The 54,717-nt window shown below is 67.8% G+C and carries 64 protein-coding genes and 4 tRNA genes (1 of these 68 only partly in view); 8 read left to right on the top strand and 60 right to left on the bottom strand.

What is annotated here, in order from left to right:
* From ABZW18_RS14675 to ABZW18_RS14465, 43 genes are all read right to left on the bottom strand, one after another.
* Positions 1 to 782, bottom strand: partial view of a DNA-directed RNA polymerase subunit alpha gene (locus ABZW18_RS14675; RefSeq protein WP_356186971.1) — the 5' portion only. 241 nt of this gene lie to the left of the window's left edge; 782 of the gene's 1,023 nt are visible here — the first part of the coding sequence; it begins with the start codon at positions 780 to 782; its stop codon lies beyond the left edge, outside the window.
* A gap of 155 nt (positions 783 to 937) precedes the next feature.
* Entirely contained in the window at positions 938 to 1,564 is a 627-nt protein-coding gene (rpsD, locus tag ABZW18_RS14670) for a 30S ribosomal protein S4 (RefSeq protein ID WP_356186968.1), read from the bottom strand.
* A gap of 27 nt (positions 1,565 to 1,591) precedes the next feature.
* Positions 1,592 to 1,996 (bottom strand): 30S ribosomal protein S11, encoded by a 405-nt coding sequence (gene rpsK, locus ABZW18_RS14665; RefSeq protein WP_009715860.1) that lies wholly within the window; start codon positions 1,994 to 1,996, stop codon positions 1,592 to 1,594.
* 69 nt (positions 1,997 to 2,065) lie between these two features.
* Entirely contained in the window at positions 2,066 to 2,446 is a 381-nt protein-coding gene (rpsM, locus tag ABZW18_RS14660) for a 30S ribosomal protein S13 (protein WP_356186965.1), read from the bottom strand.
* A gap of 190 nt (positions 2,447 to 2,636) precedes the next feature.
* Positions 2,637 to 2,750 carry a 50S ribosomal protein L36 gene (gene rpmJ, locus ABZW18_RS14655; protein ID WP_003956441.1) on the bottom strand — a complete coding sequence of 38 codons (114 nt, stop codon included), beginning with the start codon at positions 2,748 to 2,750 and terminating at the stop codon, positions 2,637 to 2,639.
* A 56-nt stretch (positions 2,751 to 2,806) separates the two neighbouring features.
* On the bottom strand, positions 2,807 to 3,028 hold the full coding sequence (gene infA / locus ABZW18_RS14650) for a translation initiation factor IF-1 (protein WP_003956442.1): 222 nt from the start codon (positions 3,026 to 3,028) through the stop codon (positions 2,807 to 2,809).
* Between the two features lie 187 nt (positions 3,029 to 3,215).
* Positions 3,216 to 4,058, bottom strand: a complete 843-nt coding sequence (map, locus tag ABZW18_RS14645) for a type I methionyl aminopeptidase (RefSeq protein WP_356186963.1) — start codon at positions 4,056 to 4,058, stop codon at positions 3,216 to 3,218.
* Positions 4,059 to 4,235: 177 nt separating this feature from the next.
* On the bottom strand, positions 4,236 to 4,892 hold the full coding sequence (locus ABZW18_RS14640) for an adenylate kinase (protein ID WP_356186961.1): 657 nt from the start codon (positions 4,890 to 4,892) through the stop codon (positions 4,236 to 4,238).
* A complete protein-coding gene (secY, locus tag ABZW18_RS14635) occupies positions 4,892 to 6,205 on the bottom strand; it encodes a preprotein translocase subunit SecY (protein ID WP_356186958.1) in 1,314 nt (437 codons plus the stop codon). The genes ABZW18_RS14640 and secY overlap by 1 nt, the downstream gene beginning before the upstream one ends.
* Before the next feature lie 226 nt (positions 6,206 to 6,431).
* Complete coding sequence (rplO, locus tag ABZW18_RS14630; RefSeq protein ID WP_356186955.1) at positions 6,432 to 6,887, bottom strand: 50S ribosomal protein L15; 456 nt, start codon at positions 6,885 to 6,887, stop codon at positions 6,432 to 6,434.
* Position 6,888: 1 nt separating this feature from the next.
* Positions 6,889 to 7,071: a 50S ribosomal protein L30 gene (rpmD, locus tag ABZW18_RS14625; protein WP_356186952.1), complete on the bottom strand. Its 183-nt coding sequence runs from the start codon at positions 7,069 to 7,071 to the stop codon at positions 6,889 to 6,891.
* The gene (gene rpsE, locus ABZW18_RS14620) at positions 7,071 to 7,673 is read right to left on the bottom strand and encodes a 30S ribosomal protein S5 (protein WP_356186949.1); all 603 of its coding nucleotides are present in this window, start codon (positions 7,671 to 7,673) and stop codon (positions 7,071 to 7,073) included. Before rpsE ends, rpmD begins: the two co-directional genes overlap by 1 nt.
* Before the next feature lie 46 nt (positions 7,674 to 7,719).
* The gene (rplR, locus tag ABZW18_RS14615) at positions 7,720 to 8,103 is read right to left on the bottom strand and encodes a 50S ribosomal protein L18 (protein WP_356186946.1); all 384 of its coding nucleotides are present in this window, start codon (positions 8,101 to 8,103) and stop codon (positions 7,720 to 7,722) included.
* Between the two features lie 3 nt (positions 8,104 to 8,106).
* Entirely contained in the window at positions 8,107 to 8,646 is a 540-nt protein-coding gene (gene rplF, locus ABZW18_RS14610; protein ID WP_356186943.1) for a 50S ribosomal protein L6, read from the bottom strand.
* Between the two features lie 20 nt (positions 8,647 to 8,666).
* Positions 8,667 to 9,065, bottom strand: a complete 399-nt coding sequence (gene rpsH / locus ABZW18_RS14605; protein WP_356186941.1) for a 30S ribosomal protein S8 — start codon at positions 9,063 to 9,065, stop codon at positions 8,667 to 8,669.
* 300 nt (positions 9,066 to 9,365) lie between these two features.
* On the bottom strand, positions 9,366 to 9,551 hold the full coding sequence (locus ABZW18_RS14600) for a type Z 30S ribosomal protein S14 (RefSeq protein WP_003956452.1): 186 nt from the start codon (positions 9,549 to 9,551) through the stop codon (positions 9,366 to 9,368).
* A 2-nt stretch (positions 9,552 to 9,553) separates the two neighbouring features.
* Positions 9,554 to 10,126 (bottom strand): 50S ribosomal protein L5, encoded by a 573-nt coding sequence (rplE, locus tag ABZW18_RS14595; RefSeq protein ID WP_356186938.1) that lies wholly within the window; start codon positions 10,124 to 10,126, stop codon positions 9,554 to 9,556.
* Entirely contained in the window at positions 10,126 to 10,449 is a 324-nt protein-coding gene (gene rplX, locus ABZW18_RS14590) for a 50S ribosomal protein L24 (protein ID WP_356186935.1), read from the bottom strand. The genes rplE and rplX overlap by 1 nt, the downstream gene beginning before the upstream one ends.
* Positions 10,450 to 10,452: 3 nt before the next feature.
* Complete coding sequence (rplN, locus tag ABZW18_RS14585; RefSeq protein ID WP_003998823.1) at positions 10,453 to 10,821, bottom strand: 50S ribosomal protein L14; 369 nt, start codon at positions 10,819 to 10,821, stop codon at positions 10,453 to 10,455.
* Between the two features lie 105 nt (positions 10,822 to 10,926).
* A complete protein-coding gene (rpsQ, locus tag ABZW18_RS14580) occupies positions 10,927 to 11,208 on the bottom strand; it encodes a 30S ribosomal protein S17 (RefSeq protein ID WP_356186932.1) in 282 nt (93 codons plus the stop codon).
* Positions 11,208 to 11,432, bottom strand: a complete 225-nt coding sequence (rpmC, locus tag ABZW18_RS14575) for a 50S ribosomal protein L29 (protein ID WP_201851661.1) — start codon at positions 11,430 to 11,432, stop codon at positions 11,208 to 11,210. The genes rpsQ and rpmC overlap by 1 nt, the downstream gene beginning before the upstream one ends.
* A complete protein-coding gene (rplP, locus tag ABZW18_RS14570) occupies positions 11,432 to 11,851 on the bottom strand; it encodes a 50S ribosomal protein L16 (RefSeq protein ID WP_356186927.1) in 420 nt (139 codons plus the stop codon). The genes rpmC and rplP overlap by 1 nt, the downstream gene beginning before the upstream one ends.
* A gap of 5 nt (positions 11,852 to 11,856) precedes the next feature.
* Positions 11,857 to 12,693, bottom strand: a complete 837-nt coding sequence (rpsC, locus tag ABZW18_RS14565; protein ID WP_356186924.1) for a 30S ribosomal protein S3 — start codon at positions 12,691 to 12,693, stop codon at positions 11,857 to 11,859.
* Entirely contained in the window at positions 12,693 to 13,040 is a 348-nt protein-coding gene (gene rplV, locus ABZW18_RS14560) for a 50S ribosomal protein L22 (RefSeq protein ID WP_356187059.1), read from the bottom strand. Before rplV ends, rpsC begins: the two co-directional genes overlap by 1 nt.
* Before the next feature lie 44 nt (positions 13,041 to 13,084).
* Positions 13,085 to 13,366: a 30S ribosomal protein S19 gene (rpsS, locus tag ABZW18_RS14555; RefSeq protein WP_356186921.1), complete on the bottom strand. Its 282-nt coding sequence runs from the start codon at positions 13,364 to 13,366 to the stop codon at positions 13,085 to 13,087.
* An 11-nt stretch (positions 13,367 to 13,377) separates the two neighbouring features.
* Entirely contained in the window at positions 13,378 to 14,214 is an 837-nt protein-coding gene (gene rplB / locus ABZW18_RS14550; protein ID WP_356186919.1) for a 50S ribosomal protein L2, read from the bottom strand.
* Positions 14,215 to 14,253: 39 nt separating this feature from the next.
* Complete coding sequence (gene rplW / locus ABZW18_RS14545) at positions 14,254 to 14,586, bottom strand: 50S ribosomal protein L23 (RefSeq protein ID WP_356186916.1); 333 nt, start codon at positions 14,584 to 14,586, stop codon at positions 14,254 to 14,256.
* Complete coding sequence (rplD, locus tag ABZW18_RS14540; protein ID WP_356186913.1) at positions 14,586 to 15,260, bottom strand: 50S ribosomal protein L4; 675 nt, start codon at positions 15,258 to 15,260, stop codon at positions 14,586 to 14,588. The genes rplW and rplD overlap by 1 nt, the downstream gene beginning before the upstream one ends.
* A 7-nt stretch (positions 15,261 to 15,267) precedes the next feature.
* Entirely contained in the window at positions 15,268 to 15,912 is a 645-nt protein-coding gene (rplC, locus tag ABZW18_RS14535; RefSeq protein ID WP_356186910.1) for a 50S ribosomal protein L3, read from the bottom strand.
* Between the two features lie 13 nt (positions 15,913 to 15,925).
* Complete coding sequence (gene rpsJ / locus ABZW18_RS14530) at positions 15,926 to 16,234, bottom strand: 30S ribosomal protein S10 (protein ID WP_003948644.1); 309 nt, start codon at positions 16,232 to 16,234, stop codon at positions 15,926 to 15,928.
* Positions 16,235 to 16,703: 469 nt separating this feature from the next.
* Positions 16,704 to 17,897, bottom strand: coding sequence for an elongation factor Tu (tuf, locus tag ABZW18_RS14525; protein ID WP_356186908.1), 1,194 nt, complete (start codon positions 17,895 to 17,897; stop codon positions 16,704 to 16,706).
* 219 nt (positions 17,898 to 18,116) lie between these two features.
* Positions 18,117 to 20,219, bottom strand: a complete 2,103-nt coding sequence (gene fusA / locus ABZW18_RS14520; protein ID WP_356186906.1) for an elongation factor G — start codon at positions 20,217 to 20,219, stop codon at positions 18,117 to 18,119.
* Positions 20,220 to 20,258: 39 nt separating this feature from the next.
* Positions 20,259 to 20,729, bottom strand: coding sequence for a 30S ribosomal protein S7 (rpsG, locus tag ABZW18_RS14515; RefSeq protein WP_356186904.1), 471 nt, complete (start codon positions 20,727 to 20,729; stop codon positions 20,259 to 20,261).
* Positions 20,730 to 20,731: 2 nt separating this feature from the next.
* Positions 20,732 to 21,103 carry a 30S ribosomal protein S12 gene (gene rpsL, locus ABZW18_RS14510; RefSeq protein ID WP_003948652.1) on the bottom strand — a complete coding sequence of 124 codons (372 nt, stop codon included), beginning with the start codon at positions 21,101 to 21,103 and terminating at the stop codon, positions 20,732 to 20,734.
* 437 nt (positions 21,104 to 21,540) lie between these two features.
* The gene (locus ABZW18_RS14505; protein ID WP_356186902.1) at positions 21,541 to 25,464 is read right to left on the bottom strand and encodes a DNA-directed RNA polymerase subunit beta'; all 3,924 of its coding nucleotides are present in this window, start codon (positions 25,462 to 25,464) and stop codon (positions 21,541 to 21,543) included.
* A gap of 127 nt (positions 25,465 to 25,591) precedes the next feature.
* Positions 25,592 to 29,074 (bottom strand): DNA-directed RNA polymerase subunit beta, encoded by a 3,483-nt coding sequence (rpoB, locus tag ABZW18_RS14500; RefSeq protein WP_356186899.1) that lies wholly within the window; start codon positions 29,072 to 29,074, stop codon positions 25,592 to 25,594.
* A gap of 612 nt (positions 29,075 to 29,686) precedes the next feature.
* Positions 29,687 to 30,073, bottom strand: a complete 387-nt coding sequence (gene rplL / locus ABZW18_RS14495) for a 50S ribosomal protein L7/L12 (protein ID WP_356186896.1) — start codon at positions 30,071 to 30,073, stop codon at positions 29,687 to 29,689.
* Between the two features lie 83 nt (positions 30,074 to 30,156).
* Positions 30,157 to 30,717, bottom strand: a complete 561-nt coding sequence (rplJ, locus tag ABZW18_RS14490) for a 50S ribosomal protein L10 (RefSeq protein ID WP_356186893.1) — start codon at positions 30,715 to 30,717, stop codon at positions 30,157 to 30,159.
* Positions 30,718 to 31,218: 501 nt separating this feature from the next.
* Positions 31,219 to 31,941, bottom strand: coding sequence for a 50S ribosomal protein L1 (gene rplA, locus ABZW18_RS14485; protein WP_356186890.1), 723 nt, complete (start codon positions 31,939 to 31,941; stop codon positions 31,219 to 31,221).
* A 102-nt stretch (positions 31,942 to 32,043) separates the two neighbouring features.
* Entirely contained in the window at positions 32,044 to 32,478 is a 435-nt protein-coding gene (rplK, locus tag ABZW18_RS14480; protein ID WP_116428045.1) for a 50S ribosomal protein L11, read from the bottom strand.
* A 166-nt stretch (positions 32,479 to 32,644) separates the two neighbouring features.
* Complete coding sequence (nusG, locus tag ABZW18_RS14475) at positions 32,645 to 33,457, bottom strand: transcription termination/antitermination protein NusG (RefSeq protein ID WP_356187056.1); 813 nt, start codon at positions 33,455 to 33,457, stop codon at positions 32,645 to 32,647.
* Between the two features lie 185 nt (positions 33,458 to 33,642).
* A complete protein-coding gene (gene secE / locus ABZW18_RS14470; protein WP_356186887.1) occupies positions 33,643 to 33,939 on the bottom strand; it encodes a preprotein translocase subunit SecE in 297 nt (98 codons plus the stop codon).
* A 107-nt stretch (positions 33,940 to 34,046) separates the two neighbouring features.
* Positions 34,047 to 34,119: transfer RNA gene (locus ABZW18_RS14465), tRNA-Trp, on the bottom strand.
* A gap of 212 nt (positions 34,120 to 34,331) precedes the next feature.
* Between ABZW18_RS14465 and ABZW18_RS14460 the strand changes: the two genes are divergently transcribed.
* The 3 genes from ABZW18_RS14460 (at position 34,332) to ABZW18_RS14450 (ending at position 37,799) form a co-directional block, all read left to right on the top strand.
* On the top strand, positions 34,332 to 35,582 hold the full coding sequence (locus ABZW18_RS14460) for a pyridoxal phosphate-dependent aminotransferase (protein WP_356186884.1): 1,251 nt from the start codon (positions 34,332 to 34,334) through the stop codon (positions 35,580 to 35,582).
* Positions 35,583 to 35,768: 186 nt separating this feature from the next.
* Positions 35,769 to 36,830, top strand: coding sequence for an adenosine deaminase (locus ABZW18_RS14455; RefSeq protein WP_356186881.1), 1,062 nt, complete (start codon positions 35,769 to 35,771; stop codon positions 36,828 to 36,830).
* Positions 36,831 to 37,004: 174 nt separating this feature from the next.
* Positions 37,005 to 37,799: an SDR family oxidoreductase gene (locus ABZW18_RS14450; RefSeq protein WP_356186879.1), complete on the top strand. Its 795-nt coding sequence runs from the start codon at positions 37,005 to 37,007 to the stop codon at positions 37,797 to 37,799.
* Here ABZW18_RS14450 and ABZW18_RS14445 read toward each other — a convergent pair.
* The 8 genes from ABZW18_RS14445 to ABZW18_RS14410 all read right to left on the bottom strand — a co-directional run bounded on the left by ABZW18_RS14445 (position 37,777) and on the right by ABZW18_RS14410 (position 42,710).
* Positions 37,777 to 38,832: a UDP-N-acetylmuramate dehydrogenase gene (locus ABZW18_RS14445; RefSeq protein WP_356186876.1), complete on the bottom strand. Its 1,056-nt coding sequence runs from the start codon at positions 38,830 to 38,832 to the stop codon at positions 37,777 to 37,779. The two genes, ABZW18_RS14450 and ABZW18_RS14445, sit on opposite strands and share 23 nt — an antisense overlap.
* A 301-nt stretch (positions 38,833 to 39,133) precedes the next feature.
* Positions 39,134 to 40,576, bottom strand: a complete 1,443-nt coding sequence (locus ABZW18_RS14440) for a DHA2 family efflux MFS transporter permease subunit (protein ID WP_356186873.1) — start codon at positions 40,574 to 40,576, stop codon at positions 39,134 to 39,136.
* Between the two features lie 80 nt (positions 40,577 to 40,656).
* The gene (locus tag ABZW18_RS14435) at positions 40,657 to 41,202 is read right to left on the bottom strand and encodes a TetR/AcrR family transcriptional regulator (protein ID WP_356187053.1); all 546 of its coding nucleotides are present in this window, start codon (positions 41,200 to 41,202) and stop codon (positions 40,657 to 40,659) included.
* A gap of 108 nt (positions 41,203 to 41,310) precedes the next feature.
* The gene (locus ABZW18_RS14430) at positions 41,311 to 41,739 is read right to left on the bottom strand and encodes a MaoC family dehydratase (protein WP_356186870.1); all 429 of its coding nucleotides are present in this window, start codon (positions 41,737 to 41,739) and stop codon (positions 41,311 to 41,313) included.
* On the bottom strand, positions 41,739 to 42,191 hold the full coding sequence (locus tag ABZW18_RS14425) for a MaoC family dehydratase N-terminal domain-containing protein (protein WP_356186867.1): 453 nt from the start codon (positions 42,189 to 42,191) through the stop codon (positions 41,739 to 41,741). Before ABZW18_RS14425 ends, ABZW18_RS14430 begins: the two co-directional genes overlap by 1 nt.
* Positions 42,192 to 42,268: 77 nt before the next feature.
* Positions 42,269 to 42,433 (bottom strand): 50S ribosomal protein L33, encoded by a 165-nt coding sequence (gene rpmG / locus ABZW18_RS14420; RefSeq protein ID WP_004571794.1) that lies wholly within the window; start codon positions 42,431 to 42,433, stop codon positions 42,269 to 42,271.
* Positions 42,434 to 42,518: 85 nt separating this feature from the next.
* A tRNA-Met gene (locus tag ABZW18_RS14415) sits at positions 42,519 to 42,591 on the bottom strand.
* A gap of 46 nt (positions 42,592 to 42,637) precedes the next feature.
* A tRNA-Thr gene (locus ABZW18_RS14410) sits at positions 42,638 to 42,710 on the bottom strand.
* A gap of 227 nt (positions 42,711 to 42,937) precedes the next feature.
* Between ABZW18_RS14410 and ABZW18_RS14405 the strand changes: the two genes are divergently transcribed.
* The 4 genes from ABZW18_RS14405 to ABZW18_RS14390 all read left to right on the top strand — a co-directional run bounded on the left by ABZW18_RS14405 (position 42,938) and on the right by ABZW18_RS14390 (position 45,968).
* Positions 42,938 to 44,194, top strand: a complete 1,257-nt coding sequence (locus ABZW18_RS14405) for an amidohydrolase family protein (protein WP_356186864.1) — start codon at positions 42,938 to 42,940, stop codon at positions 44,192 to 44,194.
* A 256-nt stretch (positions 44,195 to 44,450) separates the two neighbouring features.
* Positions 44,451 to 45,113: an SDR family oxidoreductase gene (locus ABZW18_RS14400; protein WP_356186861.1), complete on the top strand. Its 663-nt coding sequence runs from the start codon at positions 44,451 to 44,453 to the stop codon at positions 45,111 to 45,113.
* A 385-nt stretch (positions 45,114 to 45,498) separates the two neighbouring features.
* Positions 45,499 to 45,720: a hypothetical protein gene (locus ABZW18_RS14395; protein WP_356186858.1), complete on the top strand. Its 222-nt coding sequence runs from the start codon at positions 45,499 to 45,501 to the stop codon at positions 45,718 to 45,720.
* A 2-nt stretch (positions 45,721 to 45,722) separates the two neighbouring features.
* Positions 45,723 to 45,968, top strand: a complete 246-nt coding sequence (locus tag ABZW18_RS14390) for a hypothetical protein (protein WP_356186855.1) — start codon at positions 45,723 to 45,725, stop codon at positions 45,966 to 45,968.
* A gap of 121 nt (positions 45,969 to 46,089) precedes the next feature.
* On the opposite strand, the gene ABZW18_RS14385 is transcribed toward ABZW18_RS14390, so the two are convergent.
* A tRNA-Tyr gene (locus tag ABZW18_RS14385) sits at positions 46,090 to 46,171 on the bottom strand.
* Between the two features lie 191 nt (positions 46,172 to 46,362).
* Between ABZW18_RS14385 and ABZW18_RS14380 the strand changes: the two genes are divergently transcribed.
* Positions 46,363 to 46,851: a YajQ family cyclic di-GMP-binding protein gene (locus ABZW18_RS14380; RefSeq protein WP_356187050.1), complete on the top strand. Its 489-nt coding sequence runs from the start codon at positions 46,363 to 46,365 to the stop codon at positions 46,849 to 46,851.
* Between the two features lie 83 nt (positions 46,852 to 46,934).
* Here ABZW18_RS14380 and ABZW18_RS14375 read toward each other — a convergent pair whose 3' ends face one another.
* The 8 genes from ABZW18_RS14375 to ABZW18_RS14340 all read right to left on the bottom strand — a co-directional run.
* Positions 46,935 to 47,327 carry a YccF domain-containing protein gene (locus tag ABZW18_RS14375; RefSeq protein WP_356186852.1) on the bottom strand — a complete coding sequence of 131 codons (393 nt, stop codon included), beginning with the start codon at positions 47,325 to 47,327 and terminating at the stop codon, positions 46,935 to 46,937.
* On the bottom strand, positions 47,324 to 48,187 hold the full coding sequence (gene htpX / locus ABZW18_RS14370; protein WP_356186849.1) for a zinc metalloprotease HtpX: 864 nt from the start codon (positions 48,185 to 48,187) through the stop codon (positions 47,324 to 47,326). Before htpX ends, ABZW18_RS14375 begins: the two co-directional genes overlap by 4 nt.
* Positions 48,188 to 48,336: 149 nt before the next feature.
* Entirely contained in the window at positions 48,337 to 49,896 is a 1,560-nt protein-coding gene (locus ABZW18_RS14365) for an NADH-quinone oxidoreductase subunit N (protein WP_356186846.1), read from the bottom strand.
* Positions 49,893 to 51,608, bottom strand: coding sequence for an NADH-quinone oxidoreductase subunit M (locus tag ABZW18_RS14360; protein ID WP_356186843.1), 1,716 nt, complete (start codon positions 51,606 to 51,608; stop codon positions 49,893 to 49,895). The genes ABZW18_RS14365 and ABZW18_RS14360 overlap by 4 nt, the downstream gene beginning before the upstream one ends.
* A 3-nt stretch (positions 51,609 to 51,611) precedes the next feature.
* Complete coding sequence (locus ABZW18_RS14355; RefSeq protein WP_356186840.1) at positions 51,612 to 53,621, bottom strand: NADH-quinone oxidoreductase subunit L; 2,010 nt, start codon at positions 53,619 to 53,621, stop codon at positions 51,612 to 51,614.
* Positions 53,618 to 53,983 carry an NADH-quinone oxidoreductase subunit NuoK gene (nuoK, locus tag ABZW18_RS14350; RefSeq protein WP_356186837.1) on the bottom strand — a complete coding sequence of 122 codons (366 nt, stop codon included), beginning with the start codon at positions 53,981 to 53,983 and terminating at the stop codon, positions 53,618 to 53,620. The genes ABZW18_RS14355 and nuoK overlap by 4 nt, the downstream gene beginning before the upstream one ends.
* Entirely contained in the window at positions 53,983 to 54,531 is a 549-nt protein-coding gene (locus tag ABZW18_RS14345; protein WP_356186834.1) for an NADH-quinone oxidoreductase subunit J, read from the bottom strand. Before ABZW18_RS14345 ends, nuoK begins: the two co-directional genes overlap by 1 nt.
* On the bottom strand, positions 54,528 to 54,717 hold a 190-nt coding region (locus ABZW18_RS14340; RefSeq protein ID WP_356186831.1), incomplete at its 5' end, for a hypothetical protein. The genes ABZW18_RS14345 and ABZW18_RS14340, both read right to left, overlap by 4 nt.

Here is a 54,717-nt window from a genome sequence, read left to right as displayed (position 1 = left end):
TACGAACGGACCGTGAGCTCGAGCTCCTCGATCGGCAGCGCGAGATCGGCGGCCAGGGCGGCGTCCGTGGGGGACGGGCCCATGTCGATGCCCTCGGCGTCGATGTTGAGCTCGCGGGCCAGGCCGAACAGCTCGACCAAGGTCTTACCGGCCGACGCCATGGCGTCACGCGGCCGCATGGCCTGCTTGGTCTCGACGTCGACGATCAGCTTGTCGAAGTCGGTGCGCTGCTCGACACGGGTCGCCTCGACCTTGTAGGTGACCTTGAGCACCGGGCTGTAGATGGAGTCGACCGGGATACGGCCGATCTCCTGGCCCAGCTGCTTGTTCTGCACGGCGGAGACGTAGCCGCGACCGCGCTCGACGGTCAGCTCCATCTCCAGCTTGCCCTTGCCGTTCAGGGTGGCGAGCACCAGGTCGGGGTTGTGCACCTCGACACCGGCCGGCGGGGCGATGTCAGCAGCGGTGACCAGGCCGGGGCCCTGCTTGCGCAGGTACATCACGACCGGCTCGTCGTGCTCCGAGGAGACGACCAGCTGCTTGATGTTGAGGATCAGGTCGGTGACGTCGTCCTTGACGCCCGGCACGGTGGTGAACTCGTGCAGGACGCCGTCGATCCGGATGCTGGTGACAGCAGCGCCGGGGATCGAGGAGAGGAGCGTACGCCGCAGGGAGTTGCCGAGGGTGTAGCCGAAGCCCGGCTCCAGCGGCTCGATCACGAACCGGGAGCGGAACTCGTCGACGACCTCTTCGGTCAGCGAGGGACGCTGAGCGATCAGCATGGAATTGCCTCCAGTCTTCGGCGCCCGCTATTTGACGCCGTCGGCTACCGGGCGGCAGCCCGGATGGGTACTGCAAGTGTACGGGCGGCACGGGCTGGGGGTCCCCCCGCCGAAAGCGGGGGCCGGCTCCGTACCGCCCGTATCGTCTGCGGCTGCTACTTGGAGTAGAGCTCGACGATCAGCTGCTCCTGCACCTGGGTGTCGATCACCTGGCGCTCGGGCAGCGAGTGCACGAGGACACGCATCTTCGATGGAATGGACTCGAGCCATGCCGGGACGGTGCGCTCGCCGGCCTCGGCACGAGCGACCACGAACGGCGTCAGCTCGAGCGAGGACTGGCGGACCTCGATGATGTCGTTCGCGGCGACGCGGGCCGACGGGATGTCGGTCTTGCGGCCGTTCACATTGATGTGGCCGTGCTTGACCAGCTGACGGGCGTGGTCGCGGGACTTGGCGAAGCCGGCCCGGTAGACCACGTTGTCAAGGCGGGTCTCGAGGATACGAAGCAGGTTCTCACCGGTCTTGCCGGACTTCCTGTTCGCCTCCTCGAAGTAGCCACGGAACTGCTTCTCAAGGACTCCGTAGATACGAGCGGCCTTCTGCTTCTCACGCTTCTGCAGCAGGTACTCGCTGTCCTTGGTGCGCCCGCGACCGTGCTCACCCGGGGGGTAAGGACGGATCTCGATCGGGCACTTTGCGCTCTCGCACTTGCTCCCCTTGAGGAAGAGCTTCTGCTTCTCCCGACGGCAACGCTTGCAGTCGGCCCCGGTGTAACGCGCCATTGTTGTCTTGTCTCCTACTTCAGATGATCAGACGCGGCGGCGCTTGGGCGGGCGGCATCCGTTGTGCGGGGTGGGGGTGACGTCCTGGATCGAACCCACCTCGAGGCCGGTGGCCTGGAGGGAGCGGATCGCGGTCTCACGGCCGGAGCCGGGACCCTTGACGAAGACGTCGACCTTGCGCATGCCGTGCTCCTGCGCGCGGCGGGCGGCCGACTCGGCGGCCATCTGCGCGGCGAAGGGTGTCGACTTGCGCGAGCCCTTGAAGCCGACGTGGCCGGCAGAGGCCCAAGAGATCACATTCCCGGTCGGGTCGGTGATCGAGACGATCGTGTTGTTGAACGTGCTCTTGATGTGAGCGTGCCCGTGGGCGACGTTCTTCTTCTCCTTGCGGCGCACCTTCTTGGCGCCGGCCGTACGGCTCTTCGGAGGCATCCTGTGAATCTTCTCCCGTGGAGGTGGTCGGTCCTACAGCTCGGACCGCTTGGCAGCGTCCGGTGAGGACTACTTCTTGCCCGGCTTCTTCTTACCGGCGATGGCGCGACGCGGGCCCTTGCGGGTGCGAGCGTTGGTGTGCGTGCGCTGACCGTGGACCGGCAGGCCACGGCGGTGGCGCAGACCCTGGTAGCAGCCGATCTCGACCTTGCGGCGGATGTCGGCCTGGACCTCACGGCGGAGGTCACCTTCGGTCTTGTAGTTGGCGTCCACGTAGTCGCGGATCTTGACCAGGTCCTCTTCGGCCAGGTCGCGAACGCGAGTGTCGGGGTTCACACCAACGTTCTTCAGGGTCTCCTGGGCACGGGTGCGACCGATACCGAAGACGTAGGTGAGGGCAACCTCCACGCGCTTTTCGCGCGGAAGGTCAACGCCTGAGAGGCGTGCCATGTGATGTGGCTCCTGATGGCTATGCGGAGGTCTTCCACAGCACCACTCCCGGCTGACCGTACGGAGTACGGGACAGTTCCGGGTCCCCGGCCTCCGACCGGGGGTGTCGTCCCCACTGGGGGGATCGGGTGACTGCGTATGCACATTTCGCTTGCGTCGCGCGAAGAAACTGCGAGGTGCAGGTCGTGCGTCAGCCCTGGCGCTGCTTGTGGCGCAGGTTGTCGCAGATGACCATGACCCGGCCGTGACGGCGGATCACCTTGCACTTGTCGCAGATCTTCTTGACGCTCGGCTTGACCTTCATGGGATTGAGGTTCTCCGGGTCAGTGCCATCACCCCACGGGAGGGGCGCGGCAAGATCTACTTGTAGCGGTAGACGATCCGTCCGCGCGTCAGGTCGTACGGAGACAGCTCCACCACAACCCTGTCATCGGGAAGAATTCGGATGTAGTGCATCCGCATCTTGCCGCTGATATGCGCGAGGACCTTGTGACCGTTCTGGAGCTCCACCTTGAACATTGCGTTCGGCAGGGACTCGATCACGGTGCCCTCGATTTCGATGGCACCTTGCTTCTTGGCCACGCTTCGCCCTTCGAATCGGCTACCTTGATCAGCTCTCGCTACAGGCATGCGGACACACGGATGCACGAGAGCCGACGCATCAGTCTACGTCAGCGCATCCGGAAAGACGAATCGACCCCTGAGGGTCCACTACCAGGGAGCACTGCCCACACGGCAAGATCATTAAGCCTTGGGGGCTCCCCGGCCCTCAGGACCCAGCGGAGGGGTCGGGGGCCGCCGTGACGCCCAGCTCGGCGAGCTTCGCCTTGCCGCCGTCCACGGCCGTCAGAACCAGCGGGCCCTCCTCGGTCAGCGCGACCGAGTGCTCCCAGTGGCTGCTCCAGGTCCCGTCGTCGGTCTTGACGGTCCACTCGTCCTCGAGGACATGCGTACGCGCGGTACCGAGGCTCACCATCGGCTCGATCGCGATGCAGAAGCCGGACACCAGCCGTGGCCCGCGGCCGCGCTTGCGGTCCACGTAGTTCAGCAGATGCGGGTCCATGTGCATCTGCGAGCCGATGCCATGGCCGCCGTAGTCCTCGACGATCCCGTACTTTCCGGTGGCCGGGCGCGGCTGGCGGCGGATGTAGCCCTCGATCGCCTTGGAGATGTCCACCAGCCGGTTGCCCTGCCGGACCGCTGCGATACCGGCCCACATGGACTCCTCGGTCACCCGGCTGAGCTCATGCAGCTCCGGGGCGTGGCCGGTCCCCACGAAGGCGGTGAAGGCCGCGTCGCCGTGCCAGCCGTCGATGATGGCGCCGGCGTCGATCGAGATGATGTCGCCGTCCTTCAGCACGGTCGCGGTGTCCGGGATGCCGTGGACCACGACCTCGTTCACCGAGGTGCAGATGGTGGCGGGGAAGCCGCCGTAGCCGAGGAAGTTCGACTTGGCGCCGTGCTCGGCGAGAACCTTACGGGCCACATCGTCCAGGTCCTTCGTGGTGGCACCCGGAACGGCGGCCTCCCGGCAAGCGGCGTGGATCTTCGCAACGACCAGCCCCGCCTCACGCATCTTCGCGATCTGCTCCGGGGTCTTGATCTCCACCATGGGTCGCCTACTCCTCTTGCGGCTAAACCGCCGCCGCTCTCGCGGGGTGGTTGCTCTTCGCCGTGGTTGCTCAATTGTTGGTTGCCGTCTTTACCGTAACCGGTCCAATACGGCAGAAGGCCGCGGTGTCCGTGCGGACACCGCGGCCGTTCCGTACCCTCTTGCGTTCTCCTGCGGTCAGCCGGTCTTCAGCCGCAGCGCTTCCATCGCCCGCTGAGTGACCTCGGTGACCTTGCCGAGCGCCGAGATCGTCACGACCAGGCCCTGGGCCTTGTAGTAGTCGATGACCGGCTCGGTCTCGCGGTGGTAGACCTCGAGTCGCTTGCGGACCGTGTCCTCGCTGTCGTCGTCCCGCTGGTACAGCTCGCCACCGCAGACATCGCACACGCCTTCGGTCTTCGGCGGGCTGTAGGTCACATGGAAGACATGGCTGCTCTCGTTACGGCAGACCCGGCGGCCCGCGATGCGCTTGACGACCTCGTCCTCCGGGACCTCCAGGTCCAGCACGCCGTCGAGCGCGATGCCCTTCTCGTCCAAGATCTCGTCCAGCACCTTGGCCTGGTTGAGATTGCGGGGGAACCCGTCCAGCAGAAAGCCCTCGGCGGCGTCAGGCTGCTCGAGCCTGTCCTTCGCCATTCCGATGGTCACCTCGTCCGGCACCAGCCGGCCGGCCTTCATGTACTCCTGCGCCTGCTTGCCCAGGGGAGTCCCCTGGCTGATGTTCGCGCGGAAAAGGTCGCCCGTGGAGATGTGCGGGATCGAAAGGTTCTTGGCCAGGTACGCGGCCTGCGTACCCTTGCCCGCACCAGGCGGCCCGACGAGGACGATTCGCATCAGCGGAGGAACCCTTCGTAGTTACGCTGCTGAAGCTGGCTCTCGATCTGCTTAACGGTCTCCAGACCCACACCCACGATGATCAGGATGCTCGTCCCGCCGAACGGGAAGTTCTGGTTCGCGCCGAAACCTGCCAACGCCGTCGTCGGAACAAGTGCGATCAAGCCCAGGTACAGCGACCCCGGCCAGGTGATCCGATTGAGCACGTAGCTCAGGTACTCAGCAGTAGGTCGACCAGCCCGGATGCCCGGGATGAAGCCACCATACTTCTTCATGTTGTCCGCGACTTCCTCGGGGTTGAACGAGATCGCCACGTAGAAGAACGCGAAGAAAACGATCAGGAGGAAGTACGTGATCATGTAATACGGGTGGTCACCCTTGACCAGGTGGGTGTTGATCCAGGTCGCCCAGCCCGCTTTCGAGTTGCTGAACTGGACGATCAGAGCCGGGATATAGAGCAGCGACGACGCGAAGATGACCGGAATCACACCGGCCTGGTTCACCTTCAATGGGATGTACGTGGACGTACCGCCGTAGGACCTGCGGCCGATCATGCGCTTCGCGTACTGCACCGGAATGCGTCGCTGCGCCTGCTCGACGAAGACCACCAGGCCGACCATCGCGAGGCCGACCAGAATGACGACGCCGAATTCGACCCAGCCGTCCACGATCTTGCCCTGCTTCTTGATCGCCCAGAGCGCGCCGGGGAAGCCGGCGGCGATCGAGACGAACATCAGGATCGACATTCCGTTGCCGATACCGCGGTCGGTGACCAGCTCGCCGAGCCACATGATCAGCGCGGTGCCCGCGGTCAACGTGATGACCATCGTGATGGTCGAGAAGATCGACGTGTCGGGGATGATCTGGCTGGCCTGGTCGCAGCGCGGGAAGAGCGAGCCGCTGCGGGCGGTGGCCACCAGGCCGGTGCCCTGCAGGACCGCGAGCGCCACGGTCAGATACCGGGTGTACTGGGTGATCTTGGCTTGGCCGGACTGACCCTCCTTCTTGAGGGCCTCCAGCCGTGGAATGACCACGGTCAGCAGTTGCAGGATGATGCTCGCCGTGATGTACGGCATGATCCCGAGCGCGAAGATCGTGAGCTGCAGCAGCGCGCCACCGCTGAACATGTTGACCAGGCCGAACAACCCTTGGCTGCCCTCGGCCTGCTTCATGCAGTAGTTGACGGCCGGATAGCTGATTCCCGGCATCGGAATGTGCGCACCGAGCCGGAAGAGCACGATGATGCCAAGGGTGAACAGCAGCTTCTTGCGCAGGTCGGGCGTCTTGAACGCCCGGGCGAACGCGGTGAGCACGGTGCCTCCTGCGACCCCCGCGTATCGGCGCGAGAGGTGACGGTCTCGAGGATCGACGAATACAGATCGGTCAAAGGCCGCGCGAGTACACGCGCGGCCCGGGGCGGAGCCCCCGGTGTTTACAGCAACAGTGCACGCCACCATACCGGCGGACGTGCCCCCCTTGGAACGACCAACCGGGGATGCCCCATTTTGAGGGCATCCCCGGCCGGTTGAATCATCGAGCTCAGGCGAGCTCGGTGACAGCGCCGCCAGCGGCGGTGATCTTCTCCTTGGCGGAGCCGGAGACGGCGTTCACCGTCACCTGCAGCGCCACGGAGATCTCGCCGGTGCCGAGCACCTTGACGAGCTCGTTCTTACGAACCGCACCCTTGGCGACCAGGTCGGCCACCGTGACCTCGCCACCCTGCGGGTAGAGCGCGGCCAGCTTGTCCAGGTTCACCACCTGGTACTCGGTACGGAACGGGTTCTTGAAGCCCTTGAGCTTCGGGAGACGCATGTGGAGGGGCATCTGCCCGCCCTCGAAGCGCTCCGGAACCTGGTAGCGGGCCTTGGTGCCCTTGGTGCCACGACCAGCGGTCTTACCCTTGGACGCCTCACCACGACCGACACGGGTCTTGGCGGTCTTGGCGCCCGGGGCGGGCCGGAGGTTGTGGACCTTCAGCGGCTTCTGCTCCGCCATGTCAGTCGACCTCCTCGACCGTGACGAGGTGCCGCACGGTGTTGGCCATGCCGCGGATCTCGGGACGGTCCTCCTTGACAACCACGTCGTTCAGGCGCTTCAGCCCGAGCGAACGCAGCGTGTCGCGGTGGTTCTGCTTACTGCCGATGTACGACTTCGTCTGCGTGATCTTGAGGCGGGTCATTACGCACCCACCCCGGCACGCGCCCGCAGCAGAGCGGCGGGGGCGACGTCCTCCAGCGGCAGGCCACGGCGGGCGGCGATCTCCTCGGGGCGCTGAAGCCCCTGCAGAGCCGTCACCGTGGCGTGCACGATGTTGATCGGGTTCGACGAGCCGAGCGACTTGCTGAGGACGTCGTGAATGCCCGCGCACTCCAGCACGGCGCGCACCGGGCCACCGGCGATCACACCGGTACCGGGGGAAGCCGGCTTGAGCAGGACAACGCCCGCAGCCTTCTCGCCCTGGATCGGGTGCGGGATGGTGCCCTGGATCCGGGGGACCTTGAAGAAGTGCTTCTTGGCCTCCTCCACACCCTTGGCGATGGCGGCCGGCACCTCCTTGGCCTTGCCGTATCCGACGCCCACGGTGCCGTCACCGTCGCCCACCACGACCAGCGCGGTGAAGCTGAAGCGACGACCACCCTTCACAACCTTGGCGACACGGTTGATCGCGACGACGCGCTCAACGTACGCGGTCTTCTCGGCGGCAGCGCCACCGTCGCGACCCTTCCGGTCCCGCCGCTCGCCGCCACCGGCACCGCTTCCGCGGCGCTGGGGTCCAGCCATTGGATTTACCTCTCTCTGTTACGTCCGCTAGCTCCGGAACCGGGGCTTAGAACTTCAGCCCGGCTTCGCGGGCGGCGTCCGCCAGAGCGGCAATGCGCCCGGCGTACTGGTTGCCACCGCGGTCGAACACGACGGCCTCGACGCCGGCAGCCTTGGCACGCTCGGCGACAAGCGCGCCGACCTGCTTGGCCTGGGCGCTCTTGTCACCCTCGCCGCTACGGATGGACACGTCCAGGGACGACGCCGACGCGAGCGTGTGGCCCGCGATGTCGTCGATGACCTGAGCGACCATGTGGCGGTTGGAACGCGTCACGACCAAGCGGGGACGCTCCGGCGTACCGGAGATCCGCTTGCGGACGCGGATGTGGCGACGCTTGAGGGCAGCGCCCTTGTAGGCCTTACCCTTCGCGATCTTCACACCGTATGCCATGGCTTACTTACCAGCCTTTCCGACCTTGCGGCGGATGACCTCGCCCGCGTACTTGACGCCCTTGGCCTTGTACGGGTCCGGCTTCCGCAGCTTGCGGATGTTGGCGGCGACCTCGCCGACCTTCTGCTTGTCGATTCCCTCGACGCTGAGCTTGGTCGGGGACTCGACCTTGAAGGTGATGCCCTCCGGGGCCTCAACGAGGATCGGGTGGCTGTAGCCCAGCGAGAACTCCAGGTTGGAGCCCTTCGCCTGGACGCGGTAGCCGACACCGCTGATCTCGAGCGCCTTGGTGTATCCCGTGGTCACACCGGTGATCATGTTCGCCACCAGCGTGCGGGACAGGCCGTGAAGGGCCTTGTTCTGACGCTCGTCGTTCGGGCGCAGCACCGCCAGGGTGCCGTCCTCGCCCTTGGTGACCTCGATCGGCGCGGCAACGGTGTGCGAGAGGGAGCCCTTGGGGCCCTTCACCGCGACCGTGCGGCCATCGATGGTGACGTCCACGCCGGCGGGAACCGGGATGGGGAGCTTGCCGATGCGCGACATTGCTATTCCTCCGTTCCCGACTACCAGACGTAGGCGAGGACTTCCCCACCCACGCCCTTCTTCTGCGCCTGCTGGCCGGTCAGGAGACCGTGGGACGTGGAGATGATCGCCACGCCCAGGCCGCCGAGGACCTTCGGCAGGTTGGTGGACTTTGCGTAGACCCGCAGACCCGGCTTCGAAATCCGCTTGATGCCGGCGATCGAGCGCTCGCGGTTGGGGCCGAACTTCAGCTCGAGGACGAGGTTCTTGCCGACCTCGGCGTCCTCGACCTTCCAGCCGACGATGAAGCCCTCCTGCTGGAGGATTTCCGCGATGTGCGACTTGATCTTGCTGTGCGGCATCGCGACGGTGTCGTGATACGCCGAGTTCGCGTTTCGCAGACGCGTGAGCATGTCTGCGATGGGATCAGTCATGGTCATGAATTGGCCTTCGGCCTCTCTCGCCGGGGTTTCCTATCTGCGCCATCCCTCTCCCCGATCGATGTCGGGACGGGTGCGGCGCGGGGACCTACGGCGTAGTAAGCGACTATCAGCGGGCTTCGCCCGCGGGCGGTCAGGACGGCGGGCGCCCAACCCTTCCACTCTACGCGAGCGGAAAGGGCCTTCTTCACGGGTGCCCGCCATCCATTTACTTACCGAGAGCCCGGTGCCAGCCCGAAATTCCATCCTGTCGCCCGCCGATGCGCTGTTGAGCGCGGTGGCGGGAGACCGGCGGGCTGACTACCAGGAGCTCTTGGTCACGCCCGGCAGCTCGCCACGGTGAGCCATCTCACGAAGGCACACGCGGCAGAGGCCGAACTTGCGGTAGACGGAGTGGGGCCGGCCGCAACGCTGGCAGCGGGTGTACGCGCGCACACCGAACTTCGGCTTGCGGGCGGCCTTAGCGATCAGAGCCTTCTTCGCCACGGTCAGTTCTCCTTGAACGGGAAGCCGAGGTGACGAAGCAGGGCCCGGCCCTCGTCGTCATTGGTCGCCGTGGTGACCACGGTGATGTCCATGCCTCGGACCCGGTCGATCTTGTCCTGGTCGATCTCGTGGAACATGACCTGCTCCGTGAGACCGAAGGTGTAGTTGCCCCGGCCGTCGAACTGCTTCGGGGACAGACCACGGAAGTCACGGATGCGCGGCAGCGCGAGCGACAGGGTGCGGTCCAGGAACTCCCACATGCGGTCACCGCGGAGGGTGACGTGGGCACCGATCGGCTGGCCCTCACGCAGCTTGAACTGCGCGATGGACTTACGGGCCTTGGTGACGGCCGGCTTCTGGCCGGTGATCGTGGTGAGGTCGCGGATGGCGCCCTCGATCAGCTTGGAGTCGCGGGCGGCGTCGCCCACACCCATGTTGACCACGATCTTGGTCAGACCAGGGATCTGCATGACGTTCTCGTAGGAGAACTCGTCCTTCAGCTTGCCCTGGATCTCTTCGCGGTAGCGCTGCTTGAGGCGCGGGATGCCCGCGGCAGTTGCAGAGGTGGCAGTCATCAGATGTCCTCACCGGTCCGCTTGGCAACGCGGATCTTGTTGCCCTCGTCGTCGAAGCGGTACCCGACGCGGGTGACGACCTTCGAGCCGTCCTTCTCCACCACGAGCGAAACATTGCTCACGTGGATCGGGGCCTCGGTCGTCACAATGCCGCCGGTCTTCGAACCACGAGCGGTCTGGCCGGCCTTGGTGTGCTTCTTGACCCGGTTGACACCCTCGACGAGGACGCGGTCGTCGGCGGGGTAGGCCTGAATGACCTTGCCCTGCTTGCCCTTGTCCTTACCGGTGATGACCTGGACCAGGTCGCCCTTCTTGATCTTCATCGGTTACAGCACCTCCGGCGCGAGCGAGATGATCTTCATGAACTTCTTCTCGCGCAGCTCACGGCCCACCGGGCCGAAGATACGGGTGCCGCGGGGGTCGCCATCGTTCTTGAGGATGACGGCCGCGTTCTCGTCGAAGCGGATGTACGAGCCGTCCGGACGACGGCGCTCCTTGACGGTGCGCACGATGACCGCCTTGACGACGTCACCCTTCTTCACGTTGCCACCGGGGATCGCATCCTTGACGGTGGCGACGATGACGTCACCGATGCCCGCGTAGCGGCGACCGGAACCACCGAGAACACGGATGCAAAGGATCTCCTTCGCACCAGTGTTGTCGGCGACACGCAGTCGCGACTCCTGCTGGATCACGTCTATCTCCTGATCGTCTGCCGGTTCCCGGTGGGGGCTTCCGGGGAAGTCCCCACCGAGCCTGGCGGAACCGTCCTGAGGAGGAACCCCTCAGGATCTACTGGGTTACTTGGCCTTCTCGAGGATTTCGACGACGCGCCAGCGCTTGGTCGCGGACAGCGGCCGGGTCTCCATGAGGAGAACACGGTCGCCGACACCCGCGGCGTTCTGCTCGTCGTGCGCCTTGAGCTTGTTGGTACGGCGGATGACCTTGCCGTACAGCGCGTGCTTGACACGGTCCTCGACAGCGACGACGACGGTCTTGTCCATCTTGTCGCCGACGACCAGACCCTCACGGGTCTTGCGGAAGCCGCGTTCGTTGGTCTCAGTCACATTCTTCTCGCTCATCAGGCGCTCTCCACCGTCTCGATGCCCAGCTCGCGCTCGCGCATCAGGGTGTAGATCCGGGCGATGTCCTTGCGGACGGCCTTCAGCCGGCCGTGGTTTTCGAGCTGTCCGGTCGCCGCCTGGAAGCGGAGGTTGAACAGCTCCTCCTTGGCCTCACGCAGCTTGCCAACGAGGTCTTCGTTGTTCAGCTCACGCAGCTCGGACGCCTTGATTCCGGCCGCCATCACGACTCACCTGCCTCGCGCCGGACGATCCGGCACTTCATCGGAAGCTTGTGGGCGGCGCGGGTCAGCGCCTCCTTGGCAACCTTCTCGTTCGGGTAGGACAGCTCGAACATCACCCGACCGGGCTTGACATTCGCGATCCACCACTCCGGCGAACCCTTACCGGAACCCATGCGGGTCTCAGCAGGCTTCTTCGTGAGCGGACGGTCCGGGTAGATGTTGATCCAGACCTTGCCGCCACGCTTGATGTGACGGGTCATGGCGATACGAGCCGACTCGATCTGACGGTTCGTCACGTAGGCCGGGGTCACCGCCTGGATGCCGTACTCGCCGAACGCAAGCTCGGTGCCACCCTTGGCCATACCACTGCGCTTCGGGTGGTGCTGCTTGCGGTGCTTGACCCTACGGGGGATCAGCATGACGGTCAGGCCTCCGTTCCGGTGGTCTCAGCCGGAGCCGCAGCGGCGGGAGCCTCGGCCTTGGGGGCCTCGGCAGCCGGAGCCGACTGCGCCTGCGGCTTACGGCCGCGGCCGCCACGCTCGCCACCGCGGCCACCACGGGCCGGGCGGTCGTTGCCACCACGCGACGGGCGGTTGCCGGCGCGGGCAGCGGCGTTCTCGGCGCGGACCTCGGCGATGTTCTTGACGTCGCCCTTGTAGATCCAGACCTTCACACCGATACGGCCGAAGGTCGTCTTGGCCTCGAAGAAGCCGTAGTCGACGTTCGCACGGAGCGTGTGCAGGGGCACGCGGCCCTCGCGGTAGAACTCCGAGCGGGACATCTCGGCGCCGCCGAGACGGCCACCACACTGGATCTTGATGCCCTTGGCGCCGGCCTTCATCGTGCTCTGCATGCTCTTGCGCATCGCACGACGGAAGGAGACGCGGGAGGACAGCTGCTCGGCCACGGCCTGGGCAACCAGCTGAGCATCGGTCTCGGGGTTCTTGACCTCGAGGATGTTCAGCTGGACCTGCTTGCCCGTGAGCTTCTCCAGCTCGCCGCGGATACGGTCGGCCTCCGCGCCGCGGCGGCCGATGACGATGCCCGGCCGAGCGGTGTGGATGTCGACGCGGACGCGGTCACGGGTGCGCTCGATCTCAACCTTCGAGATGCCGGCGCGCTCCATGCCCTTCGTCATCATCCGACGGATGGCGACGTCTTCCTTGACGTAGTCCTTGTACAGCTTGTCGGCGTACCACCGGGACTTGAAGTCCGTGGTGATGCCGAGCCGGAACCCGTGCGGGTTAACCTTCTGGCCCATTACCGGGTTCCTTCCTTGCTGCTGACGACCACGGTGATGTGGCTGGTCCGCTTGCGGATCCGGTAGGCACGGCCCTGGGCACGCGGACGGAACCGCTTCAGGGTCGGGCCCTCGTCGACGTACGCCTCGGAAATGACGAGGCTGCCGGCGTCGGTGTGGTCGTAGTTGTGCGCGGCGTTGGCAATGGCGCTGTCGAGCACCTTGCCAACGGGCACGCTCGCGGCCTGCGGGGCGAAACGCAGGACCGCCTGGGCCTCCGTGGCACTCATGCCACGGATGAGGTCCACCACGCGGCGGGCCTTCATGGGCGTGACGCGGATGTACCGCGCCTGGGCCCTGGCTTCCATGGTTGTCCCTTCGGTGTCAGTCATAGTCTTCGCAACTCCGCCGATCAGCGACGACGTGATTTACGGTCGTCCTTCTCGTGGCCGCGGAAGGTGCGGGTCGGCGCAAACTCGCCGAGCTTGTGGCCGACCATCGACTCGGTGACGAACACCGGGACGTGCTTGCGGCCGTCGTGCACCGCGATCGTGTGGCCGAGCATGGCCGGGACGATCATGGAGCGGCGGGACCAGGTCTTGATGACGTTGTGGGTACCGGCTTCGTTCTGTACGTCCACCTTCTTGATCAGGTGGTCGTCGACGAAGGGCCCCTTCTTGAGACTGCGCGGCATCGAACCTGCTCCTAGCGCTTCTTGTTCGTCTTGCGGCGGCGGACGATGTACTTGTTGCTGGCCTTCTTCGGCGAGCGAGTACGACCCTCCTTCTGACCCCACGGCGAGACCGGGTGGCGACCACCGGAGGTCTTGCCCTCACCACCACCGTGCGGGTGGTCAACGGGGTTCATGGCGACACCGCGGACGGTCGGGCGAACGCCCTTCCAGCGCATACGGCCGGCCTTGCCCCAGTTGATGTTCGACTGCTCGGCATTGCCGACCTCGCCAACAGTGGCGCGGCAGCGGATGTCGACCAGCCGGACCTCACCGGAGGGCATACGGAGGTGGGCCATGGAGCCCTCCTTCGCCAGCAGCTGGACGGAAGCACCCGCGGAACGGGCGAACTTCGCGCCGCCGCCGGGCCGCAGCTCGATGGCGTGGATGACCGTACCCACCGGGATGTTGCGCAGCGGGAGGTTGTTGCCCGGCTTGATGTCGGCGCTCGCGCCGTTCTCAACCCGGTCGCCCTGGCTCAGCTTGGCCGGGGCGAGGATGTAGCGCTTCTCGCCGTCTGCGTAGTGCAGCAGCGCGATGCGCGCGGTGCGGTTGGGGTCGTACTCGATGTGCGCGACCTTGGCGGGCACGCCGTCCTTGTCGTGACGACGGAAGTCGATCACTCGGAAGGCGCGCTTGTGGCCACCGCCCTGGTGGCGAACGGTCACACGACCGGCGTTGTTACGGCCGCCCTTGCTGTGCAGCGGGCGGACCAGCGACTTCTCCGGCGTGGACCGCGTGACCTCGACAAAGTCGGCGACGCTGGAGCCACGACGGCCCGGGGTCGTCGGCTTGTACTTGCGGATACCCATTTCTCAGTCCTCGTCCGATTCCGGACGACTCGGACTCCGTTAGGAGACCGGGCCGCCGAAGATGTCGATACGGTCGCCCTCGGCGAGGGTCACGATGGCGCGCTTGGTGTCCTTGCGCTTACCGAAACCGGTCTTGGTCCGCTTGCGCTTCCCCTGCCGGTTGATCGTGTTGACCCCGGTGACCTTGACCGAGAAGACCGCCTCGACGGCCTGCTTGATCTGGGTCTTGTTGGCGCCGGGCGCGACGATGAACGTGTACTTGTTCTCGTCGAGCAGCGCGTAGCTCTTCTCGGAAACCACCGGCTTGACCAGAATGTCACGGGGGTCCGTGAAGGTCTTGCTGGTGACGACCGTTGCAGTTGCCTCGCTCATCAGGCGTCGCTCCCTTCGAGCTCAGCCTCGGAGGCGACAGCCTTACCGGCCTTGGCCGGACCGGCTACAAAGCTCTCGTAGGCGGCCTGAGTGAAGACCACGTCGTCGGAGACGAGCACGTCGTACGTGTTCAGCTGGCCCGGCTCCAGGATGTGCACCTGGGGCAGGTTGCGGGCGGACAGCCACGCGGCCTCGTCGGCCCGGTCGACGACCAGGAGCAGGTTCTTGCGCTCACTGATCTTGCCGAACAGGGTCTTCGCGGCCTTGGTGGAGACCTCGCCCTCGACCACGCCGGAGACAACGTGGATGCGGCTGTTGCGCGCCCGGTCGGTGAGGGCACCGCGCAGGGCGGCGGCCTTCATCTTCTTCGGGGTCCGCTGCGAGTAGTCACGCGGCACGGGACCGTGCACAACGCCACCACCGGCGAACTGCGGCGCGCGGGTCGAGCCCTGACGGGCGCGACCGGTGCCCTTCTGGCGGTACGGCTTCTTGCCGCCGCCGCGGACCTCGCCACGGGTCTTTGTCTTGTGCGTGCCCTGGCGGGCAGCGGCCAGCTGGGCGACGACGACCTGGTGGATCAGCGGAATGCTGACCTGCGCGTCGAAGATCTCCGAGGGGAGCTCGACGGTCCCGGCCTTGTCGCCTGCCGGCGAAAGGATGTCAATGGTGCTCATCGTTACCTCAGGCCCCCTTGGCCGCGGTACGGACCAGGACGAGGCCGCCGTTCGGACCGGGGACGGCGCCCTTGATGAGCAGCAGTCCCTTCTCCGCGTCAACGGCATGAACGGTCAGGTTCTGGGTGGTGACCCGCTCGTTGCCCATGCGGCCGGCCATGCGCAGGCCCTTGAACACGCGGCCCGGGGTGGCGCAGCCACCGATGGAGCCGGGCGAGCGGTGCTTGCGCTGGGTGCCGTGGCCGGCGCCGAGGCCGGCGAAGCCATGGCGCTTCATGACGCCGGCGGTGCCCTTGCCCTTGCTGGTACCGGTCACATCGACCCGGACACCGGACTCGAACACCTCGGCCGTAACCTCCTGGCCGAGCGTGTACTCGCTGGCATCAGCGGTACGCAGCTCCACCAAGTGGCGGCGCGGGGTCACATCCGCCTTGGCGAAGTGGCCCTTGAGGGGCTTGTTCACCTTGCGGGGGTCGATCTCGCCGAAGGCGATCTGGACGGCGTCGTAGCCGTCCGCGTCGTTGGTACGCACCTGGGTCACAACACAGGGACCGGCCTTGACGACCGTGACCGGGACGACACGGTTGTTCTCGTCCCACACCTGCGTCATGCCGAGCTTCTCGCCCAGGACGCCCTTGATCTGCTTAGCCATCTCGCGCGTCACCTCAGAGCTTGATCTCGATGTCGACGCCGGCCGGCAGGTCGAGACGCATGAGCGAGTCGACGGTCTTCGGCGTGGGGTCGAGGATGTCGATGAGGCGCTTGTGCGTGCGCATCTCGAAGTGCTCGCGCGAGTCCTTGTACTTGTGCGGCGACTTGATGACGCAGTACACATTCTTCTCAGTGGGAAGCGGCACCGGGCCCGCGACCGACGCACCAGTGCGGGTCACCGTTTCGACGATCTTCTTCGCCGAGGAATCGATGACCTCGTGGTCGTAGGCCTTGAGCCGGATGCGGATCTTCTGTCCCGCCATGGCTACTTCGTAGTCCTGTCTCTCGTAACGCTCTGGAACCCGGTACGTTTCCGACTTCTCTCCGACCCACGCGGTCGGGCGTGTCGCGTTCCTTCTAATGAAAATTTCCCGAAGGAATTTCCCTGCGAAGGGGGACGCGGCGCCAAGACCGCCAGCCGGGGGAAGACACCCACCGGATGCCTGGCCGGTACCCCGCTGACACTTCCCGGAAGATTCCCGTACTTCCACCCCCTGGCCTCTCCCGGAGGAGAAACACGCGGGTGACGAGTACTGCGGGACTCGCTTCCAGTCCTCCCGGCGGGAGGCGCGCAGCATCGGCACTCAACCGAGCAACCTGGACAGTGTGCCACACGATGGACTACGAAGGCCAATCGAGGCCCAACTGTCAAGAAGCCCCGCCCACCTGACGGTGGGCGGGGCTTCTCGCCGGTGTCTCGACCGAGCTACCGGGTCGCGCAGAGCGCCAAAATCACTTGTTGATCTTGGTGACCTGGCCGGCGCCGACGGTCCGACCACCCTCACGGATGGCGAACTTCAGGCCCTCCTCCATGGCGACCGGCTGAATCAGCGAGACCGACATGGTGGTGTTGTCGCCCGGCATGACCATCTCGGTGCCCTCGGGGAGGGTCACCACGCCGGTCACGTCCGTGGTACGGAAGTAGAACTGCGGACGGTAGTTGTTGAAGAACGGGGTGTGACGACCACCCTCGTCCTTCGACAGGATGTAGGCCTGGGCCTCGAACTCGGTGTGCGGAGTGACCGAGCCCGGCTTGATGATGACCTGGCCGCGCTCGACGTCCTCACGCTTGATGCCACGAAGCAGCAGACCGACGTTCTCACCGGCCTGGCCCTCGTCGAGCAGCTTGCGGAACATCTCGATGCCGGTGACCGTGGTGGTGGTCTTGTCCTGCTTGATGCCGATGATGTCAACGGTCTCGTTGACCTTCAGCACACCACGCTCGATACGGCCGGTGACGACCGTACCGCGACCGGTGATCGTGAAGACGTCCTCGATGGGCATGAGGAACGGCTTGTCGACGTCGCGCTCCGGGGTCGGGATCGACTCGTCAACAGCCTTCATCAGGTTGAGGACGGACTCACCCCACTCCTTGTCGCCCTCGAGCGCCTTGAGCGCCGAGACCTTGATGACGGGTACGTCGTCACCCGGGAACTCGTACTCGGAGAGCAGCTCACGGACCTCGAGCTCGACGAGCTCCAGGATCTCCTCGTCGTCCACCATGTCGGCCTTGTTCAGGGCGACAACGATGTACGGAACGCCGACCTGGCGGGCCAGGAGCACGTGCTCCTTGGTCTGCGGCATCGGGCCGTCGGTCGCGGCGACCACGAGGATGGCGCCGTCCATCTGCGCCGCACCGGTGATCATGTTCTTGATGTAGTCCGCGTGACCCGGGCAGTCAACGTGGGCGTAGTGACGCGACTCTGTCTGGTACTCGACATGCGCGATGGAGATGGTAATACCGCGCTGGCGCTCCTCAGGAGCCTTGTCGATCTGGTCGAAGGCCGAGGCCTCGTTCAGGTTCGGGTACGCGTCGTGCAGCACCTTGGTGATCGCCGCGGTAAGAGTGGTCTTACCGTGGTCGATGTGACCGATGGTGCCGATGTTGACGTGCGGCTTAGTCCGCTCGAACTTCGCCTTCGCCACTGGGGTCCTCCTGTGGACTGGTGCTGTACTCCATCCGCTCTTTTGCGAATGGGTTCAGGTGGTCTTTCCGAATCGACCAGGACCCCGAGGGGATGCCCTTGGCCGTATTCGCTTGGGGGCGGGCCCCGGGGCCCCGCCGCAATCCGCTGTGCGGTCCGCGACGGAACACCCGGTGCCTTTGCTCCAGCCTAAACGGTGAGAAACGAGGGTGAACCCGCGTTACTCGCCCTTGGCCTTCGCGATGATCTCCTCGGCCACGCTCCGGGGAACCTCGGCGTAGGAGTCGAACTGCATGGAGTAGCTGGCGCGACCGGACGTCTTGCTGCGCAGGTCGCCGACGTAGCCGAACATCTCCGACAGCGGAACCAGGCCCGTGATGAGCTTGGCGCCGCTCCGGTCCTCCATGGACTGGATCTGTCCACGGCGGGAGTTGATGTCGCCGATCACGTCGCCCATGTAGTCCTCGGGGGTGGTGACCTCGACCGACATCATCGGCTCCAGCAGAGCCGGTGACGCCTTGCGGGCACCCTCCTTGAACGCCATGGAACCGGCGATCTTGAACGCGAGCTCGGAGGAGTCGACGTCGTGGTAAGCACCGTCGAGCAGCGTCACCTTCACGCCGGTCAGCGGGTAGCCGGCCAGCACGCCGAACTCCATGGCCTCCTGGCAGCCCGCGTCCACGGACGGGATGTACTCCCGCGGGATACGGCCACCGGTGACCTTGTTCTCGAACTCGTATCCGTCGCCCTCGAGGGGCGCGATCGCCATCTGCACCTTCGCGAACTGGCCGGAACCACCAGTCTGCTTCTTGTGCGTGTAGTCGATCCGGTCAACGGGCTTGCGCAGCGTCTCGCGGTACGCGACCTGCGGCTTGCCGACGTTGGCCTCGACCCTGAACTCACGCTTCATACGGTCGACCAGCACGTCGAGGTGCAGCTCGCCCATACCCGCGATGATGGTCTGGCCGGTCTCCTCGTCGGTGTGGACCTGGAACGACGGGTCCTCCTCGGCGAGGCGCTGGATGGCGACACCCAGCTTCTCCTGGTCGCCCTTGGACTTCGGCTCGATGGCGACCTGGATCACCGGAGCCGGGAAGTTCATGGACTCGAGGATCACCGGGTTCGACGCGTCGCAGAGGGTCTCGCCGGTGGTGGTCTGCTTGAGACCCATGACGGCGACGATGTCGCCGGCACCCACGCTCTCGATCTCCTCACGCTTGTTCGCGTGCATCCGGTAGATCTTGCCGATGCGCTCCTTCTTGCCCTTCACGGAGTTCAGCACCTGGGTGCCGGCCTCCAGGCGACCGGAGTAGATCCGGACGAAGGTGAGCTTGCCCAGGTGCGGGTCGCTCATGATCTTGAAGGCGAGCGCGGAGAGCGGCTCCTCGTCGGAAGCCTTGCGGAAGATCTCCGTCTCCTCGTCGTCGACCTTGTGGCCGGTGACGCCCTCGACGTCCACAGGAGACGGGAGGTACTCGACGACCGCGTCGAGCAGGGGCTGAACGCCCTTGTTCTTGAACGCGGTGCCGCAGAAGACGGGGGTCAGGTGACCGCCGATGGTGGCGCGGCGAATACCGGCCTTGAGCTGCTCCTCGGTGGGCTCTTCGCCCTCGAGGTACATCTCCATGAGCTCCTCGTCACCCTCAGCGGCGGTCTCGAGCAGCTTGTCGCGCCACTCGGCCGCAGCCTCTGCGTGAGTGTCGGGGATGTCCAGGGTGTCGTACATCTCGCCCTTGGCGGCCTCGGCGGACCACACCAGAGCCTTCATACGAACCAGGTCGATGACGCCCTTGAAGTCGGCCTCAGCGCCGATCGGCAGCTGCATGACCAGCGGGGTGGCACCCAGGCGGTCGACGATCATGTCGACGCAACGGTGGAACTCGGCACCGACGCGGTCGAGCTTGTTGACGAAGCAGATACGCGGCACGTTGTACCGGTCTGCCTGCCGCCAGACAGTCTCGGACTGCGGCTCAACGCCGGCAACACCGTCGAACACCGTGACGGCACCGTCGAGGACGCGCAGCGAACGCTCCACCTCGACGGTGAAGTCGACGTGGCCCGGGGTGTCGATGATGTTGATGGTGTGGTCAACGTTGTTCAACGGCCAGTGGCAGGTCGTCGCGGCCGACGTGATCGTGATGCCGCGCTCCTGCTCCTGCTCCATCCAGTCCATCGTGGCAGCGCCGTCGTGGACCTCACCGATCTTGTAGCTCACACCGGTGTAGAACAGGATCCGCTCGGTGGTCGTCGTCTTGCCCGCGTCGATGTGCGCCATGATCCCGATATTGCGGACCTTGGCCAGGTCAAGTGAAGTGGTAGCCATATGGCTCGGTCTTCTCTCGGATCTCGATGGGGGTAGCGACTACCAGCGGTAGTGCGCGAAGGCCTTGTTGGACTCGGCCATCTTGTGGGTGTCCTCGCGACGCTTGACAGCGGCGCCCAGACCGTTGCTGGCATCCAGCAGCTCGTTCATCAGGCGCTCGGTCATCGTCTTCTCACGACGGGCGCGGGAGTAACCCACGAGCCAGCGCAGAGCGAGGGTGGAGGCGCGGCCGGGCTTGACCTCGACCGGCACCTGGTAGGTGGCGCCACCGACACGACGGGACTTGACCTCGAGGGTCGGCTTGATGTTCTCCAGCGCGCGCTTGAGCGTGATGACCGGGTCACTGCCGGTCTTCTCGCGCAGGCCTTCCATGGCGCCGTAGACGATGCGCTCAGCGGTGGAACGCTTGCCGTTCAGCAGCACCTTGTTGATGAGCGAGGTGACCAGAGGAGAACCGTAGACCGGGTCGATGATGACCGGGCGCTTCGGGGCGGGGCCCTTACGAGGCATTCTTACTTCTCCTTCTTGGCGCCGTAACGGCTGCGGGCCTGCTTGCGGTTCTTGACACCCTGGGTGTCGAGAGAACCGCGGATGATCTTGTAACGAACACCCGGCAGGTCCTTCACACGGCCACCACGCACGAGCACGATCGAGTGCTCCTGCAGGTTGTGTCCTTCACCCGGAATGTAAGCGGTGACCTCGATCCCGCTGGTCAAACGCACACGCGCGACCTTACGCAGGGCCGAGTTCGGCTTCTTCGGGGTGGTCGTGAACACGCGCGTGCAGACACCACGGCGCTGAGGGGAACCCTCGAGTGCGGGTGTCTTGTTCTTTTCGACCTTGTCCTGCCGGCCCTTCCGGACCAGCTGCTGGATCGTAGGCACCGTTTCTCCGGTTTCTGTGTGCCGTCTAGTGAAGCTAACCTGGGGATCCCCCGACCCACGCGGTCGGGTGTGTCGCGTGTCCCATACTTGCCCGTGGGAACGGAACGTGCGTATGTGGACGGCGACTCGGCCTCGGTATCCCGTGCTGGGGGCATTTCCCTGGCTTCTCCCCCGGACTACGTCCGGGAAGTGCCCCCAGGGGATCCCCACCCCGGTCAAGGGCTAGGGAAAATGCACGCACAAGAACCCGGGCACACCCCAGGCACAAGGTCAGAGCGTACCTATAGCATCGGCTCCGGTCAAAACAAGAGGGACCTGCACAGGACACACCGGGCGCATGTTCCACGGGCTCCGGCGACACCGGGACCACCAAGCCACAGGGCGGCCACCCCGCGAGGGGTGACCGCCCTGTGGTCGTACCGGACGTGCGGGCCGGCTTACTGGTTGTACGGCCCGTAGTCGTAGTCCTCCAGCGGAACCGCCTGGCCGGAGCCCGTGCCGAAGGGCGAGTAGTCGATGTCGTCGTAACCGACGGCCGAGTACATCGCGGCCTTCGCCTCCTCGGTCGGCTCGACCCGGATGTTGCGGTAGCGGGACAGACCCGTACCGGCCGGGATGAGCTTACCGATGATCACGTTCTCCTTGAGGCCGATCAGGGAGTCCGACTTGGCGTTGATCGCCGCGTCGGTGAGCACCCGGGTCGTCTCCTGGAAGGACGCCGCCGACAGCCAGGACTCGGTCGCCAGCGAGGCCTTGGTGATACCCATCAGCTGCGGACGGCCGGAGGCCGGGTGGCCGCCTTCCGTGACCACACGACGGTTCTCACCCTCGAAGCGCGTGCGCTCCACGAGCTCGCCCGGCAGCAGCTCGGCGTCGCCGGACTCGATGATCGTCACACGGCGCAGCATCTGCCGGATGATGATCTCGATGTGCTTGTCGTGGATCGACACACCCTGCGAGTTGTAGACCTTCTGGACCTCGCCGACCAGGTGCACCTGGACGGCGCGCTGACCGAGAATGCGCAGCACGTCGTGCGGGTTGGTGGCACCCACGGTCAGCGCCTGGCCGACCTCGACGTGGTCGCCCTCGCCCACCAGGAGCCGGACTCGCTTCGAGACGCCGTAGGACGTCTCCTCGGAGCCGTCGTCCGGGGTGACGACGAGCTTCTTGGTCTTCTCGGTCTCCTCGATCCTGACGCGGCCCGCGGCCTCCGAAACCGGGGCGACGCCCTTGGGCGTACGGGCCTCGAAGAGCTCGACGACACGCGGCAGACCCTGAGTGATGTCGTCACCCGCCACACCACCGGTGTGGAAGGTACGCATCGTCAGCTGGGTGCCGGGCTCACCGATGGACTGGGCGGCGATGATCCCGACTGCCTCGCCGATGTCCACGAGCTTGCCGGTCGCGAGCGAGCGGCCGTAGCACATGGCGCAGGTGCCGACGGCGGACTCGCAGGTCAGGACCGAGCGGGTCTTGACGGTCTCGACGCCGTGGCGCACGAGCTCATCGATGAGCACATCGCCCAGGTCGGTACCGGCCGGAGCCAGCACCTTGCCGTCGACGACGATGTCCTCGGCGAGGCACCGCGCGTACACGGTGGTCTCGACGTCGTCCGCCTTGCGCAGCACGCCTTCCGCGTTCTTGGAAGCGATCACCAGCTTGAGGCCGCGCTCGGTGCCGCAGTCCTCCTCGCGAATGATCACATCCTGCGAGACGTCCACCAGACGACGGGTCAGGTAACCCGAGTCGGCGGTACGCAGGGCGGTGTCCGCCAGACCCTTACGGGCACCGTGGGTGGAGATGAAGTACTCCAGCACGGAGAGACCCTCACGGAACGACGCCTTGATGGGCCGCGGGATGGTCTCGTTCTTCGCGTTGGACACCAGTCCACGCATACCCGCGATCTGACGCATCTGCATCATGTTTCCGCGAGCACCCGAGTTGACCATCATGAAGATGGGGTTGGTCTTCGGGAAGTTCGCGTTCATCGCCTCGGCAACCTCGTTGGTCGCCTTGGTCCAGATCGCGATGAGCTCCTGCGTGCGCTCGTCCTTGGTGATCAGACCGCGCTCGTACTGCTTCTGAACCTTCTCGTCCAGCGCCTCGTAGCCCTCGATGATGGCCTTCTTGGCCTCGGGGACGACGATGTCCGACACCGCGACGGTGACACCGGAGCGGGTGGCCCAGTGGAAGCCGGCCGCCTTCAGGTTGTCGAGCGTCGCCGCCACGATGACCTTCGGGTACCGCTCGGCGAGGTCGTTGACGATCTCGGAGAGCTGCTTCTTGCCGACCGAGTAGTCGACGAACGGGTAGTCCTCGGGCAGCAACTCGTTGAAGAGCGCGCGGCCCAGGGTCGTCCGCAGCCGGAAGCTGTCGCCCTGCTGCCACTCCCCCGCGCCGTAGCTGCCGTCGGCCGCGGCGCCGTCCTCCGACACCGGCGGGGTCCAGCCACGCGGCGGGACGGTACCGATCGGGAAGCGGATGTCGACCTTCGCCTGGAGCGAGAGCTCGCGGGCGTCGAAGGCCATGATCGCCTCGGCGGTGGAGCCGAAGGACCGGCCCTCGCCGATGACCTTGCGCTCCGCCTCGTCGGTGGTGAGGAAGAACAGACCGAGCACCATGTCCTGGGTGGGCATGGTGACCGGACGGCCGTCGGCCGGCTTGAGGATGTTGTTCGAGGACAGCATCAGGATGCGGGCCTCGGCCTGCGCCTCCGCGGAGAGCGGCAGGTGGACGGCCATCTGGTCACCGTCGAAGTCCGCGTTGAACGCGGTGCAGACGAGCGGGTGGATCTGAATGGCCTTGCCCTCGACCAGCTGCGGCTCGAAGGCCTGGATGCCCAGACGGTGCAGGGTCGGCGCACGGTTCAGCAGCACCGGGTGCTCGGCGATGACCTCTTCCAGCACGTCGTACACGACCGTACGGCCGCGCTCGACCATGCGCTTCGCCGACTTGATGTTCTGCGCGTGGTTCAGGTCCACCAGGCGCTTCATCACGAACGGCTTGAAGAGCTCCAGCGCCATGGCCTTCGGCAGACCGCACTGGTGCAGTTTGAGCTGCGGGCCGACGACGATCACGGAACGGGCCGAGTAGTCGACGCGCTTACCGAGCAGGTTCTGGCGGAACCGGCCCTGCTTGCCCTTGAGCATGTCGGACAGCGACTTGAGCGGGCGGTTGCCCGGACCGGTCACCGGCCGGCCGCGGCGGCCGTTGTCGAACAGCGCGTCGACGGCCTCCTGCAGCATCCGCTTCTCGTTGTTCACGATGATCTCGGGGGCACCGAGGTCGAGAAGCCGCTTGAGGCGGTTGTTCCGGTTGATGACGCGGCGGTACAGGTCGTTCAGGTCGGAGGTCGCGAAGCGGCCACCGTCCAGCTGCACCATCGGACGCAGGTCCGGCGGAATCACCGGGACGCAGTCCAGCACCATGCCCTTGGGGCTGTTGCTGGTCTGCAGGAACGCGGAGACGACCTTGAGGCGCTTGAGCGCACGGGTCTTCTTCTGGCCCTTGCCGGTACGGATGATCTCGCGGAGGCGCTCGGCCTCCTGGTCGAGGTCGAAGGTCTCCAGGCGCTTCTGCAGGGCAGCGGCGCCCATGGAGCCGTCGAAGTACGTGCCGAAGCGGTCACGCAGCTCGCGGTAGAGCAGCTCGTCGCCCTCGAGGTCCTGGACCTTGAGGTTCTTGAAACGGCTCCACACCTCGTCGAGACGGTCGATCTCGCGCTGCGCACGGTCGCGCAGCTGCTTCATCTCGCGCTCGGCACCTTCGCGCACCTTGCGGCGCACATCGGCCTTGGCGCCCTCGGCCTCGAGCTCGGCCAGGTCGGCCTCGAGCTTCTTGGCGCGGGCCTCCAGGTCGGCGTCGCGGCGCTGCTCGACCTGCTGGCGCTCGACGGAGACGTGCGTCTCCAGCGACGGCAGATCGCGCGTACGGCGCTCCTCGTCCACCCACGTGATCATGTAGGCGGCGAAGTAGATGACCTTCTCGAGGTCCTTCGGGGCGAGGTCGAGCAGGTAGCCCAGACGCGACGGGACGCCCTTGAAGTACCAGATGTGGGTGACGGGAGCGGCCAGCTCAATGTGGCCCATCCGCTCACGGCGCACCTTGGCACGTGTGACCTCTACGCCACAGCGCTCACAGATGATGCCCTTGAAGCGGACGCGCTTGTACTTGCCGCAGTAGCACTCCCAGTCCCGGGTCGGACCGAAGATCTTCTCGCAGAAGAGTCCGTCCTTTTCGGGCTTGAGGGTGCGGTAGTTGATGGTCTCCGGCTTCTTGACCTCACCGTGCGACCACTGACGGATGTCGTCAGCAGTGGCAAGGCCGATCCGCAGCTCGTCGAAGAAGTTGACGTCGAGCACTGGTCGTCAATCCCTCTTTCGGGGTCGTGTCTTCGTGGTCTGACAGGGGGTCCGGCTGGGGGTCCCCCCAGGCCGTTGCCGGCTCTGGGGGAGGTCGGGGCTCCTTACGGGGCCCCGACCAGACCCGTCAGACCTCTTCGACGCTGCTCGGCTCGCGCCGTGACAGGTCGATACCGAGCTCCTCCGCAGCGCGGAAGACGTCCTCGTCGGTGTCGCGCATCTCGATGGACATGCCGTCCGAGGACAGCACCTCCACGTTGAGGCACAGGGACTGCATCTCCTTGATGAGCACCTTGAAGGACTCGGGGATGCCGGGCTCAGGGATGTTCTCGCCCTTGACGATGGCCTCGTAGACCTTCACACGGCCAGTGACGTCGTCGGACTTGATGGTCAGCAGCTCCTGGAGGGCGTACGCGGCGCCGTAAGCCTCCAGCGCCCACACCTCCATCTCACCGAAGCGCTGGCCACCGAACTGGGCCTTACCACCCAGCGGCTGCTGGGTGATCATCGAGTACGGACCGGTCGACCGGGCGTGCAGCTTGTCGTCGACCAGGTGGTGGAGCTTGAGGATGTACATGTACCCGACCGAGATCGGGTCCGGGAACGGCTCACCGGAGCGGCCGTCGAACAGGCTGGCCTTGCCGGACGACTTCACCATCCGCTCGCCGTCGCGGTTCGGGATCGTCGACTCGAAGAGACCGGCGATCTCGTCCTCGCGCGCACCGTCGAACACCGGGGTGGCGACGTTGGTGCCGGCTCCGACCTCGTCGGCGCCGATCGTCTGGAGGCGCTTCTTCCAGTCCTCCGCGCCCTCGACCTTCCAGCCCTGGGAGGCCAGCCAGCCCAGGTGGATCTCCAGGACCTGTCCCGGGTTCATCCGGGACGGGACACCCAGCGGGTTGAGGATGATGTCGACCGGGGTGCCGTCCTCCATGAACGGCATGTCCTCGACCGGGAGGATCTTGGAGATGACGCCCTTGTTGCCGTGTCGGCCGGCGAGCTTGTCACCGTCGGTGATCTTGCGCTTCTGCGCGACGTAGACGCGGACCAGCTGGTTCACGCCCGGGGGCAGCTCGTCGCCCTCCTCGCGGTCGAAGACGCGGACGCCGATGACCTTGCCGGTCTCGCCGTGCGGCACCTTCAGCGAGGTGTCACGGACCTCACGGGCCTTCTCACCGAAGATCGCACGGAGCAGGCGCTCCTCCGGGGTCAGCTCGGTCTCACCCTTGGGCGTGACCTTGCCGACCAGGATGTCTCCCGCGACGACCTCGGCACCGATGCGGATGATGCCGCGCTCGTCGAGGTCGGCGAGGACCTCCTCGGAGACGTTGGGGATGTCCCGGGTGATCTCCTCGGGGCCGAGCTTGGTGTCACGGGCGTCGACCTCGTGCTCCTCGATGTGGATCGAGGAGAGGACGTCGTCCTGTACCAGACGCTGGCTGAGGATGATCGCGTCCTCGTAGTTGTGGCCCTCCCACGGCATGAACGCCACGAGAAGGTTCTTGCCGAGCGCCATCTCGCCCTCGTCGGTGGACGGACCGTCGGCGAGCACCTGGCCCTCGACGACCCGCGCACCCTCGTCCACGACGACCTTCTGGTTGAAGGAGGTGCCCTGGTTGGAGCGGGAGAACTTGGCGACCCGGTAGGTGGTGTACGTGGCGTCGTCGTTGGCGACGGTCACGTAGTCCGCGGAGACCTCCTGGACCACACCCGACTTCTCGGCCTTGATCACGTCACCGGCGTCGACCGCGCAGCGGTACTCCATGCCGGTACCGACCAGCGGGGCCTCGGCCTTCAGGAGCGGCACGGCCTGGCGCATCATGTTCGAGCCCATGAGCGCGCGGTTGGCGTCGTCGTGCTCGAGGAAGGGGATCATGGCGGTCGCGGCCGACACCATCTGGCGCGGCGAGACATCCATGTAGTCCACCTCGCCACCGGTGACGAGGTCGACCTCGCCCCCACGGCGGCGGACCAGCACGCGGGGCTCGGCGAAGGTGCTCTCCTCCGTCAGCGACGCGTTCGCCTGGGCGAGGAGGTAGCGGTCCTCCTCATCGGCGGTGAGGTAGTGCACCTCCTCCGTGACCCGGCCGTCGATGACCTTGCGGTACGGGGTCTCGATGAAGCCGAAGACATTCACCCGGCCGTACGAAGCGAGCGAGCCGATCAGACCGATGTTCGGGCCTTCGGGGGTCTCGATCGGGCACATGCGGCCGTAGTGCGAGGGGTGCACGTCACGGACGTCCAGACCCGCGCGCTCACGGGAGAGACCACCGGGACCCAGCGCCGACAGACGGCGCTTGTGGGTCAGACCCGACAGCGGGTTGGTCTGGTCCATGAACTGGGACAGCTGGCTGGTGCCGAAGAACTCCTTGATGGAGGCGACGACCGGCCGGATGTTGATCAGGGTCTGCGGCGTGATCGCCTCGACGTCCTGGGTGGTCATCCGCTCACGGACGACGCGCTCCATACGGGCCAGGCCCGTACGGATCTGGTTCTGGATCAGCTCGCCGACGTTGCGCAGACGACGGTTGCCGAAGTGGTCGATGTCGTCGGTCTCGACGACGATCGACCGGCCGTTCTCGCCGACCGTCTCGGTCTCACCGGCGTGCAGCTTGACCAGGTACTTGATGGTCGCGATGACATCGTCGGTGGTGAGAACACCGGCGTTCAGCGGCTCGTCCCCGCCGAGCTTCTTGTTCACCTTGTAGCGGCCGACCTTGGCAAGGTCGTAGCGCTTGGGGTTGAAGTAGAGGTTCTCGAGCAGGGTCTGAGCAGCCTCACGGGTCGGCGGCTCGCCCGGACGCAGCTTGCGGTAGATGTCGAGCAGCGCGTCGTCCTGGCCCTGGGTGTGGTCCTTCTCCAGGGTGGCGCGCATGGACTCGTACTCGCCGAACTCCTCGAGGATCTGCTCGGTCGTCCAGCCGAGCGCCTTCAGGAGTACGGTGACCGACTGCTTGCGCTTGCGGTCGATGCGGACACCGACCATGTCGCGCTTGTCGATCTCGAGCTCCAGCCAGGCACCGCGGGACGGGATGACCTTGGCGGAGAAGATGTCCTTGTCGGACGTCTTGTCGATGGAGCTGTCGAAGTACACACCCGGCGAGCGGACCAGCTGCGACACAACGACACGCTCGGTGCCGTTGATGCAGAAGGTGCCCTTGGGCGTCATGAGCGGGAAGTCGCCCATGAAGACCGTCTGGGACTTGATCTCACCGGTCTCGTTGTTGGTGAACTCGGCAGTGACGAAGAGCGGAGCCGCGTACGTGAAGTCGCGCTCCTTGCACTCGTCGATCGAGTTCTTCGGGGGCTCGAAACGGTGGTCGCGGAAGGTCAGGGACATCGACCCGGAGAAGTCCTCGATCGGCGAGATCTCTTCGAAGATCTCCTCCAGACCGGACTTGGTGGGGACGTCCTTTCCACTTTCCAGGGCCGACTCGACACGAGCCTTCCAGGCGGCATTGCCGAGCAGCCAGTCGAAGCTCTCGGTTTGCAGCGCAAGGAGGTTCGGAACCTCGAGGGGCTCCTTGATCTTCGCAAAGGAGATGCGCAGCGGTGCAGTGCTGGCGCCGTTGTTCGTATTGGCAGTCGAGGCGTTGCGCGAGGCGGCCAAGAGGGGGTCCTTCCGAGGGCTCGGACTCACTACGCGCGTACCGGTCCCCGCACGAACACACGGAGAGAAATCCCCGGTCAGGGATCCTCAGTCAGTAATGCTCGAACGTGGGCATGCCCCTGGTGACGGGCAGGAGGCAGCTAACAGGCAGCGCAAAGGGTCAGTGTAGCCACTTGGCCCACTGATGTCCAGAGCGGATACGCGGAGACCGGTGCAGTACCAATCTCTCCCTCCGGGAGGTGGCAATCTCTCCCCTCAAGGAGGGGTCGCCCCTCATTGTTCTTCAACGCCTGCGGCAAGGCTTCCCTCTTCGTCTGCGATCCATGCCTCGGATCCTGGATCGGCGAAAGACGCGTCCTGAGAATTGCGCGCTGCGTGCCGTTCGTCAAGGCCCCCCGCCCTCAAGCCCGTCAAGATGGGCCTGACGGCGCGTGGCACCCGGGCCCACTGACCAGGCAACGAAGATCACCATACTCGTCCCTGCGCGAGGGGCAAGGAACCCGGTGCGGGAACGTCCGAGGGCGACCACCCAAACGGGTGGCCGCCCTCGGTACGTACGCGGCGGAGCGGGTCAGGAGGCCCTGTCACGCGCCCGCCGGGCGCAAGGCTGAGTTACTTGACCTCGACGGCCGCGCCGGCCGCCTTGAGGGACTCGGCGGCCTTGTCGGCCTGCTCCTTGCTGACCTTCTCGAGAACCGGCTTCGGGGTGCCGTCGACGAGGTCCTTGGCCTCCTTCAGACCCAGCGAGGTCAGCTCACGCACGACCTTGATGACCTGGATCTTCTTGTCGCCCGCACCGGTGAGGACGACGTCGAACTCGTCCTGCTCCTCGGCGGCCTCGGCGGCCGGGGCACCCGGGGCGCCGGCGGCGGCGACGGCGACCGGGGCGGCGGCCTCGACGTCGAACTTCTCCTCGAAGGCCTTCACGAACTCGGAGAGCTCGATGAGGGTCATGCCGCTGAACTGGTCAAGCAGCTCGTCCTGGCTGAGCTTCGCCATGGTTGGCGTCCTTCCACTAATTCGGCTGGTGCCGGATGTACATGTCGGCGGGCGTACGGGCCCGCTGCGACCGGAACGCCTGACTACTCGGCGGACTCGGCCTCGGCGGGAGCCGGCGTACCGGCACCGCCCTGCTCGACCTTGCCGCGAAGGGCGTCCGCGGTACGGACGAACTTCGAGAGCGGGGCCTGGAAGGTCGCCGCGGCCTTGGCCATGGACGCCTTCATGCCGCCGGCCAGCTTGGCGAGCAGCACCTCGCGGGACTCGAGGTCCGCGAGCTTCTTGAACTCATCGGCGGACAGCGCCTTACCGTCAAGGACACCGCCCTTGATGATGAGGTTGGGGTTGTCCTTGGCGAAGTCACGGAGACCCTTCGCCGACTCCACCGGGTCACCGGTGACGAAGGCGACAGCCGTCGGACCCATGAACAGGTCGTCGAGCGTGTTGATCCCGGCCTCGTTGGCCGCAATCTTGGTCAGCGTGTTCTTCACCACGGCGTACTGGGCGTTCTCACCGAGCGAACGGCGCAGCTGCTTGAGCTGAGCCACGGTGAGACCGCGGTACTCGGTCAGCACAGCGGCGTTCGAGCTGCGGAACTTGTCCGTCAGCTCGGCAACCGCGGCAGCCTTGTCGGGCCTCGCCATGAGCCTCGGCCTCCTTCCGGGTGATGATCCTCGACTGACCTTCCGATCAGCCGCGCGTATTCGCCGACCGCCCGTACGGGCTCACTCCGCTTCACACCGTCTCCGCTTGTCGCAAGCGGAGGGGAAGTGAAGCCGGGAAGGGGCTCAACCATGCAAAACGCCCCGGTGCAGGCGCACGGGGCGTGACTCGACCGCATGGACCCGGAGGTCCCGCGGGAGTTCCATCCTCATTCACCTGCACGGGCCGTCCGCGAGAAGCGGATCCTTCGGCCGCCGCATCCCTTTGCAGGCACACGGCAAACGACCAGCGGTCTTTGGCTACCGGAGCAGCTTACGTGGACGATCCGTACGCAGGCAAATCGATCGCGGGGCACCGCCCGGCGGACACCGCCGCGGCGTCACGGAACCGCGTCGTGACCGGGCCGGGCCCCGTACCTCTCGGAAGAGATACGGGGCCCGGCCGGTGAGTGCGCTCTGTCGCCGCAGCGGGATCCTGACGGATCAGACGGAGGCGGCGTCCTCCTCGACGAGGAGGTTGCGAGTGCGGTTGGCGTCCAGCGGGATGCCGGGGCCCATGGTGGTGGTCAGGGTCGCCTTCTTGATGTAGCGGCCCTTCGCGGCGGACGGCTTCAGACGGAGGATCTCCTCCAGCGCCGCGCCGTAGTTCTCGACCAGCTTCGTCTCGTCGAAGGAAACCTTGCCGATGATGAAGTGCAGGTTCGAGTGCTTGTCGACGCGGAACTCGATCTTGCCGCCCTTGATCTCGGTCACGGCCTTGGCCACGTCCGGGGTCACGGTGCCGGTCTTCGGGTTCGGCATCAGGCCACGGGGACCGAGCACGCGGCCCAGGCGGCCGACCTTGCCCATGAGGTCCGGGGTGGCGACGACGGCGTCGAAGTCCAGACGGCCCTTCGCAACCTCGTCGATCAGTTCGTCGGAGCCGACGATGTCGGCGCCCGCAGCTTCCGCGGCCGCAGCACGGTCACCGGTCGCGAAGACCAGGACCCGGGCGGTCTTACCGGTGCCGTGCGGAAGGTTCACGGTGCCGCGGACCATCTGGTCGGCCTTGCGCGGGTCGACACCCAGGCGCATGGCGACCTCGACGGTCGCGTCGAACTTGGTGGTGGTCGTGTCCTTCGCGAGACGGACGGCCTCGAGCGGGGCGTACGCGCGCTCCGCGTCGACCTTGACGTCCGCAGCGCGGAGAGTCTTGCTGCGCTTCACTGCTGCTCCTGATGTATGGAATGGAGTCGTGGTCCGGGCCGGCGCTGGCCCTGCCACTGAGGGGTGCCGGTATGCGGCTCACACCGCGCGGCGAGGTGGCTGTCAGCCCTCGACGGTGACGCCCATGGAACGGGCGGTGCCGGCGATGATCTTCTCGGCGGCGTCCAGGTCGTTGGCGTTCAGGTCGGGCATCTTGGTGGTGGCGATCTCGCGGACCTGGTCGCGGGTGAGCTTCGCGACCTTGGTCTTGTGCGGCTCGCCGGAGCCCTTGTCCACACCCGCGGCCTTGAGGATCAGCTTGGCGGCCGGCGGAGTCTTGGTGATGAAGGTGAAGGAACGGTCCTCGTAGACCGTGATCTCCACCGGCACGACCATGCCACGCTGCGACTCGGTCGCGGCGTTGTAGGCCTTGCAGAACTCCATGATGTTGACGCCGTGCTGGCCCAGCGCGGGGCCAACCGGCGGAGCCGGGTTGGCGGCACCGGCCTGGATCTGGAGCTTGATAAGCCCCGTGACCTTCTTCTTCTTGGGAGGCATGCTCTCTCCGGGTCCTAGTGAGAGGTGTTTCGCCGCCGATCCGGTCATCCGGATGGAGGCATACCGCACCACGATAACGGGTATGGCTGTGCGGCCAAAAACCGAGCAGGTCAGACCTGCTCGGGGAGCCGGTCTGACCTGTTCGGAAGCTGGGTTCTCGGGAAGCTCAGTTCTTCTGGATCTGGTCGAAGCTCAGCTCGACCGGGGTCTCGCGACCGAAGATCTCGACGAGTCCCTTGACCTTCTTCGAGTCGGCGTTGATCTCGTTGATCGTCGCCTGGAGGGTCGCGAACGGGCCGTCGGTGACGGTGACCGAGTCGCCCACCTCGAAGTCCAGGACCTGCACCTCGACCTTGCGGCTCGGAGCCGGCACACCGGACTCCTCCGCGGCCTTCTTCGCGGCGGCCTCCTCGGCCTCCGGTGCGAGCATCTTGACGATCTCGTCCAGCGTGAGCGGGTACGGGTCGTACGCGTTGCCCACGAAGCCGGTGACGCCGGGGGTGTTCCGGACGACGCCCCACGACTCGTTCGTCAGGTCCATGCGCACCAGCACGTAGCCGGGCAGCTTGTTCTGGCGGACGGTGCGGCGGTCGCCGTTCTTGATCTGGACGACCTCTTCCTGCGGCACCTCGGCCTGGAAGATGTAGTCCTCGACGTTGAGCGAGACGGCACGCTGCTCGAGGTTGGTCTTCACGCGGTTCTCGTAACCCGCGTAGGTGTGGATGACGTACCACTCGCCGGGCAGCGTGCGCAGCTCGTTGCGGAGCGCCTCGATCGGGTCGACCGGGGCCTCCTCCGCCTCGGCGGCAGCGTCCTCGGCGACCTCCTCGACGGCGGTGGCCTCGTCCTCGACGTGCATGGCGGCTTCTTCGGCCGGCTCGCCCGCGGCGGCGTCCTCGGCCTCGGACGGGTCGACCTCGTCGGCCGCCTGCACGATGTCGAGCGCGTCGTCGTCGCCCTCGCCGGCCGCCGGGGCGATGTCGAGCGCGTCGTGGTCGACCGTCTCCGGCGCAGCCTCGGCCGAGTCGGCCTTGGCCGCGGCCTCATCGCCCTCTACGGGCTCGATGGCGTCGTTCAGATTCGGGTCAGACACGGTGGCTGCTTCTTCCTGGCTTCAAGGGGTGGAACAGGCGGAGGGAAGTTTCGCTAGCGCCCTCCGCGGGGTCAGCCGAAGACGTACTTGACGGCCTCGGAGAATCCCCAGTCAATCACGGTCACAAGACCGATCATGATGACAACGAAGACAATCACCACAGAGGTGTACGTCGACAGCTGGCTGCGGGTAGGCCAGACGACCTTGCGCAGCTCCGCCACAATCTGTCGATAAAAGAGCGCGAGCCGGGCCAACGGGCCCTTCTTGCCGCGCTTGCCACCGCGGCGGCGCTTCTTCGCTTCCAGCTCGTCCTCGTCGTCGGGACGACCGCTTTCAGGCGTCGCGGTGGAGCCAGGGGCTGCCGTCACTCGTCCTCACCTGAATCCCGGGTCGTGGCCGTGCCGCGCCCGGTGGAGCCGCACGGCGATGCATTTCAGTACGTACATGCGCACACATCCTGGCGGAATGTGTGTAGCAGGGCCGGAGGGACTTGAACCCCCAACCGCTGGTTTTGGAGACCAGTGCTCTACCAATTGAGCTACGACCCTTTGTGCTCCCCCAACGTACCGCATCCGCCCGAGTGCACGGAGTGCGCAGGGTGGAGCGGCCGGTGAAGGCCAACGACGCATGAGTGTACGTGTTCTGCGGCCGGGCGTCGAACACGTACCTTCCCGCCGACCTGCGCTGTGGCCGCCGCGAGGGCCGTCTCGCGACCCGAACCTGGGTGCCGCGTCACGCAGTGGTCTGCGACGATGCATCCATGACCGATGCCACTCCTTCCGCCCAGTCCCCGCACTCTCCGCGCGACCGACGGGTATCGGCCCGTATCGGCGCGATCTCCGAATCCGCGACGCTCGCCGTCGACGCCAAGGCGAAGGCCCTCAAGGCCGCCGGGCGTCCCGTGATCGGTTTCGGCGCGGGCGAGCCCGACTTCCCGACGCCCGACTACATCGTCGAGGCGGCGGTGGAGGCCTGCCGTAACCCGAAGTACCACCGCTACACGCCCGCCGGCGGCCTCGCCGAGCTCAAGACCGCCATCGCCGCCAAGACGCTGCGCGACTCCGGTTACGAGGTCGAGCCCGCGCAGGTGCTGGTGACCAACGGCGGCAAGCAGGCGATCTACCAGGCGTTCGCCGCGATCCTCGACCCGGGCGACGAGGTCATCGTCCCCGCCCCGTACTGGACGACCTACCCCGAGTCGATCCGGCTCGCGGGCGGCGTACCGGTGGATGTCGTCGCGGACGAGACGACCGGCTACCGGGTCTCCGTGGAGCAGCTGGAGGCGGCTCGCACGGACAGGACCAAGGTGCTCGTGTTCGTCTCGCCGTCCAACCCGACGGGCGCCGTCTACACGCGCGCGCAGGTCGAGGAGATCGGCCGGTGGGCGGCCCAGCACGGACTGTGGGTGCTGACGGACGAGATCTACGAGCACCTGGTGTACGGGGACGCTCAGTTCTCGTCGCTGCCGGTCGTGGTACCGGAGCTGCGCGACAAGTGCATCGTCGTCAACGGCGTGGCCAAGACGTACGCGATGACCGGCTGGCGGGTGGGATGGATCATCGGCCCGAAGGACGTGGTCAAGGCCGCCACCAACCTCCAGTCGCACGCCACCTCGAACGTCTCCAATGTGGCGCAGGTGGCCGCTCTCGCCGCGGTCTCGGGTGACCTGGAGGCCGTCGCGAAGATGCGCGAGGCGTTCGACCGCCGGCGGCGCACCATCGTGCGGATGCTGAACGAGATCGACGGCGTGGAGTGCCCGGAGCCGGAGGGCGCGTTCTACGTCTACCCCTCGGTGAAGGCTCTGCTCGGCAAGGAGATCCGCGGTCGGCGGCCGCAGACCAGCGTCGAGCTGGCCGAGCTCGTCCTGGCGGAGGCCGAGGTCGCGGTCGTGCCGGGCGAGGCCTTCGGCACGCCGGGCTACCTGCGGCTGTCGTACGCGCTGGGGGACGAGGACCTCGTCGAGGGCGTGTCGCGGGTGCAGAAGCTGCTGGGCGAGGCACGCACCCCCTGAGCGGCCGGGACGTCCCCCGTACGCCGGTTCGGGGGACCGCGTTCCGCTCCCGCGGACCCGGTGACTCACCGCGGGGGCTCCTCGAATTCGACGTCACGCGAGCGGGCATTCGGCAGCGGCCGGATGCCCGCTCGCGCGTTCCCGCAAGCCTCCGTTCAGGGAAAGCCCTACCGAGCGACGGGTCCCATGCGGCAGGATCTTCCAATGGAAAGCGTTCGTGCCCGCGGCGAAGCCGCTGATCGGAATCTTCGCCTGCTGCCGAAGGCCCACCTGCATCTGCACTTCACCGGGTCCATGCGGCCCGGCACACTGCTGGAGCTCGCCGACAGATACGGCGTCCATCTCCCCGAGGCCCTGAGCAGTGGCGAGCCGCCGAAGCTGCGCGCGACCGATGAGCGCGGCTGGTTCCGGTTCCAGCGGCTGTACGACATCGCACGCTCCTGCCTGCGAACTCCGGAGGACATCCAGCGGCTGGTGCAGGAGGCCGCCGAGGAGGACGCGCGAGACGGATCGGGCTGGCTGGAGATCCAGGTCGACCCGACCTCGTACGCCCCCCGGCTCGGCGGGCTGATCCCGGCGATGGAGATCATCCTCGACGCGGTGGAGACCGCGTCGAGGGACACCGGCGTCGGGATGCGCGTGCTGGTCGCCGCGAACCGTACGAAGCATCCGCTGGACGCGCGGACACTGGCGCGGCTCGCGGTGCGGCACGCGGATCGGGGCGTCATCGGCTTCGGTCTCTCGAACGACGAACGGCGCGGATTCGCCCGCGACTTCGACCGGGCCTTCGCGATCGCCCGGGAGGGCGGGCTGCTGGCGGCGCCGCACGGCGGGGAACTGTCCGGGCCGGGCAGCGTACGGGACTGCCTGGACGATCTGGAGGCCGGCCGGATCGGGCACGGGGTGCGCGCGGCGGAGGACCCCCGGCTGATGCGCCAACTCGCCGAGCGCGGTGTGACGTGCGAGGTCTGCCCCGCCTCGAACGTGGCGCTGGGAGTCTACGAGAAGCCGGAGGACGTGCCGCTGCGGACGCTGTTCTCTGCGGGGGTGCCGATGGCTCTGGGTGCAGACGACCCGCTGCTGTTCGGCTCCCGGCTGGCGGCGCAGTACCAGCTGGCCCGGGAGCACCACAGCTTCACCGACCTCGAACTGGCGGAGCTGGCGCGGCAGTCGGTCCGGGCTTCGGCCGCTCCGGAGGACGTCAAGAAGCGGCTGCTCGGGGGAATCGAGGACTGGCTGACCGGCTGACGACCGCGGGGCAGGGCCTGCAGAGGGGCCTGTCCGTTGCCGTCGGACCACTGTCGGGTGAACGGGACATCCCGGCGCCTCAACGGGCCGCTCCGATGCCTTTCGTCATCCGCCCCGAGCGGATTACTCGGGCCCCGAGGTGGTGGGCACCCGCATGGGAAAGGAGCGTGCGCAATGGAACTCACGGTCTTAGGGGCAACGGGCGGGACGGGCAGGCAGGTCGTACAGCAGGCGCTGGAGGCCGGGCACAGCGTGACGGCGGTGGTCCGCGATCCGTCCCGGCTGCCGGTCACGGGTGCCGGGCTGACCGTGGTCACCGCCGATGTGACAGATCCGGAGTCGCTGCTTCCGGCGCTGGAGGGGCGGGACGCCGCGATCTCGGCGCTGGGGCCACGGGGCAGGAAGCAGGCGAGGATCGCCGCGGCGGGCACGCGGGCGATTCTGAGCGCGCTGGACACATGCGGTGTGCGCCGGTTCGCGGCGGTGAGCGCGGCGCCGGTCGGCCCGCTGCCCGAGGGAGAGGGTGTGGTGGCCCGTACGGTCCTCATCCCGCTGCTGTGGGCGGTCTTCCGGGACGTGTATACGGATCTGGCGGCGATGGAGGGGGAGATCCGGCGCAGCTCCGCGGACTGGACCATCGTGTGGCCACCGCGGCTGACGGACAAGCCGGTCACGGGCACCTATCGGAGGGTCGGGGGCGGCAATGTGCCGCACGGGCGCTCGATCTCGCGGGCAGACCTGGCTCATGCGTTGCTCGCGGTGCTGGATGAACCGACGGCGGGAAACAGGGCGTGGGGGTTGCGTACTAGCCGGGTCGGCGGTCGGTACGCGACCCCGGCCGGCCGTCACCGGTCGGTACGCGACCCCGGCCGGCCGTCGGTCAGCTGCTTCCGGCCGGTAACCGGTCAGCTGCCGCGGGGGCGGCTGTCGGGCGGCCGGGTGGGCGTCAGAGGCTCACGCCGACCGTGACCGGCTCGTTGACGAGGGTGACGCCGAAGGCCCGGTGCACGCCGTCGCGGACCTCGCGCGCAAGGGCGAGAAGGTCCTCGGTGCTGGCGGCGCCGCGGTTGGTGAGAGCGAGGGTGTGCTTGGTGGAGATGCGCGCCGGGCCGCTGCCGTACCCCTTGGTGAAGCCGGCCTTGTCGATCAGCCAGGCGGCCGAGGTCTTGATGTGCCCGTCGCCGGCCGGGTAAGCGGGGGGCGCCGTTCCGGGACCCAGGCGGTCGGCGACCCGGGTGAGGAACGCCCGGTGTTCCTCGCTGGTGAGGATCGGGTTGGTGAAGAAGGAGCCCGCGGACCAGGTGTCGTGGTCGTCGGGGTCCAGGACCATGCCCTTGCCGGACCGGAGCTCGAGCACCTTTTCGCGGGCGGTGGCGGCGGGGACACGGTCGCCCGGTTCGACGCCGAGGGCGCGGGCGACCTCGGCGTACTTGATGGGGGCGGAGAGGCCGTCGGCGTGCTCGAGGTCGAAGCGGACGCGCAGGACGACGTAGCGGGTGGGATCGGCCTTGAAGCGGCTGTGGCGGTAGGAGAAGCCGCAGTCGGCGCCGGCGATGGTGACGGTCTCATCGGCGCGGCGGTCGTAGGCGACGACCTCGGTGATGGTGCTCGCCACCTCCTGGCCGTACGCCCCGACGTTCTGGATCGGCGTCGCGCCTGCGGAGCCAGGGATTCCGGAGAGGCATTCGATACCGGCGAGGCCCTTGTCGGTGGTACGGGCCACGGCATCCGACCAGTTCTCGCCCGCGGCGAGTTCGAGGCGCGTGCCGGAGAGGGCGAAGCCCTCTGTCGCGATGCGCAGGGCGGTGCCGTCGAAGCCCTTGTCACCGATGACGAGGTTGCTGCCGCCTCCGATGATCAGGAGCGGGGTGCCGGTGGCGTCGGCGGCTCGGACGGTTGAGACCACCTCGTCGTCGGTGGTGGCGGTGACCAGACGGGTGGCGGGTCCGCCCAGCCGGAAGGTGGTCAGCGGAGCGAGGGGGACATCGTGGAGTTCCTGCACGGAGCCAAGCGTACGGGTGCCCTCCGGGCGGGCCGGGGCGGCGGTCGGTTCGCGGCTGTGCACTTTCCGGTGCCCGGCGCCCAGCGCGCCGTGCCGTGCCCGGTGCCGGGTGCTGTGCGCTTTCCGATGCCCGGTCCGCGTCTCCGGTGCCGCGCCGCTGTGCGTCTCCGATACCGGGGCCGGGGCCTCCCGGGGCGGGGGCTCCGAGGCCGGGGCTCTGGGACCAGGGCCTCCGAGGCCGGGGGTACTGGGGCCGGGGCCCTCGGCCCCGGCCCCTCCCGTCCGTCAACGGCACTCCGCATCACGCTGCGATCGGTTCCTTCCTCGTTTCTGACCTTGTCCCGGCACTCTCCTCAGCAGGCCTCCTCCGGCCACGCCTCGGGATCATGACCGCCGCGATCGCCGCCAGCGCCACCGCCGCGGACCCCACCCAAAGTGCCGGAGTCAGACCGTCGGTGAAGTGCCTGGCGGATTCGTAGCCTCCCTGGGCCGAGAAGACCGAGGCCAGCGTCGCGATGCCCAGGGCGCCGCCCAGCTCGCGCAGGGCGTTGTTCGCGCCGGAGGCTATGCCCTGTTCCGCGGGACGGACGCTCGCCATGACCAGGCTCGCGGCCGGCGCGAAGTAGAGGGCCATACCGATGCCGCTGATGACCAGGGCCGGGAGCTGAGCGGCGTACGAGACGTCGGGCGAGACGACGAGGGCGAACAGGCCGAGGCCCACGGCTTGCAGAGCGAGGCCCGCCGCGACGACCGGACGGCCGCCGATGCGGTCGGACAGATACCCGGCGATCGGTGCGACGATCATGGGCATGCCGGTCCACGGGAGCATGCGCAGGCCCGCCTCGGTGGGCGAGTAGCCCGCGACTCCCTGGAGGAACTGGCTGAGCAGGAAGATCGATCCGAACATGCCCAGGAACATCAGCAGGCTCGCGGCGTTGATCGCCGAGAAGGCCCGGCTGCGGAAGAGCCGCATGGGGAGCATCGGGTTCGGCGTACGGATCTCGTACGCGACGAAGGCAACGAGCAGTGCGGCGCCGGCGATCAGGCCGGTGAGGACCGGCCCGCTGGCCCATCCGTCGGCGTTCCCACGGACCAGGGCGTAGACGATGCCGAACAGCCCGGCGCTGGCCAAAGCCGTGCCGGGAAGATCCAGACGGGTCCCCGAACCGCGGGACTCGGCCAGCCGCAGGCGCGCGAGCGGCAGCAGTGCGAGACCGATCGGGACGTTCAGCCAGAAGATCCACTGCCAGGAGACGTGTTCGGTGAGGCTGCCGCCGATGAGCGGGCCACCGGCGACGGCCAGGCCGTTGACGGCTCCCCAGATTCCGTACGCCATGCCGCGCCGCTCGGCGGGCACCGCGGCGGTGAGCAGCGTGAGGGTCAGCGGCATCAGGATCGCGGCGCCGACGCCCTGGAACGCGCGGGCGGCGATCAGGCCGTCGATGCCCGGGGCGAGCGCCGCCGCGGCGGATGCGGTGGTGAAGATCGCCAGGCCCACGATGAACAGCCGCCTGCGGCCGAAGCGGTCGCCCAAGGCCGCGCCGGACATCAGGAGGACGGCGAAGGTGAGGGTGTAGGCGCTCACCGTCCACTCAAGATCTTCGAGAGCGCCGCCGAGGTCCTCACGGATGGAGGGCAGGGCGGTGGTGACGACGAGGTTGTCGAGCGCCGCCATGAAACCGGCGACACTGGTGATGATCAGCGCCCAGGCGGCGCTGCCGCGCCGTGCTGCTTGCTCATTCATTGCTTCCCCCTGGGAATTAGTTATTGATCACTAACTTTCGTGATCACGGAGAACAGGCTCCGCTCTCGCGGACCTGCCGGTCAGCGCTGTGCCTCAGGGAGCCCGCCGAAGCCGGACCACACCCGGTGCTCGGATCCGAAGCCCAGCGACACCAGGACATTGATCAGCATTCCGTAGGCCATGAAGTCGGTGGTCTCACGGATGTCAGCACCCAGGGCCAGATGCGCCTGGTCCCAGAGCTCGGCCCAGGCCGCACGGATCGAGGCGCCGAACTCGTGATCGCCCGCCGCTTCGGCCGAGGCCACCGCGACATACATCTGCATCTGCATCAGCAACTTGTCGCGGTCGCCGACGAGCTGCTTGTAGGCCGCACCCATGGCGTCGTGCGCCGTGAGATCAGGCTGCGACCGGACCGCCTCGCCGATGACCTGCCGGGTCTCGTCCATGCAGCGATGGGCCGCCGCGAGGAAGATGGCCTGCTTGTTGGGGAAGAGCCGGAAGAGGTACGGCTGCGAGACGCCCACCCGGCGCGCGATCGTCTCGGTCGAGGTGCCGTTGTAGCCGCCCCGGGCGAACTCGGTGATCGCGGCACGGACGATGCTCTCGCGACGCTCCTCCGCGCTCATCCTCATGCTTCCCTTGGCCATAGGCGAAAGGTTAGTGGCCAATCACTAACTAAGCAAGGGCGCCTGAGCCGCCCCGGAAAGGGGCGGCTACGGCTCGAACGAGACCGCTCAGGCGAGCCGGACCAGGGCGCGGGACATGCCCAGAACCTTCTGGCCCGCGCTGACGGCCGTGAGATCCACGCGGACCGTACGGTCCTCCAGCTTGGCCGCGACCTTGGCGCTGACCTCGATGGTCGCCCCCTTGTCGTCGTCCGGGACCACGACCGGCCTGGTGAAGCGGACGCCGTACTCGGCGACGGCCCCCGGGTCGCCGGCCCAGTCGGTCACCACACGGATCGCCTCGGCCATGGTGAACATGCCGTGTGCGATGACGTCGGGGAGGCCCACGTCCTTGGCGAACCGCTCGTTCCAGTGGATGGGGTTGAAGTCGCCGGAAGCGCCCGCGTACCGAACGAGGGTGTCGCGCGTCACCGGAAAGCTCTGCGCGGGGAGTTCCGTGCCGACCTCGACCTCGTCATAGGAAACCTTCGCGGTCATCAGCCCTCCTCGGCGGCGCGGGCCACCAGCATCGTGTGCGCGGTCACCACGTGTTCGCCTTCGGCGTCGTACACATCGCCGCGGATCGACAGCACATCATTCCCGGCAAGGGACTTGATCGACTCGATGGTCGAGGTGACCGCGAGGCGGTCGCCCGCGCGGACCGGGCGCGAGTAGACAAACTTCTGGTCGCCATGGACGACACGGCTGTAGTCCAGCCCCAGCGCCGGGTCCTCGACGACCTGTCCGGCCGACCGATAAGTGATCGCGAAGGCGAAGGTCGGCGGGGCGATCACATCCGGGTGGCCGAGCGCCCTGGCCGAATCCGGTTCGGTGTAGGCCGGGTTGGCGTCGCCGATCGCCTCGGCGAACTCGCGGATCTTCTCCCGGCCGACCTCGTACGGCGCGGAGGGCGGATAGGACCGTCCGACGAAGGACTGGTCTAGCGCCATGCTGCTCTCTCCTGGGTCGAAAGAACGACGCGAGGCCGCCCCCGATGCCGGGGACGGCCTCGCATACGAGCCTGTAATTATCGCGTCTCGCGGTGCGCAGTGTGCGCGTTGCAACGCGGGCAGTGCTTCTTCATCTCGAGCCGGTCCGGGTCGTTGCGCCGGTTCTTCTTGGTGATGTAGTTCCGCTCCTTGCACTCCACGCAGGCCAGCGTGATCTTCGGGCGGACGTCGGTGGCAGCCACGTGAGTGCTCCTAGACGAAACAGAAGGGATGAACGCAGAAATAGTAGCCGATCGAAGGACCGCCCCCGCAATCGGCTACTGTCAGTAGCGGTGACCGGACTTGAACCGGTGACACAGCGATTATGAGCCGCTTGCTCTACCGACTGAGCTACACCGCTTTGATGCGTGCGTACCCCGCCCGCAGGCGGGACACTCGCACATCAGAGCCCCAATACGGAATCGAACCGTAGACCTTCTCCTTACCATGGAGACGCTCTGCCGACTGAGCTATTGGGGCGAGCGATGAAGACATTACACGCTCGGCCGCCGAAGGTGAAATCCGTATAGGGGCGCTCTCCTGGGCCTCTCGGCCACCACGCCGGTACTACTTTTCGGCTCCTCCTCGAAGCCGCAGGGAGCTCGCCATAGGCTCGTGCCGCGCTGCGTGATCTTGGCAGCGCGGACGCCCGGCCGTGACTTCCGGGGGACGACCCCCGGACCCTTGAGAAGCCCGCAGGGAGCGCGATGCCCGAGAGCCACCCGCAGCAACCCCCGAGGCGCGAGGGCGCGATCCCCGAGGCCGACGCGCTGGTGCTGTGCGGCGCCCGGCTCATGGACGGCCGGACCGTGGACGTACGGCTCAGCGACGGCCGGATCGAAGCCGTCGGCACGGCGGGCAGCCTGGCTCGCGGCGGAGGTACGGCGGAGGCCCGAGTCCGCATCGACCTGCAGGGTTATCTGCTGCTGCCGGCTCCCGCCGAGCCACACGCACACTGCGACACCGCCCTCACCGCCGATTCGGACGGGCCAGTTCCGGACACCCCCGAAGACGTCCAGCGGCGCACGACGGAGGCCGCGTTGATGCAACTCGGCCATGGCGCAACGGCGCTGCGCACCCATGTGCGGATCGGCGATGTGCAGGGGCTCGGCTCGCTGGAGGCCGTACTGCAGGCCCGGCGCGCGCTGCGCGGGCTGACCGACCTGGGGGCCGTGGCGGTGCCGCGTGTTCTCACGGGTGCGGCCGGGGCCGATGGGCTCGCGATGCTGCGGGACGCGGTGAAGATGGGGGCGACGGTCGTCGGCGGCTGCCCCGACCTCGACCCGGACCCGACGGGCTACGCGGAAGCCGTTCTGGAGGTCGCGGCGGAGCACGGCTGCCCCGTCGATCTGCATACGGAGGGTGACGATCCGGCCCGGCTCGCACGGCTCGCGGCGATGGCGGGAGGACTGAGGCCGGGCGTGACGCTCGGGCCCTGCGGAGGACTGGCGCGGCTGCCGGAGAAGACGGCGGGGCGGGCGGCGGACCAGCTCGCGGCCGCCGGGATCACCGTGGTCTGTCTGCCGCAGGGCGACTGCGGTGCGATGCCCCGGCGCGCGGGCGCAGCCCCCGTACGGCTGCTGCGCGCCGCGGGCGTACGGGTCGCGGCGGGCAGCGGGGCGATGCGGGACGTGGCGAACCCGGTAGGGCGCGGCGACCCGCTGGAGGCCGCGTATCTGCTGGTGGCACAGGGCGGGGAGCGGCCGGAAGAGGCGTACGGCGCGGTGAGCGGGCGGGCGCGGGCGGCGATGGGACTTCCGGAGGTACGGGTGGAGGCCGGCTTCCCCGCGGAGCTGCTCGCGGTGCGCGGGCAGGCACTCGCGGGGGTGCTGTCGCTGGGGTACAGCCGGGTCGTGGTGCACCGGGGACGGGTCGTGGCGCGCACAAGCGCGGTGCGGGAGTACTGCGACTCCGCGGCGGTGGCAGCCCTCAACCTCCCGCGGCAGGCGCAGGGCAGCACATGAGCGTTGTCAGTGTCGCCACGGCTGCTGTTACTGGTGTCGCCTCAGGCTGCTGATGACCCACCCTCATGTACTGCCCGATGCGGACCCGGCCGTACGGACTCCGGCCTGGGCCAGGGGCATTGCCTCGTTTCGGTGAAGACGGTCACCGCACGCCGCGGGAGTACGGCGGCTCGGGCGCGGTGACAGCCCTGACTCCCACGGCAGGCACAGGCGGTTCCCCAGGTGCGGACGGGGACGCACGGGCTACGGTCGAGGTATGCGCATTGTCATCGCAGGCGGACATGGTCAGATCGCGCTGAGGCTGGAGCGGTTGCTCGCCGGGCGTGGGGACGAGGTCGCGGGGCTCATCCGCAACCCCCAGCAGGCGGACGACCTTCGGGCGGCGGGAGCCGAACCGGTCATGTGCGATCTGGAGTCGGCATCGGTCGAAGAGGTCGCGGCCCACATGCAGGGCGCGGATGCGGTGGTGTTCGCCGCGGGCGCGGGGCCGGGCAGCGGCAGCTCGCGCAAGGAGACGGTGGACCACCGCGCCGCGGTGCTCTTCGCGGATGCGGCGGAGCGGGCGAGCGTAGCGCGCTATGTCATCGTCTCCTCCATGGGCGCCGACCTCGAACCCCCGGAGGGAACCGATCCGGTCTTCGCCGTCTATCTGCGGGCCAAGGCCGCGGCGGACGCGGACGTGAGGCGGCGGAAGGGGCTCGACTGGACGATCCTCCGTCCGGGCGCGCTCACCAATGAGCCGGGGAGGGGCCTGGTGCAGCTCGCCGAGCACACAGGGAGGCGTGAGGTGTCCCGTGACGACGTGGCCGCCGTGCTCGCCGCGCTCCTCCGCGAACCGGGCACTGCTGGGCGGACCCTGGAGCTGATCAGCGGCGATGTCCCGGTGGAGGACGCGGTCAAGGGGGCGGCCGCGGTCTGACGGGCGGGGGGCGGGGACGGAGACGAGGACCGGGACGGGGACAGGGGGGACGACCGGGACGGGGACGCGGGGGACGACCGGGACGGGGACGGGGACAGCTGGATTCTGGACAGCGCCACTGAATTGGTACGGGACCGGGCGGGGGGCCGGATTCGGGGCGGGCCGGATTCGGGGGCGGGATCCCGTACGGCGTCGCGGACCCGATCCCGTGCGGCGTCACGGACCAGTTCCGTACGGCGTCACGGACCGGATCCGGACTGGATCGCGTACCGGATCCGTACGGCGTCACGGACCGGATCCGGACTGGATCGCGTACCGGTCCCGTACCGGACCCTGGGCCCGTTGCCGGGATGCGCCGGGCAGCGGGCCGCCGCACGCTGGGGGCATGGACGGACATCAGCCGCCGGTGGTCGTGCACCCGTGGCTCGACGGCGCCCGCCGCGTGACGATCCGCGGCGAGTCGGTCGGCAAGGCGTACTCGCTGAGCGATGTGGTGGAGTTCCTCCGGTTGGCCGGGCTCGAAGCGCACGCCTTCGGTGTGGACGATCCGAATCTCATCGAATGGCGCGGTGGCGGCCCGGCCGACTGGCCCGACGAACAGGCCTAGCCATGGAAGCACCCATCACCCGGGACGAACGTACGGTCCTCCAGGCGATCGCGGAGTTTCTCGACACCAAGCCGCCGACCTTCCCCCGCGAGGGCGATCTCGTCCGGGCGACCGGCTTGCACATGGACGACGTCACCCAGGCCGTCCGGTCCCTGGAGCGGCTGGACTACATCGTCATCAATGTCCCGACGCTGGGCGGCACCAACGAGATCACCCACATCACGAGGACCGGTCAGCACCACTTGTGAACCGGGGGCGCAGCCACCCGGGCGGGCGACGACGACCCTGCCCGCTCCGCCCCGCCGACCCCGCCGAACAGAAACGGCCCCTGGCTGCGTTTCCGCAGGCCAGGGGCCGTTTGTGTGAATGTGGCGGGTGTAGGGTTCGAACCTACGTAGGCAATGCCGGCAGATTTACAGTCTGCTCCCTTTGGCCACTCGGGCAACCCGCCGAGGATGTGCCCGGGGGCTCGCTCTCGCGGCGGTGCTCCCTGGCAACGACGTAAACCATACCCGATGTCAGGGGGTGCATTGCGACCGGGTTGATCGCCGCTGGATCATGGACCGGGTGGCTAGGCTGGCGGTACGGGCCGGGGACGGCGCCGTACACCTGACCGATCTACGTACGAGGAGCCAACTCAACATGGCCGACTCCAGTTTCGACATCGTCTCGAAGGTCGAGCGGCAGGAGGTCGACAACGCGCTCAACCAGGCGAGCCGGGAGATCTCCCAGCGGTACGACTTCAAGAACGTCGGGGCGTCGATCGAGTGGTCCGGCGAGAAGATCGAGATGCGCGCCAACTCCGAGGAGCGGGTCAAAGCGATCCTCGACGTCTTCCAGTCCAAGCTGGTCAAGCGCGGTATCTCGCTGAAGGCACTGGACTCGGGCGAGCCGCAGGCCTCCGGCAAGGAGTACAAGATCTTCGCCTCGCTGCAGGAGGGGATCTCGCAGGAGAACGCGAAGAAGGTAGCGAAGATCATCCGCGATGAGGGCCCGAAGGGCGTCAAGGCGCAGGTGCAGGGCGAGGAGCTGCGGGTCTCCTCGAAGAACCGGGACGACCTGCAGTCGGTCATCGCACTGATCAAGGGCAAGGACCTCGACTTCGCGGTGCAGTTCGTCAACTACCGGTAGGCGATTGCCGCATGGGCGGTACGGCGCGGCTGTACCGCCCATGCGCGTGGCCGGTCAGCACGAGCCCGGTCTGCGCGAGCCGGTCAGCGCGTGGCGAAGGGCCGGTCCGTGGGGACGATCTCGCGGCCCAGCGGCATCAGGGAGACCGGGATCAGCTTGAAGTTGGCGATGCCGAGCGGGATCCCGATGAGCGTGATGCACAGCGCGAAGCCGGTGACGAGGTGGGTCAGTGCCAGCCACCAGCCCGCGAAAATGATCCAGATGACATTGCCGATGAGGGATCCGGCGCCGGCGTCGCGGCGGTCCACGGCCGTACGGCCGAAGGGCCAGAGCGCGTACCCGGCGATGCGGAACGCGGCAATTCCAAATGGGATCGTAATGATCAGAATGCAGCAGATGACGCCGGCCACCACATAGGCGACGGCCAGCCAGAATCCTGACAGGACAAGCCAGATGAGGTTAAGGATCGTCTTCACGGTCGGTAGCCTGCCATCTGCTCGAGACGAGCGATACGTTCCGCCATCGGCGGGTGGGTGGAGAACAGCTTCGACATGCCTCTGCCTGGGCCGAACGGGTTCGCGATCATCATATGGCTCGCGGTTTCCAGTCGCGGTTCCGGACGCAGCGGCAGCTGTTTCGTACCCGCGTCCAGCTTGCGCAGCGCACTTGCCAGGGCGAGCGGGTCGCCGGTGAGCCGGGCGCCCGAGGCATCCGCCTCGTACTCCCGGGAGCGGCTGACGGCCAGCTGGATGACGGATGCGGCGAGCGGGCCGAGGATCATCACCATCAGCATGCCGAGCAGGCCCGGGCCTTCGTCGTCGTCGGAGCGGCCGATGGGGATCAGCCAGGCGAAGTTCACCAGGAACATCACCACGGACGCGAGCGCCCCGGCGACCGACGAGATGAGGATGTCGCGGTTGTAGACATGGCTGAGCTCGTGGCCCAGGACGCCGCGCAGCTCGCGCTCGTCGAGGATGCGCAGGATGCCGTCGGTGCAGCACACGGCCGCGTTGCGCGGATTGCGGCCCGTGGCGAAGGCGTTGGGAGCCTGGGTCGGCGAGATGTAGAGCCGGGGCATGGGCTGCCGGGCGGCGGTCGAGAGCTGGCGCACGATGCGGTAGAGCCCGGGGGCCTCGAACTCGCTCACCGGGCGGGCCCGCATGGCGCGCAGGGCCAGCTTGTCGCTGTTCCAGTAGGCGTACGCATTGGTCGCCAGCGCCACGAAGAGCGCGATGAACAGGCCCGTACGGCCGAAGAGACTTCCGATGACGATGATGAGTGCCGACAGTCCCCCGAGGAGTACAGCGGTCTTCAGCCCGTTGTGCCGGCGGTGCACGGTACGCCCTCCAAATGGTGCGGCAGGGGAACCCTCTTACTCGGTGTTTCCACCCTCCAGTGGACCCTCCTGTACTGGTCAACGCCAGGCGAGGATCGCTGGTTCCCCTGTGCAGGCGGGGGCAGCCGTTGCGCTCTACGGGTGATGCGTCACAGGAGCGTGGCGGAGGCGAAGCGGAGGACGAGCTGGGGGGCGCCGGAGAGTGCGATGCCCAGAACGGCCGCGAGGCCGATGGCCGCGGTGATCGGGACCGGAACCCTGAGGTCCGCCAGCCCGGCCCCGGCTTCCGCCGGAACGGCTCCGGCGGGGTGAGGGGCGGCTTCCGTGGCCCCTTCCGGGGCGCGGAAGAGGACCGCCGTCCATTGGAGGTAGTAGTAGAGCGCGATCACGACGTTCACGGCCATGACGACCGCCAGCCAGCCCAGGCCCGCGTCCACGGCCGCTGAGAAGACCGTGACCTTCGCGAACAGCCCGATGATGCCCGGCGGCAGGCCCGCGAGGCAGAGCAGGAAGAAGCCCAGGGCGAGGGCGGCGAGCGGACGGGTGGCGTACAGGCCGCGGTAGTCGACGATGCGGTTCGTCGCGGCGGTGCGTCCGACGAGGGCTGCGACGGCGAAGGCGCCGAGGTTCACCGCGCCGTACATGAGGGCGTATGCCACGGTCGAGCCGATGGCCCGGGCGGGGTCGTCCACGTATCCGGCCGCGGCGATGGGCACCAGGAGGTAGCCGGCCTGGGAGACGGATGACCAGGCGAGCAGGCGGACGGCGCTGTGGGTGCGCTCGGGGCGCTGGCGCAGCGCGGCGACATTGCCCGCGGTCATGGTCAGTGCGGCGATCACGGCCATGACGGGGCCCCACACGTCCGCGTACGACGGGAAGGCGAGGACGGTGACCAGGATGAGGCCGGAGAAACCGACGGCCTTGCCGATGACGGAGAGGTAGGCGGCGATGGGGAGCGGCGCGCCGACGTAGGTGTCCGGGACCCAGAAGTGGAAGGGGACGGCCGCCGTCTTGAAGGCGAAGCCCACCAGGGTGATGGCGACGCCGGCGGTGGCGAGCGTGTCGAGCCGGCCGGGTACCCGGGTGAGGCCGGACGCGATCTCGGAGAGATGCATGCTGCCCGTGGCGGCGTAGACGAAGCTGACGCCGAGCAGCATGACGGCGGTCGCGGCGACGGAGGACAGGAAGAACTTGAGCGCGGCCTCGGAGGAGAGCCGGTCCCCTCGGCGCAGGCCGACGAGCGCGAAGGCGGGCAGGGAGGCCACCTCGAGGGCGACGGTGAGGGTCGCGAGGTCGCGGGAGGCGGGCAGCAGGGCCGCGCCCGCGGCGGAGGACAGCAGCAGGAACCAGAACTCACCGGCGGGGAGCCCGGATTCCTCCACCGCACTGACGGACAGGAGCGCCGTCAGCAGGGCTCCGGCGATCACCAGGAACTGGATGACCAGGGCGAAGTGGTCGGCCGCGTAGCTGCAGACGTCGGTGTCGGAGGTCAGGCAGAAGGTGGTCCGGTCGCCTTGGAGCAGGGGCAGCAGCGAGAGAGCGGCCAGCGCCAGGCCCGCGATGGCGATCCAGCCGAGCAGGGGCTTGCGGCGGTCGGACACGAACAGGTCCGCGACGAGGATCATGAGGGCCACGACCGCGGTGATGGTGGGCGGGGCGATCGCGAGCCAGTCGACGGACTGGACGAGGCCTGCGGCGATCACGGTCATCCGTTGCCTCCTGCGAGGAGCTGCTGCACGGCCGGGTCGCTGAGGCCGAGGAGGGCGGCGGGCCAGAGCCCTGCGAGGACGGTGAGGGCGACGAGCGGGGTCCAGGCGGCGAATTCGTAGCTCTGGACGTCGGCCATCGCGGGCGCGGCCGCGCGTGCCGGGGGCTTGTCCGGTGCGGGGGTCTCCCCGTGGGCGGGCGGTCCGTCAGCTGCTGCCGACTCGCCGGTGACGGGCATCTCGCCGGGTCCCGGCGTGGTGACGGGTACGGGCACGGCGCCCGGTTCGGTGACCGGCGGCTCCCCCATGCAGACACGGCGTACCACCACCAGCAGGTAGGCGGCGGTGAGCAGCGTGCCGAGGCCGGCCAGCGCCATGAAGGTGAGGTAGGCGGGGCGGCTGAGCCCGTCGGCGGGCTGGAACGCGCCGAAGAGGGCGAGCATCTCGCCCCAGAACCCGGCGAGCCCCGGGAGGCCGAGCGAGGCGACGGCGGCGAAGACGAACAGGCCTCCGAGGCGTGGGGCCGTGCCATAGAGCGCCGCGCCGGTCGCGCCGGAGAGGCTGTCGAGGTCCGACGACCCGTAGCGCTCCTTGACCGCGCCGACCAGGAAGAAGAGGAGGCCGGTGATGAGGCCGTGGGCGATGTTCGCGAAGAGCGCGCCGTTGACCCCGGTGGGGGTGAGGGTGGCGATGCCGAGCAGCACGAAGCCCATGTGGCCGACCGAGGAGTACGCGATCAGGCGCTTGAGGTCGCCCTTGCCGCCGGTGCGGGCGAGGGCGAGGCAGGCGAGGGATCCGTAGATGATCCCGACGACGGCGAAGGCCGCGAGGTACGGGGCGAAGGTGTGGGCGCCTTCGGGGGCGATGGGGAGCACGATGCGGACGAATCCGTAGGTGCCCATCTTCAGCAGCACGCCGGCGAGCAGCACCGAGCCGACGGTGGGGGCGGCGGTGTGGGCGTCGGGGAGCCAGCTGTGCAGCGGCCACATCGGGGTCTTCACGGCGAGGCCGATGCCGATGGCGAGGACGGCGATGAGTTGCGTGGTGTGACTGAGCGATGACCCGTTGTCAGTGGCGAGTGCCACCATGTCGAATGTGCCGCCCTGGAGACCGATGAGGAGGAGACCGAGCAGCATGACGACGGAGCCGAGCAGTGTGTAGAGGATGAACTTCCAGGCGGACCGGTCCCGCTGCTCACCGCCCCAGCGGGCGATGAGGAAGTACATCGGGATGAGCACCATCTCGAACGCCAGGAAGAACAGCAGCAGATCGAGGACGGCGAAGGTGGCGAGGGTGCCGGACTCGAGGACGAGGATCAGCGCGACGAAGCCCTTGGCGGAAGGGCCTTCGGGCATCCGGAAGTACGAGTAGAGCGCGCAGAGGAAGGTCAGCAGCGCGCTGAGCACGAGGAGGGGGAGGGAGACGCCGTCGACGCCGAGGTGGATCCGGACGTCGAGGGCCGGGATCCAGCTGATGTCGGTGGTGGCCTGCATCCGGGCCGGGTGGTCGTGGTCGAAGCCGGCGGCCAGGGCGACGGCGAGGGCGAGGACCGCACCGGTGACGGTGACGCCATGGCGCAGCACGGCCTGCTCGGGGTTGCGGCCCTTCAGCCCGGGCGGGGACGGAAGCAGGGCGGCGGCGGAGCCGAGCAGGGGGAGGACGACGACGGCCACGAGGAGGTACTGCATGGCGGTGTCATTGATCAGGCCAGTCATGGCTCACGCTCCGGCGGCGACGAGGACGGCGGCGATAGCCAGGACGACGGAGCCGGCGAGCAGCGCGCTGAGATAGGTCTGCACATTGCCGGTCTGGGCGCGACGGACTGCCGTGCCGAGCAGGCGGGGGACGGTGCCCGCGCCGCGTACGTAGGTGTCGACGACCTCGCGGTCGAGGAACCGGACCAGTTCGGCGGCCGCGCGCACGGGGCGTACGAAGACGGCCGAGTACACGGCGTCGAGCTGGAAGCCGTGGGCAGCGTGCCGGTGGAGGGGGCCGAGCAGGAGGCGCCCGGGGTCGGCCGGATCCTTCGCCGAGGCGATGTCTCCGTAGACCTCTTCGTGGGTGGCGATGGCCTCGATCTCGGTGAGGGCGGGCTCGGCGTGGAGGTGGGCGGACACCGCGCCGACCGGGACCCGTCGGGCGAGGGCGGCGGTGTGCCGCCAGGCGGCGTAGGTGACCAGGCCTCCGACGAGGGCGAGGCCGGTGCCGAGGACGGAGGTGGTGAGGGTCGGGTCGAGGGAGCGGCCGTCGAACCAGTCGGGGAGTACGCCGACGGTGATGCCGAAGGCGGCGGTGGGGACGAAGAGGACCCACAGCACGGCGTTCATCGCGATGGGCTGCCTGCCGTGGTCGGGGGCCTCGGCGCCCTGGCCGCGGAAGGCGAGGAGCCAGAGGCGGGCGGCGTAGCCCGCGGTGAGGAGTGCGGTCAGCAGGCCGGAGACCAGGACCGTCCAGCCCGCGGCGGCGGGGATCCCGCCGGCCTGTCCCGTGGGGCCGTGGCCGATGGCGACAGCCTCGGCGGCGCCCAGGACGGCTTCCTTGGAGAAGAAACCCGCGAAGGGCGGGACGGCGGCGAGCGCGAGGAGCGCGACGGTCATCGTCCAGTACGCGTCGGGGATGCGCTTGGCCAGGCCGCTCATCCGGGACATGGCGGCCAGCGAGTTGGTGCCGGCGGCAGCGATGATCACGCCCGCGCCGAGGAAGAGGAGGGCCTTGAACGCGCCGTGCGAGAGGAGGTGGAAGACGGCGGCGGCACGGTCGCCGACGGCGAGGGCTCCGGTCATGTAGCCGAGCTGGCCGATCGTCGAATACGCCAGGACGCGCTTGATGTCGTCCTGGGCGAGGGCGGCGAGCGCGGAGCCGACCATGGTGACGGCGGCCATCACGGCGAGCACGACCAGCGCGGCGGCGGAGGACGCGAAGACGGGCAGCAGCCGGGCGACGAAGTAGACGCCGGCCGCGACCATCGTGGCGGCGTGGATCAGGGCGGATACGGGAGTGGGGCCCGCCATCGCGTCGGGCAGCCAGGTGTGCAGCGGGAACTGCGCCGACTTGCCCGCCACGCCCGCGAGCAGCAGCAGCGCGATCAGCGTGGGGTGGTCGAGACCGTTGCCGGAGGTGGTGGCGGTCAGGATGCCGTTGATCCGGAACGTTCCGGCGTCGACGGCGAGGGCGAACAGGCCGAACAGAAAGGGGACATCGCCCAGCTTGGTGATCAGGAAGGCCTTGAGGGAGGCCGACCGGGCGGCCTGGGTCTCCCAGTAGTGGCCGACCAGGAAGTACGAGCAGATGCCCATGATCTCCCAGCCGACCAGCAGCACCATCAGGTCGCCCGAGTAGACGACCAGCAGCATCGCGGAGGTGAAGAGGGAGACGAGCGCGGCGTACGAGGGGTAGCGCGGGTCGTCGCGCAGATAGCCGGTGGAGTAGATCTGCACGCAGGACGCGACGACCCCGACGAGTATCGCCACGAGCACGGCGAAGCCGTCGAGGTTCAGGGCGAGGTCGATCGGGACCGAGCCGGTCGGGGTGAGCCGGGTCGCGGCGTCGATCGTCTCTCCCCCGCCCTGCCGTACGGCGACCAGCACGGCCAGCGCGGCGGCGGCCAGGGTCGGCAGGATGGCGAGGGGCCGTACGAAACCGGGGGCGCGGCGGCCCAGGAGCAGGCCGGACGCGGCACCGAGGAAGGGAAGGAGGGGGACGAGTACGGCGAGGGTCGTGGTCGTCACGCGGCGGCCTCGGCCTTCTGTGCCGGTCCGGCCGCTTCGGCCTCGGGGACGGCGGCCGGTTCGGCGAGGTCACGGAGCCGGTCCACGTCGGAATTCCCGCGGTTGCGGTGGACGAGCAGCACGATCGCCAGGCCGATGCCGATCTCGGCCGCGGCGATGGCGATGATGAACAGGGTGAGCGCCTGGCCGGCGTGCAGGGTGTCGCGGAGCCAGACGTCGAAGGCGACGAGGTTGAGGTTGACCGCGTTGAGCATCAGCTCGACGGACATCAGGACCAGGATCGCGTTCCGCCGGGCGAGCACGCCGTACAGGCCGGTGCAGAAGAGGAGGACCGCGAGCACGGCGGGATAGGCGAGGTGCATCAGCGCTTCCCTTCCCTGTCCTTGCGGGACAGGACGATCGCGCCGACGAGCGCGGCGAGCAGCAGCACGGAGAGGGCTTCGAACGGCAGCACCCAGTGCCGGAAGAGGATCTCTCCGGAGACCTTGGTGGATCCCTGCGCCGGTCCTTCCAGGTCGATCCAGGTGGCGCGGAAGGCGTCCACGACGACCCACACCAGCGCGGCCGCGGCGGCGACGGCCACCCCGAGCGCGGCCCATCGGTTGCCGGAATCGGCGTCCGGGGACCGGCCGATGGGCGCCTTGGTGAGCATCAGCCCGAAGAGGAGAAGGACGACGACGGAGCCGACGTAGATCAGCACCTGCACCCAGGCGATGAACTCGGCGGTGAGAAGGAGGTATTCGACGGCCAGCCCGCCGAGCGTCACCACCAGCCACAGCGCGGCGTGCACCAGTTGCTTGGTGGTGACGGTGACCAGCGCTGCGCCGAAGGTGACGAGGCCGACGAGGAGGAAGGCGATCTCCACGCCGGAGGGGGACAGGAACCCGGGGTGGCCTGCTGCGAAGGTCACGCGTCGCCCTCCTGCGCCTCTTCGCCGGCTCGAGCGGATTCGGCGGCTCGCGCGGCGTCGGCAGCTTGGGCGGCCTCGGCGGCCTGCGCGGCCTCGGCGGCTTCGGCGGCGGCGAGCTTGTCCGCGGTCTTTCGGGCCGCGCCGAGCTCCTTCGGCTCCTCGGCCGACGCGTCCAGAGCGGGCGGT

The organism is Streptomyces sp. NPDC004647, assembly GCF_040609575.1.
Lineage (GTDB): Bacteria > Actinomycetota > Actinomycetes > Streptomycetales > Streptomycetaceae > Streptomyces.
The sequence above is the reverse complement of the archived record's forward strand: the minus strand, read 5'-3'. Positions and strand labels throughout refer to the sequence as shown.

Coding starts and splice junctions, on each gene's coding strand:
- rpsD (WP_356186968.1), bottom strand. CDS start 1,564: ATGGCGCGTTACACCGGGGCCGACTGCAAGCGTTGCCGTCGGGAGAAG.
- rpsK (WP_009715860.1), bottom strand. CDS start 1,996: ATGCCTCCGAAGAGCCGTACGGCCGGCGCCAAGAAGGTGCGCCGCAAG.
- rpsM (WP_356186965.1), bottom strand. CDS start 2,446: ATGGCACGCCTCTCAGGCGTTGACCTTCCGCGCGAAAAGCGCGTGGAG.
- rpmJ (WP_003956441.1), bottom strand. CDS start 2,750: ATGAAGGTCAAGCCGAGCGTCAAGAAGATCTGCGACAAGTGCAAGGTG.
- map (WP_356186963.1), bottom strand. CDS start 4,058: ATGGTGGAGATCAAGACCCCGGAGCAGATCGCGAAGATGCGTGAGGCG.
- ABZW18_RS14640 (WP_356186961.1), bottom strand. CDS start 4,892: ATGCGAATCGTCCTCGTCGGGCCGCCTGGTGCGGGCAAGGGTACGCAG.
- rplO (WP_356186955.1), bottom strand. CDS start 6,887: ATGGCGGAGCAGAAGCCGCTGAAGGTCCACAACCTCCGGCCCGCCCCG.
- rpmD (WP_356186952.1), bottom strand. CDS start 7,071: ATGACCCGCCTCAAGATCACGCAGACGAAGTCGTACATCGGCAGTAAG.
- rpsE (WP_356186949.1), bottom strand. CDS start 7,673: ATGGCTGGACCCCAGCGCCGCGGAAGCGGTGCCGGTGGCGGCGAGCGG.
- rplR (WP_356186946.1), bottom strand. CDS start 8,103: ATGGCATACGGTGTGAAGATCGCGAAGGGTAAGGCCTACAAGGGCGCT.
- rplF (WP_356186943.1), bottom strand. CDS start 8,646: ATGTCGCGCATCGGCAAGCTCCCCATCCCGGTTCCCGCCGGCGTGGAC.
- rpsH (WP_356186941.1), bottom strand. CDS start 9,065: ATGACCATGACTGATCCCATCGCAGACATGCTCACGCGTCTGCGAAAC.
- rplE (WP_356186938.1), bottom strand. CDS start 10,126: ATGACTGCCACCTCTGCAACTGCCGCGGGCATCCCGCGCCTCAAGCAG.
- rplX (WP_356186935.1), bottom strand. CDS start 10,449: ATGAAGATCAAGAAGGGCGACCTGGTCCAGGTCATCACCGGTAAGGAC.
- rpsQ (WP_356186932.1), bottom strand. CDS start 11,208: ATGAGCGAGAAGAATGTGACTGAGACCAACGAACGCGGCTTCCGCAAG.
- rpmC (WP_201851661.1), bottom strand. CDS start 11,432: ATGGCGGCCGGAATCAAGGCGTCCGAGCTGCGTGAGCTGAACAACGAA.
- rplP (WP_356186927.1), bottom strand. CDS start 11,851: ATGCTGATCCCCCGTAGGGTCAAGCACCGCAAGCAGCACCACCCGAAG.
- rpsC (WP_356186924.1), bottom strand. CDS start 12,693: ATGGGCCAGAAGGTTAACCCGCACGGGTTCCGGCTCGGCATCACCACG.
- rplV (WP_356187059.1), bottom strand. CDS start 13,040: ATGGAAGCCAGGGCCCAGGCGCGGTACATCCGCGTCACGCCCATGAAG.
- rpsS (WP_356186921.1), bottom strand. CDS start 13,366: ATGCCGCGCAGTCTCAAGAAGGGGCCCTTCGTCGACGACCACCTGATC.
- rplB (WP_356186919.1), bottom strand. CDS start 14,214: ATGGGTATCCGCAAGTACAAGCCGACGACCCCGGGCCGTCGTGGCTCC.
- rplW (WP_356186916.1), bottom strand. CDS start 14,586: ATGAGCGAGGCAACTGCAACGGTCGTCACCAGCAAGACCTTCACGGAC.
- rplD (WP_356186913.1), bottom strand. CDS start 15,260: ATGAGCACCATTGACATCCTTTCGCCGGCAGGCGACAAGGCCGGGACC.
- rplC (WP_356186910.1), bottom strand. CDS start 15,912: ATGGCTAAGCAGATCAAGGGCGTCCTGGGCGAGAAGCTCGGCATGACG.
- rpsJ (WP_003948644.1), bottom strand. CDS start 16,234: ATGGCGGGACAGAAGATCCGCATCCGGCTCAAGGCCTACGACCACGAG.
- fusA (WP_356186906.1), bottom strand. CDS start 20,219: ATGGCTACCACTTCACTTGACCTGGCCAAGGTCCGCAATATCGGGATC.
- rpsG (WP_356186904.1), bottom strand. CDS start 20,729: ATGCCTCGTAAGGGCCCCGCCCCGAAGCGCCCGGTCATCATCGACCCG.
- rplL (WP_356186896.1), bottom strand. CDS start 30,073: ATGGCGAAGCTCAGCCAGGACGAGCTGCTTGACCAGTTCAGCGGCATG.
- rplJ (WP_356186893.1), bottom strand. CDS start 30,717: ATGGCGAGGCCCGACAAGGCTGCCGCGGTTGCCGAGCTGACGGACAAG.
- rplK (WP_116428045.1), bottom strand. CDS start 32,478: ATGCCTCCCAAGAAGAAGAAGGTCACGGGGCTTATCAAGCTCCAGATC.
- ABZW18_RS14460 (WP_356186884.1), top strand. CDS start 34,332: ATGACCGATGCCACTCCTTCCGCCCAGTCCCCGCACTCTCCGCGCGAC.
- ABZW18_RS14455 (WP_356186881.1), top strand. CDS start 35,769: ATGCGGCAGGATCTTCCAATGGAAAGCGTTCGTGCCCGCGGCGAAGCC.
- ABZW18_RS14450 (WP_356186879.1), top strand. CDS start 37,005: ATGGAACTCACGGTCTTAGGGGCAACGGGCGGGACGGGCAGGCAGGTC.
- ABZW18_RS14440 (WP_356186873.1), bottom strand. CDS start 40,576: ATGAATGAGCAAGCAGCACGGCGCGGCAGCGCCGCCTGGGCGCTGATC.
- ABZW18_RS14435 (WP_356187053.1), bottom strand. CDS start 41,202: ATGAGCGCGGAGGAGCGTCGCGAGAGCATCGTCCGTGCCGCGATCACC.
- ABZW18_RS14430 (WP_356186870.1), bottom strand. CDS start 41,739: ATGACCGCGAAGGTTTCCTATGACGAGGTCGAGGTCGGCACGGAACTC.
- ABZW18_RS14425 (WP_356186867.1), bottom strand. CDS start 42,191: ATGGCGCTAGACCAGTCCTTCGTCGGACGGTCCTATCCGCCCTCCGCG.
- ABZW18_RS14405 (WP_356186864.1), top strand. CDS start 42,938: ATGCCCGAGAGCCACCCGCAGCAACCCCCGAGGCGCGAGGGCGCGATC.
- ABZW18_RS14400 (WP_356186861.1), top strand. CDS start 44,451: ATGCGCATTGTCATCGCAGGCGGACATGGTCAGATCGCGCTGAGGCTG.
- ABZW18_RS14395 (WP_356186858.1), top strand. CDS start 45,499: ATGGACGGACATCAGCCGCCGGTGGTCGTGCACCCGTGGCTCGACGGC.
- ABZW18_RS14390 (WP_356186855.1), top strand. CDS start 45,723: ATGGAAGCACCCATCACCCGGGACGAACGTACGGTCCTCCAGGCGATC.
- ABZW18_RS14380 (WP_356187050.1), top strand. CDS start 46,363: ATGGCCGACTCCAGTTTCGACATCGTCTCGAAGGTCGAGCGGCAGGAG.
- ABZW18_RS14365 (WP_356186846.1), bottom strand. CDS start 49,896: ATGACCGTGATCGCCGCAGGCCTCGTCCAGTCCGTCGACTGGCTCGCG.
- ABZW18_RS14360 (WP_356186843.1), bottom strand. CDS start 51,608: ATGACTGGCCTGATCAATGACACCGCCATGCAGTACCTCCTCGTGGCC.
- nuoK (WP_356186837.1), bottom strand. CDS start 53,983: ATGCACCTCGCCTATCCCGCCGTGCTCGCGGTCCTCCTCTTCTGCACC.